Source organism: Roseimaritima multifibrata (genome assembly GCF_007741495.1).
In the GTDB taxonomy this organism is placed as follows: Bacteria; Planctomycetota; Planctomycetia; order Pirellulales; family Pirellulaceae; genus Roseimaritima; species Roseimaritima multifibrata.
The window spans coordinates 346,029-403,699 of the sequence record NZ_CP036262.1; the positions used below are offsets into that span (position 1 = coordinate 346,029).

The following is a 57,671-nucleotide window of genomic DNA, read 5'->3' on the forward strand; positions in this document are numbered from 1 at the left end:
TTCCAGGCACGTCCAGGTTTCGATTGCGTTTTTGGGTCGGTTTTGCCGGCAGATGATAACGTTTCAGCAGGCTTATTCATAAATTCACCAGTGCGATTTGCAAAGTTTGTTGATCCATATTCTATCCGCTTACGCCTTCGCATAAACGTCCATAGTATTATCTAGCCCAACACCATAGCTGTACATACGACGATAAATGCGGCGTGAAGGTCCGTGCTCGGTTTGTCATCGGCAACTAACGAGCTGGCACGTGTTGCCATCGCCGCGAAGGAGGTCGACGCAAGCCGATCGGCAAATTCATTGTGCTTTCGATGCGATTGCCCGACGGCTTGCGGCTTGTTGATTTAGTGATGGTCGCCTAACGCTCCGCGAAAGAACGCTCCCTTAAAGCTGTTTTCGCGGAGCAAAAGGCTGCAATCTTTCTCCGCTTTCTCGCCGATGGAAGTGACGCCGGTTTTAGGGGCTTTGAATAAATAGCTCCGATTGATAAACGCGATCAGGCCGAAATAGAGTCGTTGTAGGTAATCATCGACGGTCCGATGGTCATGGCACTGGGCGCACTGCAGGTCGCGCCCCAGAAAAATCCGCCCTAGGTCGCGAGTGACTTCGTCACGGTGCAATTCGCGATCGACAGAAACTTCGCTGCCGTCCGCGTCGTTTCCTGACTGCCGTCCGCTGAAAGGATCTCACGTACCAAAATGTCCCAAGGTTTGTTTTCCAGTGCGGTCTTGCGCAGGAAAGACCGCCAATCCTTGGCCGCAATATGTTTGCCCGATCGGCGTTCCATCAGCATTTCGTCTAGAACGTACTGCATGCGAGTGGCGTGTTGGGGCGACGCAAGCAACGCGTCGATGGTCTGTGTCCGTTTGTCTGCCGAGGTATCCCTGAGGAATTCGCGAACCTGCGTAACGCTGGGGATGTTGCCGGTCAGATCCAAATAGACGCGGCGCAGGAACATCGTATCGTCGGCCGTTGCCGAAGCTTTGAACGATGGCTGAGCTTTGATTATCGCATCAATCTGTTGATGCAGCGGAGGAGCCGCGGTTATTGGCGCTGAAAGAACCGCGAAAATGCTGACGGCCAACAGATTCCAGAACGTGTGTTAGTGGAACATCACGACGGTATGGGGTTGGGTGGGATGGGGGAAGGAACGCCACGGATTCAACGTCGCGCACGCCCTCGCTATAGACCATTTATGGGACGCCGCGGGATATTGTCGCAAGGTTCTGGGGACGCGTGTTTGATCAGTGTGGTAGGTCGTCAGTCCGTATTGAAATCTCGCAGCGTCATCACGGAAACGCTCGTAGGCGAGCCTCTCCGAGGCACGCGCAATTTACGTATCGGAGAGACGTGCGATTTATAAATAAAGAAAGTCTGGCTCCCCTCGCCCTCAAAACAAGCTCGCTTAAAACAGATTTGATACTGGATCAACGGTTCGCCAGCTAATTCAATTATGTACGATTCAAAGGCTTGTTTTGGGGGAGAGGGGCTGGGGGAGAGGGGCCGACAGCGTTGGGCAAGGCATGGCATAATCGCTTGAAATCCGAGGCGTTAACCGCCGCTTCGCAGCAAAATCGCCGCCTGGAAATCTCTCCCTCTCCCCCAGCCCCTCTCCCCCAAGCAAGCTCCACGAAATCAAACGCAGAGGCAGAGATCACGCAATGAGCTAGCAGAGATTTCTTCCGCAGAAAAGAGCTCGCTTAGGGGCGAGGGGAGCCAGACTTTCTTCATTTATGCTTTTTACGTCTCGGTAGTTGCTCGTTATGCCTCCGAATTCCTGTCACGCTAGGATTTCTTGGGGCACTTTGCCGTGAACGTCCGTTAGGCGGAAGTCGCGGCCTGCGTAACGGTAGGTTAGACGTTCGTGGTCGATGCCCAATAGATGCAGCATCGTTGCGTGCAGATCATGCGTGTGGACCGCCCCTTCTGCCGTCATGATGCCGTGTTCATCCGACTTGCCATGTACCAGCCCCGCTTTCACTCCGCCGCCAGCCATCCAGGACGAGAAGCAGTGATTGTGGTGTTCGCGGCCGGCGTGGTTCGCTTGTTTGTGGAACGGCGTGCGGCCAAACTCCGTTGTCCAGACCACTAACGTGCGTTCCAGCATGCCCCGCTGCTTCAGGTCGGCTAGTAAGCCAGCAATCGGTTGGTCGATGGCTTTGGCCAACCGCTGATGGTCGCCCATGTTTCCATGAGAATCCCAATTGGAGTTCGAACCGACATCGATTAGTTCCAGAAAACGGACTCCGCGTTCGGCCAACCGCCGGGCAACAAGGCATTGCCAACCAAACCCGCTGTTGGCACCACGCTGCAGGCCATACATGTTTAAAGTCGATTCCGATTCGCCCGAAAGGTCAAACGCTTCCGGAGCTTCACGTTGCATCCCAAACGCTGTTTCGAACGAGCGGATGCGGGCATCGAGCGCTTGGTCGGCATCGCGTTGTTCCAGATGAGCACGATTCAATTGGTTCAGCATCGCAAGCTCCATTTGCTGCAGGTCCGCAGGGACTTTCGCTTGAATGTTCGGTAGCGGTTGCTTGCCGGGCATGACGTGAGTTCCCTGATGGCAGGCGGGCAGGAAATCGCTGCCCCATGTCTGCGCACCTGCGTACGGAGCGGATGGGGCGAGCACCATGAAGGAGGGTAAGTTCTGGTTTTCCGTCCCTAATCCATAGCTAACCCAGGCACCGGCGCTTGGTCGAGCGAACTGCGCCGATCCGGTGTGAGCCGCCAGCGTTGCCTTGTCATGACCATCACTTTCGCAATGCATCGCGTTAAGCACACAGACATCATCGATCACCGAACCCATGTGCGGGAATAGGTCGCTGACCCATGTGCCGCTCTCGCCGTACTGTTTGAATCCCCAACGGGGTTTGATCAAGAACCTTTCGAATTCGCCCGATTTGTTTAGCCAGCGTGAGGCGGTGACCGACTTGCCATGGTCGGCGATCAGCTGAGGTTTGTGATCGAACGTGTCGACATGTGAAACGCCACCGGTAGAGAAAATGAAGATCACGCGATCCGCCTTCGCGGGGAAATGTCCTGGTTTGGTAGCCAGTGGATCGGTCGCTGCAGCTTGGATTTCGCTCCACATTCCCGCTAAAGCCAAAGCACCAAATCCTCCCGAGGCGCGGTGCAAAAATTCGCGGCGGTTCGTGTGCAAAGGTAGGTTCATTTTGGATCTTGGAAAAAAAGGATGCCGAAAGTCGTTAGTCGACGTACAAAAAGCCATTGCTCGAAAACAACACTCGCGCTATCGCGGCCCAGGCGTCCAGCGACGGAGTCTCCGTCGAGGGTTTCTGGTCAGCAAGCTTGCTCTGGTATTCGGAAAGGAACGTCAGCGTCTGCTTCACTTCTGCGTCCGTAGCGGTACGCCCTAGAGCTTGCTCGTATGCCACGCGAACCCGCGACGCATCCTCCTCCGCCGATGCCAATATCTGATTCGCAAACGCCTGGGCCTGTTGATGGACGAACGGAGAATTCATCAGAAATAGCGACTGAGTCGGAGTCGTCGTCGGTAGCCGTTGGGAAACGCTTACGTTTGGATCGGCCGCGTCAAACATTGCTAAAAATGGATGTCGACGGTTCCGCTGGTGCATCAAGTAGATGCTGCGGTGATTGGATTCGTAGACGGCGTGGAACGGACGGTGGATGGTGTAGGCCCACTTCCCTACCGCTGGAAATGGATGGGGTGGTGGAAGCGTGCGATCGAGTTGCCCACTGACGGCAAGCATCGCATCGCGAATCGATTCCGCATCAAGCGGCCGTCGCGAGTAACGCCATAGCCAGCGGTTGCCTGGGTCCGCACTTAGGTTGTCGGCCTGATCTTCGCTTGCCAGGGTGTAGGTTTGTGAGTTCATGATCAACCGGTGAAGCGACTTAACCGACCAACCTGACGCGATGAATTCCGAAGTCAACCATTCGAGTAATTCAGGGTGGCTCGGTCGCTCGCCGCGGGTCCCAAAATCGCTTGACGTCGAAACCAGTCCTTGGCCGAAATGCCATTGCCAAACACGGTTTACGAAGACGCGAGCGGTCAACGGGTTCGAGGGACGGGTCAACCAATTGGCCAATTCCAGTCGTCCGCTGCCGGTCGATTCGGGGGGCAACGTGTCGCCGCCGAGAACTTCCAAGAAACGGCGTGGGATTTGGTCGCCTAATCGTTCGGGTTCACCGCGTTGTTGCAGTCGAGTGTTCGTCGGCGTCCCTTCGCTGACTCCGTAGGCGACAGGATAGGCTGGCGCTGCGAGGACTGCGTCGCGTTGTGTCGTCACTTCCTTTATTTGGGCATCCAGTTCGGCCAAACGTTGTTGCGATACGGGCTCCTGTTCAGGGATGACGACAGGTCCGCTGCCCGGAATCCCAAATGCGGAGTCCTGGAGTCCGAGATTGTCAATGTCACGCGTCGGTGCCGGCCCTTTAGTATGCCCAATTCCGTCACAGATAAACGTGTTGGCAATCCCATCCCAGTTAGGGTTGAGTGGTTTGTCCTTGAATTCGCTCAGGTCGTCCAGCGTGCCGACAACGCCCGAGTAGGTTTTCTTTTCATGGTCCAGTGTGACCCGCAGCGTGTACCAAGTATCTGGTTTAAGAGTGCGCATGATTTCCCAGTCGCCGCCGCTGCGCATCGCGAACTCGGTAGCGGTCACGCTGCACTCGATTGCCAACGACTGGACCACTCCGCGACCAAGGAAGAAGCGGTAGGCTCCCTGCGGTGTCGAAGCGGCATTGGTGCGGAAGTCGATCGTAAAGTGAATTTGCTTCCCCGGAGTCGCATGCAAGGCTTGTTCAAAACCGTAACGAATGCCGTCGTGCGGCTTGGGGGATGCGACTCGGACGCCACGCGTTCCCGCCGGATGAACGTGGGTAAACGGGCTCTGCGCTTCGGCAAGAATCACGTTCGGGCCGCTGCTGAACCATGGCTTGGATGGCGGTTTACCGATCGCTTGGTATTCCCAGTTGAGGTCGACGCCACCGGCGAACGATTTGCCATCCAGCTCCGACCGAGTTTGCGTCAGCTTTTTCAGCTCACTGTTCAGACTGGCCAGTTTGTCCGCTTTGATTATGTCAAGGCGTGCGGCCTCCGCAGCGGGCACCAAGGGGGGGAAATGAGCAGGACGCTTATGTGATTCGCCTCCGGGAAACGCCCACTTCGTACTTTCGAAAATACCATACAGTGCGTAGTAGTCGGCTGCCGAGATTGGATCGAATTTATGGTCGTGACAGCGAGCACAGCCGACCGACAGCCCCAGGATCGACCGGCCCACCGAATCGATCACGTCGGCGAAATCAAGGTATTGATAGGCGGTGTTTGGAGCGTAACCATAACGCTTGCCAATGGCAAGGAATCCAGTCGCTGTCACCAGTTCGGCGTAACGATCCGGGGGGCCGTCTTTGGCCAAAATGTCGCCTGCGATCTGTTCGCGAATAAATTCGTCAAACGGCTGGTCACGATTCAACGCATTGACAACCCAATCGCGATACTGGCCCGCCTCGGGTACGGGATAATCGGCTCCGTCACCGGCTGTGTCTGCGTAGCGTGCAACGTCTAGCCAATGGCGTCCCCAGCGTTCTCCATAAGCTGGCGATTGCAGCAAACGTTCTATCAGAGCTGCGAACGCCTCTGGCGATGAATCATTAAGAAATGTGTCGATCTCCGCCGGCGTCGGTGGCAACCCCGTTAAGTCGAACGTTGCTCGGCGGATCAACGTGCGTTTGTCAGCGGTGCCTACCGGGGTTAACTTCTGCTTTTCCAATTCCGCTCGAACAAAAGCATCCACCGGATTGACCATCCAGCGAGCGTCTTTGACGTTGGGTGGCGTCGGTTTTGATAAAGCTTGAAACGACCAGAACTGTTTCGCCGTTTCCAGATCCATGGCGTTGGAAGCCGATTCGCTTGCCGCGTCCAGCACTCGAGGGTCCTTCGCACCTTGCTTAACCCAAGTGACAAGGTCCGCGATCTGAGCGGGGGTCAGTTTGTTTTCGTCGGGCGGCATTTGTGCGGCGCCATCGGAGTCGTTGACGGCCTGGATTAGCAAACTGTTTTCCGGATCCCCAGGCACAATCGCCGTGCCACTATCCCCACCCAGCATCCAGCCCTCGCGTGAATCAAGTCGCAATCCCGATTCTTGTTTCTTTGGTCCGTGGCATTCGATGCAGTGGCTGATTAGCAGCGGGCGGATTTGGGATTCGAAGAAATCGTCCGCACGGCTTGTCGCAGGAGCCACGAAGCTGAGAATCAGCAGGCTAGAAAGCCCGCACGCCAATGGAGAAAATGTTCGGTGTGTCGAATGGCGGCGATGGATCGATTGCATTTTTGTCCGCTTTCTTCGTGAGGGCGGGGGCGGGACCCAGAGAAAGTTCAGTCAACCGGCAGTGCTGTGCGCGTGCAGCCTAGCCCTTCGGGAAGACCGTGAACCCTCTCTGTGGTGCCGCTATTGTATACAATGTGCAACCGCAGTGGGAGAAGAAGATTGGTTTTGCAAAGGAATTCAAAGTGTTGGATTGAGTTCGATCATTCGGGGGGGCGTCGCAAGCGAGGCATCCATCCTGCCGGTGATCACGCATAGCACCGTGGCGAAGAGACGTTGCCGCGTAGGCGAGCCTCTCGGGACGTGCGATATATAAGTTGACGGTTTGACAGCAGCTGGCACCTGCCCAGACATCCAAGCGCCACGTCCCCTCGTCGGTTTACCCGACAGGAACGCAAGATTTGAAATTAGAGGTGGTTGCCCCCACGGTTTTCGCATCCCGTTCGGATTGCCGCTTTCAGCGGCAATCCGAACGGGATGCGTTTTCCTAGAGCCATGCGAACTAATTTCAAATCTTGGCTTCATGCCAGGCAAGCTGGCATGGGGCCTTTTCTCCCTGCCACACTCACTACTTATTTATCGCACAACCCCCGGGGCACGCACGTGCCATCGTCTCGGAGAGACGTGATGAATAAATTGGCGGTTTCCTCGCGGATCGCAGTGGTGTGGCAACAGACCAAAATCCCAACCCGCTGCGTAAGTGAGGGATAGCGGCCTGCTCTTTCGGTCCCTCGCTTACGCAGCGGGTTAGGATCTCGCCTGCCTGCGACCTTGCTCGCAACTTATTTATCGCACGTCCCGAGAGGCGCTGCTACGAGATGGCACCATCTCAAACCACTTACCTCGTTTCCAATCTTCTAATCTTGTTTTGCAGTTCGACGTGAAGCTTGTGTGGCTGGAAAGCGAACCGAATGCGGTCGTGCCAATGCAGTACTGGCGTTCAGAAATTTCAGCATTCGATCGAACTTGTTTTTGGCATGTTGTACGACACTATTTTTCAGTCTCCTGCGATGCCAGTGCATCCGCGTGGCTGGCGGCAATCACAAACTCAAAGGCTCGCTTTGTGTCGTCGTAGTTGGTGCTATGCCCTGTTGCGGGGCGATGGATGCCGAGCACTTTCCGTGATTGCTTGCGGAGACTTTCGATCAGACGCTGAACACTTTCTGGCGGGACACTTGTGTCTTGACCGCCCGTGGTGGCGGCGACTGGCATCGTGAAGCTTTCAGGAAAGAACTCTGCGCTGCGGCGGTGATACTCCGCAGGGACTTCGCTTTTCGAGCCGCCAAACGATTTGCTGATCGCGTCCTGGAATCGTTCGTACTCGACATGGTTCGCGGTACCGTTCAGGGCGACCACCCCGTCCACTTGATCGGGATGCATCGCCGCGAAGGTCAACGCAGAGCTGCCTCCCATCGATCCTCCACTGATAATCACGCGTTGCACTTGGAACTGTTGCTTCAGGATACGAATGATCTGCAGTAAATCGGCTTCGGCGGCCGGTCCCATCCACGATGTCTTGGCACGGTAATCCGGTGAAATCATTAGCATTCCGTTTTCGGCCGCAGCATCGCGTGTCGCTTGACACTCGTCTCGCACCTGTTTCGCAAATTGCCAGCGATCCGAACCGTGTCCATGCAGCGCGATCAACACTGAAACCGGCTTGTCGGCGGCAAACCAACGTGGCGTTAGCTGGACGTACTTTTGCTCACTGCCATCGAAGTCGGCCGTGAACGTTTGATCGACCATCGCCGTAAAACCGGATGGCTTGTCTTCCGCAAATACGATGGCGGGTGCCAACAGCATCCACGCGCTACTGGCGAGTACAAGGAGGATCGATGGGCGGCATTGATTTTGTTCATACATGGCAAAGAAACACCGAACAATTGAAAGAGAGGCAGTCCAGATGAATGGTTCCGATACGCTGGCGTTACAGCAGGTTCGCACCACCGGTGTATTTTTTCACCGCGTCACGATCGAGTTCCAAGCCAAGACCAGGACGATCCGAAATGGCGAGCATCCCGTCGGAATCAAGTTGGAACGCGTTCGCGCTCAGTTCGTCGATGAAAGGCGATCCGGTTAAGTACTCCACCAGATCCGTACCAGGGAAAGCCGAGGCAAGGTGCAAATCGGCAGCCAGTCCGACGGCGGTATTCCACCCATGTGGGATGAACCGAATGCCATGTTCTTGAGCCATCCAGGCGATTCGGCGTTCTTCGCTAATGCCGCCGACCTTGGTAACGTCCGGCTGGACGATGTCCAGTGCTCGAGCGATCATCCAAGGCGTGAAAGCTTGGCGGCGCGTCAGCACCTCTCCGCCGGCGATCGCAACCGGCGAATGCTCGCGGAGCTTGGCATAGTCTTCCATGGCGTCCGGTGGCAGCGGTTCTTCGAACCAGTGGACATCATAATCGGCCAACATGGTGGCGGTATTTCGTGCCCACTTGTAGCCGTTTGGCCAGAACGCGTCGCTCCCTCCGGCATCCACCATCAAACGGCAATCGTCGCCGATCGCTTCTCGCGCGGCTTGAACGATCGCGCGATCGGTTGCTGCACTGACGCGTCCGAAGGGCCCCCAGCCGATTTTGAAAGCGCGAAAGCCCTCGGCCTTCACTGCCAATAAGTGGTCGCTCAGTTTGCTCGGTTCGTCCATCAACAAGGAAGCATAGGGTTGCACGCGATCGCGATACCGTCCGCCCAACAAGCGGCCAACCGGTTGTCCGCTCGCTTGACCGAGTAAATCCCAAAGGGCGATATCGATCCCGCTGATCGCATGGGTGACGGATCCACCACGGCCAAGCCAGAACATGTGTTGATGTAATTTCTCGCTGACACGTTCCGGTTCGAGTGCACTTTCGCCTCGATATAAGGGCTCCAGCAGCTTCAACGCGGCTTGCACCAGAGCATCGTTGGTGAACACGCTGCCCAGCCCCACGGCACCTTCATCGGTGTGGACTGCGATCAGCGTATGCACACAATCGTCGGGTCGCAGTTCATTGCTCCACCCGCCCTCGGGCGTTGCCCCTCGCAGACCCGCGCAGCGTATTTCTCGAATTTTCATAAATCTTTAGCGTTGTCGTTGAAAAGTTTTGGTTTGACGAGTGAACGTGACGTCTGCGTCCAGCGGAAAAATCGGACGAGGACAGCGGGTGTGGCCAAGGTAAGGTAGGTTAGCACTCGCCGAACCCGGCGCATCGACATTCACCATTTCCGTACACCACGCCGCATACATATGGTGCTGGCAATGAGGCGACTTGACCACCACGGCATCAAACGTTTTGGGGTTCTGCCCATGAGCGTAGAAAAAAGAACGATCGTACAAACTGACCGCCCGGCTGCTAACGACCAGCGTAAAGTTGTCCGATTCGAGCACCGCTGTGGGGCCCGCAAACCATCGCTCACCAAACGATTCACTATGGAAGTGACCGTCCGAGAGCGAACGGACCGTTAGCGTCATCTCTAGTGGCTGAAAACGCTCGGGGTCCAAGCTACCGCCAATCGTGGTTGAAATCGTCGCCGAAACTCCTGCCGAGAAAGCCTGAGCAACGGCATCGGCATCCACAATTGGGACCAACGTGCGTCCCGTGTAACCCGATTCGATCAGTTTGCGAAGGATCGCATTGCTGTCGCCCGAGGCTCCAGAGCTGGTTGCGTCGGCCGCGTCGATCAAGGCGATTGTCCCCTCAGAATGCGAGCATGCGATGTCGGCCATCGCATCCAGACTGAGCAAAGGGATACGCATGTGGGCGTGATTTTCCCAGAAACGATCAGCGATCCGCAACGACTCGCGTTTGGCAAACTCGGGATCGTTATCGGTGACGGCAAAGCTGTACGTTTGCAGCGATGGTACGTCGGTGAACGGGTTGCCAATAAACATGCCCGCCGACAACCCCACGGGATCTTCTTCAACTTGTTGAGCGATACGGATACTTTCGCCAAAACGACCGCTCGAAGTGATCAGTTCATCTCCACGAACCAGAGCCGGAATTGTCGTTTTTACCATGACCGGTTTGACCTCGCCCGATTCGATTCGCAGCAGCAATCGAGCCGCCCGTTGTCCGGTTTCATAGAAGTCGACATGGGGATAAGTGTGGTAGGCGACGATCGCATCGCTGTGCTCGATCATGCGTTCACTGAGAATGCCGTGAAGGTCAAGCGACAGCACGATGGGAATCTGTTCGCCCAAAATCTTCCGCGTCTCGGCAAGTAAATAACCTTCGGGATCGAGTTCTTGCTCGCTGGCCATCGCCCCATGCATACAAAAGTAAACCGCATCGACAGGTGGCGCCGCACGAATGCTGTCGAGAAACTCTTGCGAGATGCGTTCCCACGCCTCGGTAGCCAACGTCCCTCCTGAGGTAATAAACGCCGCGCTGTACGTGGGCACGATCTCAACGTCTTCGATCGGATCGAAGACGCTCAGCGCGCCTCCGATTTCATTGTGTACACGACGGTGGTAACGGAGTAGGTCCTCACCGTGGTGAACCGCAAAGTCATCGTAGCGGCTTAGCTGCGGATTGAAGGTTGAAACTTCTTGTTTGCATTCCGCAATTAAAATTTTGGGCATAACGGTAGGCTCAATCGCGTTGGATTCGTTCGTAGTCTTTGGGAAACAAATAAATAATGCCCAGGATCAACAGCACGGCGGCCACTGCAAACGCAATCGATGTATAGGAAAGCATTCGCTCCAGTCCGACCGACTTTTTCCAGATACCTCCGACCAATGGTGCAAAACCGGACAGCGCGGCACCACAAAAATTCAGCAACCCCACCGCGGACGCGCGAGTATTGGCGGGCACGACCTCGAAGGCGGCTGGAAAGACATTGCCAATGAAAAAACCGCTAAACAAACCGAAACCGGCGGCGGCAATCCGTGTCGCATTAAGCGAGTCTGCGGTACCGATCCAGTGCAGGCACGGGGCACATAGCATCAAACTAATCGCCATCAACCACAGCCTTGCTGCCTTGGTGCGCAAAAACAGTTTGTCCGCCAAAATGCCCCCTCCAAGCAACCCGATCAACGTGGTGCTCTGAATATAAGCGGTGGCGGTAAACGCGGCTTCGCCAAGATCGAGTGCATACTTTTCATAAAGAAAGTTGGGAAGCCAACTGTACAACATCCAGAGCCCAAACACGAATGTAGGAAAGACAACGCAGAGCAGCAAAAACGTCGGTACCTTCACCAATTCAGGGATCGCCCAAGAGCTATCGGATCGCTTGGTTTCGATCTCCGCATCCTCGTCGACCGTGCGTAAAAACAGGGTATACGGCAGACAGTACAGCAGTCCGACCGCGCCGAGGATGAAGAAGGCTTCACGCCAGTAACCTTGATGTGCCATCCAGCCACCGAACCAAGCGCCGACCACCGTACCGACGATCTGAGCCGTCGTCAGCGTCGCCACCGCGCGTGAACGTTTTTCGGGCGGATGAGCATTCGACGTCAACGCGATTGCGGCGGGCATATACATCGATTCGGAAACCCCCATCGCGGCGCGAAACGCAAGCAAGATAAAAGCGGAGGTCGCCAATCCGGTTCCAACGGTCACCAAACTCCAGATCGCCAGACTCACGACCACCAGCACGCGTTTGGAATACTTGTCAGCGATCTGGCCCGCCAATGGGCACCCGATCCCATAGACCCACAGGAAGATCGATCCGGTTAATCCCAGTTCGCGGTCGGTGAGTCCCAGATCGGATTGCAGTACCGGGAACATCGCAAACACCGCTTGCCGGTCGCAATAGTTCAAAAAGTAGGCGAACCACATGAATGCGACGAGGTAGGTCGTTTGGTGTCCGCGCTGCTTGATTTTAGAAAGTGTCAAAGGGAACGCCGACAATGGAGTTGAAGAATGGGATTTCTTAGGGCCGTCGGAACAATAACTATCGTCGCAATGCTCGCCAGAGCGTGGGTCCACCGCTTGGCGACGGTAGTTACGCAACGTCGACCGCCACATCATCCACTGTGGGAATCTGAAAACGTGGCGATCACGTTTTCGGGAACATCATGGGCAAGGCAGACGGCGATGTCGCCTTGTTGTGTCACTGTGGGGCCGCGATGTGCGATCACGACTCCCGACGAGGGAGCTTCGATGATTGTGGGCTGACGGTCAGGACGTTCGATAAAGTGAATCGCCCCAATCGGTTGCCCGGCGTCGACATCGTCCCCCACGTCCACCAAGCTTTCATACAACCCCGATTCCGCCGCAAAGATATAGTCCCCTGAATCAAGTGCCTGAACCCAACGTGTCGGAGATAGGCCCAGGCTGCTCCGTGTCTGCTCTTGCCCCTCCAGTACGCCGACGTGAATCAACACGTTGCGAAGCCCATCTTGGGAAAGTCGATGAACCGCTCGCGTGGTAACCTCGCCACCTCCCATCTCGGTCGTCACCACCGTCTTCCCCTGACTTTCGGCTTCCACCGGCAGCAATCCTGTGCCGGCGATGTCGCTGTACAAGAATGCCAAGTCGGTGTTGTAGGCCATGGTGGCGCCCGCCATTCGTCGGCGTTGCGCCAGATCTTCCACCAAATGCATGTGGGCACAGGGAAAGAAGTAGACGCCGCGTCCGCCGGTATGCAGATCGATCACCACGTCGCTTAAGGGAAACAGAACGGTGGTTAAATAGTGGGCAATGATTTGAGAGACCGTGCCCCCTGGGTCTCCCGGAAAGCAACGATTCAGATTCATCCCGTCGACGGGCGACAATCGCGTCGACGCTTTCGCAGCCGGCATGTTCAGCGACGGAATTAGAATCACACGACCGGTGATTTCTTCCAGATTCAGTTCTCGCAGCAGTCGCATGATCGCAATCTGCCCGGGATACTCATCACCATGGTTGCCAGCCATCAACAAGACCGTGGGGCCCTCCCCTCGTGCGATCGTTGCGATCGGAATTTGCAGTTGGGCCCAACCGCTCAGGTTGTACGAGTAGGGAACCGTTAAAATTCCCACTTGCCGACCCGGCGCAGAGAAATCAATCTCCGTCTTAATTGGTGAATTCGTCATCGTGTTGTTTGACTTTTGGCGGGAGTTAAGAGGCGGGAAGCGGGAGGTACTACTCGGACTGGGCAACTACATGGGCAGCCACAAAGTCTTCATTTAGGGTGACACCAAGCCCAGGTCGATCGGGGACTTCGATCCAGCCGTCTTCGGCTTGGATTTTTTCAATCGCTAATTCGTGCCGCATCGGTTCGTCCTCGACGCAATCTTCAAACAGGAACGCGTCGCGGCAGGTGCTCAACCAATGCAAACTTGCCGCCTCGGTTAGTGGGCTGGTGTAACAGTGGTTACATGGGCGCGCTCCGATTTCCTCAATGCGTTGACGCAGATAGGCGGCGTCGGTGAAACCGTTTCGAGCGATATCGATTTGGTAAACATCCAACGCTCGAGCATCGATTAACGGCCGAAACGCGGTCCGTCCGCACTCTTCTTCGCCCGCCGCGATTGGGATTGGCGAACGATCGCGAAGCCACCGATAACCTTCGACGTCATCGGGACGTAGTGGTTCTTCAAGCCATTCGACATCGAACTGCGAAAATGCGTGCGCACGCCGCAGGGCTGTCCTCGCATCCCAAACACATCCGGCATCGACCAACAGCGTGGCCTCTTTGATTCCTTCGCGGGCGCCGGCGACAAGATCCAGATCGACCGCTTCGGATTCCCCCATCGGCTCCCAACCGAATTTGACCGCCGTGTAGCCGTTTTCGATCCAGCGTTGTCCGATCTCGCGGGTCTCGGCACCGTCTTTGCCAAATAGAATCGACGCGTAAGCACGGAATCGGTCGTGTTGCTTACCGCCCAGCAGTCGGTGGATCGGTTCACCAAAATGTTTGCCTTTCAAATCCCACAGCGCCATGTCGATGGCACTCATCGCGGAAAGGGTGACACTCGATCGTCCGAAATACATCGTTTGGCGATACATCTTCTGCCATAACCGATCGGTCTCCAGCGGATTTTCACCGATCAATATCTCACGCAGGCCGCAGGCGATGTTGTGTGAAAACGGAGCGTCGATGATCGCCTTGACCACCTCGGGCGACGAGTCGGCTTCGCCAATGCCTTCAAGTCCGTCTTCGGTACGGATGCGAACGAGCACTAAGTCCTGGCAGCTGGCTGTCTTGTTGACAACCGATTCGGATCGCAACACTTGGCAAATGATTTGAGCAATTTTCATTCAGCTTCGCTTTCGTGGTCATTGTCTTGATGGGGCATCGGATGGAAACGTGTCCGCTCCACTGGGGGCTTAAAAAGTGCAGCTTCAATCGGTGTTTTCCTGGACGGATTGTCGGAAGGACAACGGAAGTTCGCCCTTAGCTGAGAATGGAATGGGCGACCTTTCCGTGTACGTCGGTTAAACGGAAATCACGGCCAGCGTATCGATAAGTCAATTTTTCATGGTCCAGCCCCATCAGGTGCAACATGGTCGCGTGCAGGTCGTGGACATGGACTCGGTCCTCCACCGCAGCGAATCCAAATTCATCGGTCGCTCCGTGAACGTGACCCCCTTTGACTCCGCCCCCTGCCATCCATGTGCTAAATCCCCAGTGATTGTGGTCGCGCCCATTCAACGAGGGCAGTTCAGCGACGGGAGTACGTCCGAATTCGCCTCCCCACAAGACAAGCGTCGAATCCAGCAGACCTCGTTGTTTCAAATCGGCTAGGAATGCTGCGAGCGGTTTGTCCCATTGGCCACATAAGGTTCGCAGCCCACTCTCGATGTTCGAGTGGTGATCCCAAGCTTGACCACCGGCATGCCATACCTGAGTGAAGCGAACGCCACGTTCGACCAACCGTCGCGTTAACATCAGTTGTCGGCCCTGTAGCGAGTCTCCGTACATCTCGTGAATGTAGGCAGGTTCCTGGCTCAGATCGAACGCATCGGATGCTTCGAACTGCATCCGATAAGCTAATTCATAGGACTCAATCCGGGCCTCCAGCTGCGGATCGGCACCACTGCTTTGCAGATGGCGTTGGTTCATCGCCTGCAATAGATCAAGCTGACCACGTTGAACGCGGGGATCCTGCGGATTGTTGATGTTTTCGATTAACCGCGAATAGTCCGCTTTGCCGGTATCCACGTGCGTACCCTGCATTGCCCCGGGCAAAAATCCGGAGTGCCAATTCTGGGATCCGACCACCGGAACGCCGTTTGGACACAGCACCACAAATCCGGGCAAATTGTCATTCAACGATCCAAGCCCGTAATTTACCCAGGATCCAAAACTCGGCCGCGGTTGATTGTTGTCACCACAGTTCATCAACAGTAGCGACGGTTCGTGATTTGGGATGTCCGCATGCATCGACCGGATCACACACATGTCATCGATGTGCTGGGCTGTTTGCTGGAATAATTCGCTGACCTCGATCCCCGATTCTCCGTAGCGAGAAAACTTAAACGGGGACGCCATCGCGCCCCCTGTTTTGCGTTCCGTCGGCAAGGCCGGATTCGGCAGCGGTTTACCATGGTATTTTTTGAGTGCCGGTTTCGGGTCAAACGTGTCGACGTGCGACGGTCCTCCATTCATGAATAGATGGACGACTTGTTTTGCCGTGGCCTGATGGTGCAGTGCCGTTGAACCCGCGTTGGCTTCATGCGCAGCGACACTCGCCAGACCGAGCATGCCGATGCCCATCCCGGATCGTCGCAACATCTCGCGACGATTGCAAACCGGGTTGCCAATGGAGACGCCCGCCGCGGCAGGATTGAGCCCCTTGGATGGGGCATTCTTGGGTTGGTTCATGGAGTTCTCAATCGATAAAGTGGAATTCATTCGACATCAACAGCACTTGAGCCACACCCTGTAACGGCGTGATCCGGATCGGGTCTTCGGGCCGGAACTGATCGCCGTAGTTCCAGCTTTGCACTGCAGGCGGTTCGGTTTTGGATGTCGACGGATCGGACGCAACCTCGGCAATGGTTGGCGACCAGGCAAACGAATCATGGCCGAGCGCCCCATGGATATCGACGACGAAGTCCAGCGTTTCGCCGCTCGCCAATGAGACCGATTCAACGGGAGTGTCGACGGAGTCTTGGTGCAGTACAAACGGCCCGGCAATCCGACGCCCGCCTGCGAAGATTTGACCGCGGATACCATCCCCCGGTTCTTTGTCATGCGTCAACGTTCCGGTGACCGAAACATTCATGTCGGAGGGAGCGGTCCAACGTATCACGGCGGCGGTTTTCGGCGTGTTGCCAGGATGTCCCCCCGTCGCATTCAAGAACACCCAGCCGAGTTTGCCATCGGGCAGATTGGGGCCGCCCTGAAACTGAGTCCCATTGAAGAAAGGCAATTTCGCGAACTTACCTAGCACGTCGGGATCCGTTGCAACGTCGGCGTAGCCGTAGGACCAGTTCGACGGAGGCAGCGGGGGTTCCGTTTGACGCTTCCTTGCTCGTTGCAGGAAGGCTGTGGTTTCCTCCAATTCCTGTGTCGTTGGGTGACGATTCAGGATCTCACGAAACAATTGCTCAACACTCTCCGCAGGCGTGGATGCCTTGGCGGCTCGCTGGGATACTTCCGCTGCAGTTGACAACATCAGCGGATGGTTCATTAGAAACAATGCTTGACCAGGCACGGAGGTCATGTCGCGACGGCCGTTGCTGATATCGGGCGAAGGGAAATCGAACAATCGCATCGTTCCCGAAACGTCTAAACGGTTGTTGTGAGCATACATCGAACGACGGCGGTTGGAGATCGCCAATGCGTCTCCTGCAGAGGGCCCTCCCACGGTTAGATCCAGGTCGCCCCGGATCGACAATAGGCTGTCACGCATCGTTTCGAAATCAAGTCGACGACGGTTCATCCGACTGCACCACTGATTGTCCGGATCGATGGTGTGAGTTTCCGAATCGACGTCACTTTGCTGCTGATAGGTCGCTGAGTCCAATATCAGACGTCGGAGTGATTTGATGGACCAATTATGGTCGATGAACCAACTTGCCAAATAGTCGAGCAATTCGGGGTGCGACGGTGGTGGAGCCTGCATGCCAAAATTGCTTGGGGTTGCCACCAAGCCACGGCCAAAATGCTGATGCCAAATTCGATTGACGATGACACGCGCCGTCAACGGGTTTTGGGGAGACACGATCGCGTTGGCTAGCTCCAGTCGGCCGCTGCCATGCTGGAACGGTTGATCGCTAACCGACGCAAAGAAGGTCGGGAATCGACGTGGCACAACATGCATTGGACTGGACGAATTGCCTCGCCGGAAGACACGTGCGTCGATCAAAGGGTCAGCGTCCTCAAGTACCAACATTTGTGCCAAATCAACCGACGCTTTAGCACGTGCGGAATCTAATGCAGTATTCAGTGTTTTGATCGGTCCCTGAGAGGGGCGATCCGGAAACAATCGCAGGATTCGGAAAGCATGGAAAGGCGTTTGCAGCGGTGACGAACTACCGTTCAGGCTGGCCCGCAATGCCTGCCAAGCTGGATCGGAGCTACCGGGATCGGAGGTTTCCGACTTGGTCTCGATTTCAACTGCCAATTGGGTGTAGATCTTGGCAACATCCGCTAACGACTGGGGCGGATTGTCCAGCAATCGTTTGACGACAATCGAATTCGCGGTCGGTTTGGAATCCGCTGCGGTCAACGAACGGAGCACACAGGGGGCTTCGGCTTCGAAGGAGTCGGTCGCTAATCCGGCCAATTGGTGCCAGGGCAAAAAGACCGAGTCGTTGCTGGTTTCAGTATCATCAAGAAACTGCTTCCAGATCAGCATCAGTTCCGGATTCAGGTCATCTCCATCGGTGACGGTATCGAAGGCAGCGGTGTTGACGCCGCCACGTTGTGCCTGGGCCGCCAGTAAATACTCCGCCAATCGCAGACGGCTGTCCGCCATCACTTTGTCGTACTGCGCGTGGTAGTGCTGCTCCAATTCAACGGCTGCTTTGCGAATGGCGACTGCTTGGGGATCCTGCAAAGCCTTCTCGTCGCCGCAGCGAAATGGCCACTGCAGCGGTTCGATTGAATTTTGAAAAACCCCGTAGAGCGAATAGTAATCATCGATCGTGACCGGATCGAACTTGTGATCATGACATCGTGCGCAAGCGACCGTCAGCCCCATCAGTCCGCGTGAGACGACGTCAATGCGATCCGCAATGATTTCATGGTTGTCGTTTTTAAATCGTGGTCCCACTACGATAAAACCGAGCGCGGCCAGGGATTCATGAGGCACGTCGTCCATCAAATCCGCAGCCAATTGCTCTCGTACGAATTGATTAAAAGGCTTGTCCGCATTGAAGCTGTCGATGACGTAATCACGATAGGTATAGGCGGCACGGAAATCGTGTTTTTCGAAGAAAACGTATCCCTTGGTATCGGAGTACCTCGCGACATCTAACCAATGCCGGCCTGTGCGTTCGCCGTAATGTGGCGAATCGAGCCAGCGTTCGGTCCACTGGGCAATGGCCGTGGCGGCATCGCTCTGGCCGAAGGGTGCGAGCTCTTCGAACGTGGCGGGTAACCCGACGAGATCCCATTTGATTCGTCGCGCTAAAACGGCCGGTGTCGTCGGTTCGGACGGGCTGAGCCCTTGCTGTTCCAGTCGATTAAGGATGAAAAAATCGATTGCATTGCGTGGCCAATCGGTATCGCGGACCATGGGCAACTCGGGTCGGCTGATCGGTTTGAACGCCCAGTGATTTGCAAAGTCGGGGCCGTTGCCGACCGCAGCGACCTCCCCCGGCCAAGGGGCTCCCATTTCTATCCATCGCGTCAGAATCTGGACCTGATCGTCGTCCAGTGATTCCTCCGGTGGCATTTCAAACGATTCACGTTTGACAGCTTCGATTAACAGACTTTCGTCAGGTTTCATTGGAACCAAACTTGGCCCACTGTCGCCGCCTGTCAGCATCGCGTGCCGCGAATCAAGTCGCAGTCCAGCATGCTGCTTCTTCGCACCATGACAGGAGATGCACTTATCAAACAACAGGGGGCGAACCTTGGTCTCGAAGAAGGCTTCGGTCGCGGCCTGCTGTTCCGCAGACACTGGCTTGTCGGCATGTAACGCCTTGCAGTGCGAGGAGACGACAATCGCAGTGACGACCAATACATGGATCGCACCGAAGCGTCTCCGGCGAATCTGCAAAGCGGGCAGAGAGATCATTGAATATGCTCCTCCAGGGCTAAAACGGTCCCCTCAAGGTCCCCGTCCTTCAGCCGCTGGATGATCGGTAGGTGTTCGCGGTAGATGTCCAATGGGTCGGTGTAGGCTTGATGACTTTCCAGAAAGTGACGCCGTACACGTGCCACAATCACCGACCAAATCGCAAGCAAGTCAGGAGAGTTTGAGCGTTGAACCCAATGACGATGAAAGGCAACATCCTGTTCCGAGGCGACCGCAAAATCGCCCTCCTCACAGGCCTGCTTCATTCTTTCCAAGATGGCTTCCCACTGGGCGAAATCGGAATCTTGTAACGTGCCAAAGAAAAGTCGCAGCGCGTGCGTCTCAACCGTTCGCCGCAACGGGATGATCAACGTCTGGATTTCGTCGGGAGCCGAGCGTGCCACCTGCGAGCCGCGGTTCCGGTCGGTCTCCACCACACCTTCCCACGTCAGTTGCTTGAGTGCGTCACGGATCGGACTGCGGCTGACCTCGAACCGCGTCGCCAATTCGGTTTCACGTAGTCGTTCCCCTTCGCGAACACGCCCCGAGAAAATGTCGTCGCGCAGCCGATCTACAATCTGCTCTCCAAGACCTCTGACAAGCGGTAAATTCATTCGGCTCTCCATTGCATTGGCTGATTTGTGAACGGGGTGACGACTGATGTATATTGTATGCAATCCTGTATGCAAAATACATGTCGTGAAATCGGGTGTCAACAAATTGCGTGTAGAATTCGTGCGGAGGGCGAAAACCGCCTCAATATTGGCTGATTGAGTTTTGCGATGCGGGTTCCAAAGTCGGTTCGAAGCAGACCGATAAGCTAGGTGCGCGGAGCATTTCCTTTCGGTCACGACTTGGGCTATCGGGCATGGAACCCCAGCGTTGACCTCAAGCGTTGACCCAGGCATCGGAGCGATGTGGTGGGTGTTAGGCCTTCGTGTTTGCATCGATCGGTGCCCTTCCCGTCCCTTTCGGCAGATCTTTCGGAAAATTTATTTGCGGGTGCAGATCCGTCAGGCAGGAACGGGAAATGCGGAAGAGGGTCGCATGGGTCGGATAAGAAACCGGCACTTAGGGAACCAGCGTTTTCGCAGCGTCGCTGAATGAACTTGGTAGCGAAACGCTGGATCTAACTCCCCGAAAACGATGCAATCATCCGAAGAGTCTGCTTCAGAGGTGCGGTTTGCTGCGTGGTGAACCTGAAGCGATTCGTATTAAAAGACGGTCGTCAATCGGGGGGGCCGTCGGCTGATGCTGCGTTCTCCACCGAGTACTCGTATCGAAGTAAACTCGGTTACGGTACAGTTCAGTATCTCATCGTATTTTAGTGGCCGAGGAAATTATGGCAAAAGTCGATCAAGCAGCCTCCGAGAAAGATGAACCTGTGGCGGAATCAGTCCACACGGAAAAAATCAAATCGCAGATTCTAGAGAAAATCGGCAGGCCACCCCGTCTGCATCAGGTTGAGGTATGCCCGTACCAAAATGGTAATTGTCGGGTCAATATTTGGGAGAAGTTGGAACCGACGGGGGACTCCGCTTTCTCAACGCGTGTCCACATTCGGTCTTCCTATTATTTGAAGGTGTCGGATTCTGGTGAGATCATCAGCAGCAACCCGCCGCTGGCCAAGCTTAGCTATTAGGCTTGAGCTTGTTCTTTCATCGCCTCATCGCCAACAAATTGGCATGAGTTCCGCGAGTTTCTGCCATCCCATCGATCGCTTCGGTGCCCCTGGCTAGTTTTCCGTTGGCGTAGGCCAACGGGAAATATCTGCCGCCTGCTGGCCTAAAGATCTCATTAGGCCCGTCCGCAAGTACATCCAATCCCCGTAGGGATAGTGTTGCCTTTCGCTCGGGACGTGAAAGATATAGGTGACGATTTCAGCCCTGCCCATCCGAGTCTGAGTGCAGTGCTTTTAGCTCTCCGGGCTACGTGTTCACTCGGCCCCATGTAGACTCGTCAACGACTGCAAACCCTTCATCTATAGATTTCACGTCCTGAGCAAAGGGCGGCACAAATTGCGTCGAAAATCTCGTGGGGACACAATGTCCTGTCGGTGCAGAAGGTTGGTCGCTCCTTCGGTTGCACTGTTTTACGTTCAAAGAGCGATCGAAAACAATGGAGTGCGGCCCGTACTCGCTCGTTAGGTTACATCAGAGCTTCACATCCGAGAGGCAATTTACCCGATATAATGACGCGCTGTGTTTGAAGTTTTCTCACAGATCGAACCGCCCCCGGCGACTTTCGATAGTCAACTTCTTTCTTGCGCCACGTTCTCAATCGATCGTCAAAGATGAACGTCATGTTTTATCCCTTCAAGATTTTGCTCACCTCCGCGCTGTTGACGTTTCTTGTCACGGCCGACCTCTTCTCAGCCGAGCCAGTTGATGTTGGCAATCGCCTGGAGCTGTTTGTTGATAGCCATTTGATCGACAGCATCGATGGTGACGCTCGTCAGCAACTTATGAAACCGGAACCGAAGGAGGTTGTGTTTGTCACCGACCAACCGTGGGAGGGCAACACCAGTGGCTACTACACCTTGTTCCAGGACGGTGATCTTTACCGCATGATCTATCGCGGCTGGCAACATGATGAAAAAATGAAAGCTGTTCATCAGGAAGTGACCTGTTACGCAGAAAGTACCGATGGCATTCATTGGGTCAAACCAAAGCTCGGTCTGTTTGAATGGAATGGCTCGAAAGAAAACAACATCGTGTGGCTCGGACCCGGTCGTCACAACTTCACGGCTTTTCGTGATGACAATCCCGCGACGTCCAAGTCGTCGCGGTACAAGGCTTTTGGCGGTATCGGCGAATTGGGCGGCGGTCTCGTCCCTTTCGCGTCGCCTGACTGCGTGAACTGGAAAATGATTCAAGAAAAGCCGGTGATCACTCATGGTGCGTTCGATTCGCAGAACCTCGCATTTTGGGACGCCGATCGCGGAGAGTATCGAGCCTACTGGAGGTATTTTGGGGATGGAGTGCGTTCGGTTCGTACGGCAACTTCCCAAGATTTCATAACCTGGGAAAACGAAGCCGATTTGACTTACACCGAGGGCACGCCGAACGAACACCTTTACACCAATGCCATTCAAAAGTACTTCCGTGCGCCGCACTTGTTCATCGGTTTTCCAACGCGTTACGAACCGAAGAGCCAGCAGGTCGAGCCGATTTTGATGACCAGCCGAGACGGCCAAACCTTTCATCGTTATGCCGAACCTGTGATTCCTCGCACGGCTCCGAAAGACCGCAATCGCAACCGCAGCAACTACATGACGTGGGGAATGTTCCAGTTGCCGAATCAACCGAAGGAGATTTCGGTTTACGCTACCGAGAACTACTATGAACCGACTCCCGGACGGGTGCGTCGATTCGTATACCGCGTAGATGGTTTCGTCGCGCTGCGAGGCGGAACCGACGGCGGAGCGGTGACGACCAAGCCCTTGCGTTTCACGGGCGAACGTCTGTTGTTGAATTACGTTGTCCGCCCGGGTGGGACGCTTACTGTCGAAGTCCTGGGCGAATCAGGAGAGGTCACGGGCAAGTCAAAACCGCTTACTGGGGACGCCGTCGACGCACCCATTGCTTGGGAGCAAGCACCCGATTGGACCCTCGGTGTGGCGCAGTTGCGTTTTACAATGAAGAACGCCGACGTCTATTCCCTCCGCTTCCAGTAAAATTTAAGGGGTCAGGAGCCGTTTCCGGCTCTTCCCTGATTTCTGCCCCGATAAATCTGGGGCAAGTGAGCCGTCAGCCATCCGTGATGCCCGAGCCATCACGCAGACTTGAGCTCTGACCAAATTTAAGGGGTCAGGAGCCGTTTCCGGCTCTTCCCTGATTTCTGCCCCGATAAATCCGGAGCAAGTGAGCCGTCAGCCATCTGTGATGCCGGAGCCATCACGCAGTCATGAGCCATGTGCAGTAGTCGCAATAAATACGCGGCAATGCCATTGGTGGCTGGCACCTTCAAAGCGACTCATTACAATTCCCCAGAAGGCGGTTAACGCGGATGACGCTCTGTTCAGGTCCGCTGAATCATTTATGCCAACTCCTTGCTAATAAATATTGAAGAGACTTGTATGGACCTTCCAGTGATCATGACAGGAATATTTGGAGCTTTTGTCGTGTTTGGAGGAATTGTTGGCTACGTCAAGTCTTCAAGCAGGGCTTCGTTGATCGCAGGGGTTATCTCTGGCGCACTCCTCTTTCTTTCCGCGTTTTTAATCTCCAGAGGCAGCACAGCAGGGGCAATTCTTGGGATGGTCGTCTCGCTTCTGTTAATGGGGAAGTTCGGCCCTTCATTGCGAAAAAAATTCAAAGTGATGCCTAACCTGCTGGTTGTCATCCTTGGCTTCATCACCGTAGTGACGCTCGTTTTCAGTTTTCTGCGATAGGTTCACAGAATCGAAAGGTGCGGTGCCGAGTTCGTCCTGGATGAGAGCCTCCCGCACCAAATCGGCTCCTGACCCCTTTTCTTGCGGTGACCCCTTTTCTTGCGGTGTGGCTACTGCTTTTGTTCTCGCTTCTGCTCTAGCAGCCATTTGTAGAAGTCAGGATTGTTGTAGGTCTCCGTCCATGCATCGTGACCGGCCTCGGGATAGATCGTTAGCTTCGGATTGCCGCCCTGCTTCTTGAGTGCGTCAACCATCGACTGTGAGCGTTCTGGCAGTACGCCGGTGTCCTTGGCTCCGTGAAAGGCCCATACCGGCAGATGAACAAATCGCCTTGTCCAGTACTTTTCGCCACCACCGCAGATCGGGGCGATGGCCGCAAATCGATCTGGTGTGAATGCTGCCAGTTCCCATGTCCCGAAGCCGCCCATGCTCAGGCCAGTCACATAGATGCGGTCCTCATCGACTTTGTACTTCTTGATGACTTGATCAAGCAAAGCTGACAGTTCAATCGGCTCCCACCAGACATTCTTGGGGCACTGTGGCGATACAACGATAAACGGCATGTCTTTGCCTTCGCCAATCAGCTTTGGCGGGCCGTGCATTTTCACCAGCTCAAGATCGTCGCCCCGTTCCCCTGCTCCGTGAAGAAATAGGATCAGCGGCCATGAATCCTGTTTGTCATAGTCCTTGGGCAAGGCCAGCAAATAGTCCATTTCGACTTTGACTTGTGCATCCAGTCGCTGAGCGGTCTGGGTTGAGTCATCGGCAGTCGCCGTGGCAGACGCTACCGCCATCAAGGACAGGAAGGTGATAAGTGTTCGCATGATAGTTTTCATCCCGTTGTTCAAGATTAGGAGGTTCTTCATTGGGACTATTCTACCCGTATCCTCGCAGCACGCGATCGGTTAAGAAAACGTGGCTGTGGTTTCCAGTTGCAGTTTGCTCTTCTGCTCATTTACCACTGCGACTGGATACCCTGGAATCTATTGGTGATGTTTTCATTTTTTTAAAAACCAGGCTTTGGTTGCACGGACCGGGGGAATCCCGGCGGAAGCAAAAAGCGACTTGCCTACTTCTCTTTATCGAGTGTGATCGCCGCATCGTCGGCAAGTCCAATGTCGCAGATCGCGAACATTTAAAGCACGCGATCTTTCGATTCGGATTGGATAATCGCATCCAAAATTCGTTTGAATAGGGACGGGCTTTCGAGTTAAAAGTTCCTGTTCGACTGCTGGCTGAGTTTGATTGCCTGTTGGGACGTATGCCAGACGGCCGTTGGATCGTCGCTGTTAAGCGCCGCTTCGTTGTCTCTAAGTCCTCGCTTGAGGGCGTCTGCAATGGTATCGAGTTGCTTTTCGCTAACGATCGCCCTTCGAGTTGTGATTGGGGGTTGCGAGGGGGCGTCGGAGGAATTGCCAACGGGTTTACTGTCGCATCTGAGCTGTTCGCGGACGATCATGGTCCAGCCTGCAATCGGTCGATTCGGCAGGGGACCGCTGCAACGTAAGCAGTGGCGCAATCAATGCATCAGTGAATCAAAACCAGTAAATCGGCTCCTGACCCCTTTTGACTCGGTGACCCCTTTTGACTCGGTCATCAACTGCAGCTACTGCGACTTTTCTTGGACAGTCAGCAATCCGTTGACTTCCATTGCGTCGCGGTGCATGCTTGAGCGGGTTGGGCGTTCATGCCAACGCACCCATGCGGTATTCGGTGCGTACTCGTTCAGTCGCCAGCCTTTTCGGAATCTTCATGATCAATCCCATCTCTCCTCGCTTCACGGCAGTCGTTCTCCTCGGTTGCTTTTTAAGCTTCCCATCAAACGCAAACGCAATTGAAACGGATGTGTGCGTGTACGGCGGAACGTCCGGAGGTGTTATGGCGGCAGTGCAGGTAGCGCGGATGGGAAAACGCGTCGTGCTTGTCGAGCCGGGGCAACACCTCGGAGGTATGACCGCGGGAGGACTGAGTGCTGTTGATATCGGGGATCCACGCAGTGTCGGGGGGATCACTCGCGAGTACTTCACACGATTGGTTGCCAGTTACGGAAAGCAATTGAACTGGGGCATTGCACTTGAGAGAAACGGGGGGCCGGCAACCGGTGGAGCCTACTCGATTGAACCGCACGTTGCCGAAGCGTTGTTCGATTCGATGGCGAAGGAAGCCGGAGTGGTCGTGCTTCGCGGTGCGCGAATGAAATCTGTTCGCAAAGAGAATGCCCGCCTCGTCCAGATCGAAACCGACGACGGCCGGACGGTTCGCGCCAAGATGTTCATCGACACAACGTACGAAGGCGACCTGATGGCGGCCGCGGGTGTTCGTTTCACCCTGATCCGTGAGGGGAATGCCAAGTACGGCGAACACTACAATGGAATTCACTACACCGAAAAATATCGGCCTCGAACAGGCCACCAACAGCCGCGAGCCAACGGTCGCGTCCCCGGTGGTCAAGGCGTATGGGATCGTGATTTTCCGCTTGATCCCTACCTGGTCAAAGGCGATCCGAGCAGCGGGCTGCTTCCGCTGATCGATGGCGGTCAGCCGGGAACGCATGGCGAACCTGCTCCGGGCGTGATGGCGTATTGCTTTCGTTTGTGCCTGACGACGGACAAGTCGAATTGGATTCCGATCGCACCGCCAGCGGACTACGACCGAAATCGATACGAACTGGTCGCTCGCTTTATCGAAGCCTGCGTGGCGAATGGTGACGATATGGATCTGCGCTGGTTCAGTAAGTACGATCCTTTGCCCAATTCCAAATGGGATTTCAACACAGCAACCTTCGGCGGCAACTTGCCGGGTGCCAGTTGGCAGTGGCCTGAAGCAAGTTACGATCGTCGTGTCGAAATCGCCAAGGAGATTGAAGGCTATCACCGCGGCCTGCTTCATTTTCTGGCAACCGATTCGCGAGTGCCGGTGAAAGTGCGCGACGACATGAAGCGATTCGGGCTGCCAAAGGATGAGTTCACCGACAATGGCGGCTGGCCACATCAGCTGTACATTCGCGAAGGCCGCCGCATGGTCAGCGATTTGGTTTTAACAGAACATCACACGTTTGGGCGATCGACGGCGCCACACTCCATCGGTTTAGGATCTTATGGCACTGACGTTCATGAGATCCGTCGGATCGTGAAGGATGGCGTGGTTGCCCGGGAAGGGAAGATCGCTGGCGGGCGAGGCGGATTCGGTCCGTACAACATCGGGTACGGGGCAATCGTGCCGAAGCAAACGGAATGCGAAAACTTGTTCGTCACCTTTGCCCTCTCGGCAAGTCATACCGCGTTTGCCAGTATTCGTATGGAACCGGTACTCATGGTGACCAGCCAGTCAGCCGCTACCGCCGCCTGCATTGCGATCGACGAGGACGTCCCGGTTCAACAAGTTGATTTTGATCGACTGCAGTCGCGTCTGATGGCTGACGGGCAGGTGCTGCAATGGACGTTTGCCAAAGGAAAAGCTTCGCCGCGAAAAATTACCAAGGCTGCGGACCTTCCCGGAATCGCAATGGACGATACGGACGCGGAGTTCACCGGCGATTGGATCCAAAGTTCCGGCCAACCATCGTTGATCGGAGTGTCATACCGGCACGATGGCAACACCAACCGCGGTCAGAAATCAGCGACGTTCACACCAGCAATTCCTCGCGATGGTCGTTATGAGGTTCGTCTGCTCTACACAGAGCATGCCAACCGGTCGACAAAAACCAAAGTTACCATTCGCAGCCTTGGTGGGGACCAGGTTGTCTACGTCGACCAGCAACAGGCGGCACTCGTCGATGAACTGCCTCGGTCGTTGGGTTTCTTTCGCTTCAAGCAAGGTACATCCGGTCAAATTGTCATTTCAAATGAAGCAGCCGATGGTTACGTCGTCGTAGATGGCATCCAGCTCGTTCCTGTCGAGTCGCTCCGGGATTCGGAGGTTGTAGAGCCTCCCGCAGAGGGAAAGCCCTCTTGCAGGTGACCATCGTCAGCTTCCAAGGCGCTGCCTGTTTCTGAGGCAGTCAAAAACTTGAAACTTGTCTTTGTCCCCGCAGGCTCACATCTGAAAACTACCAATTCGGAGCTGCGGGGAGAACGCAAGCGTGAGGTTTTTTAGGCAGCTGGCACCATTTATTCTTGCACTGCCATCCGATCGCCATCCCACAGCTCGTGCGGGTCAGTCCTTGGTCGCGGGGGCGGTTAGCCAGAAAGTTTTGACCTGGACCGCGTCTCTTAAATCGTGACCTGCGGTGAAAGTCGCCGAGGGGGATGGTTTATCGTCGGTTGCTTTGGGCCGGGCGGTGATCCGGAAAGGGCCTTGATAGGTGACCGTCTTGTCGGCGACCAGCTTCAGTTTGACGGTCTTTGATGTGTCACCTTTCGCTTCCGACACGACCGCTTCTGCATGGATTCCTTCAGGTAAGCCCTCGGCGGTGATCGTTAACTCATGGTTAAAACCATGCTTCCTGGCAATCGTGATGGGAATCTCCACGTTGCCGTCTTTGGTGATTGCGAATTGGGCATCGCTGACCGTCAGTTCCACGGTCGCGGGCGCTTCATCGATCACGACACTGTAGGCATGGCGGAGGCTGTGACCGTCGACGAGATCCGAAACCTGCAGTTCGACCTCGTCCGCTGTTTTGGGCGTGAACGTGACGCTGGCGTCGTACTGTTTGCGAGCCACGTCATCATTTCTGACCAGCTCGCTATCGTCGGCAACGTTTATGACACGTAGGACCGAATCGAGCGGAAAGCCGTGAGCTCGTGAATGTACGACCGCTTCATAACGCGTGCCTGCTTTTACTGTAAAACGCAGGCGATCTGTCTGGTTCCGCTCGCTAATGTGGCCAGAAAAAATACAGGGCAGCGAGGGAGCGGTGGCAAAATCTTCGCTCTCGTTCTCCGTAATCACGACAGCCTCATGCGATAGCGCCGTTTGCCATTGCCATCCGAGAGAAGATCCAATGTTCGCGATCCGCGGCGACTGGTCCGTCGCATCCTGAAATTGCAAATCGACCTTGGGCGGCAGGTTCCAGCCAAACGCTGTGCTAGCCGATGCGGAGGAATCGAGAGGTTGGACAAGAGGTAAAACGTGGTCGACGTAGACGTCGTTGGTCATGCGAATTGTGTACACAAACGATGCGGAGCCAGCGTAACCAATCGTTCCTGTGGGGACTTCGGGGAATGCGAAGATCCGCACAAACAGCTCGCGATCTTCCTCGGCTAAGTAAACAAGTTGCGGATCGATTCCGCGATCGTCATCGGCTTGAGTGATCACGTTGCCTTGCTGATCTACCAATTGCATCACGGCGTCCATCGGCGATCCTAGCGGCCGATGAGCAAGCGTCGATGCGACAAAGGTCTGTCCTTTTTTCAAATGAACACGATAAGTATCAATGTCATTCGACTTGGCCAAGCGACCGTATACGACCGCTGGTAGCTCAACGGCGGTTGCCTCATTGATTTTCTGATTCGGTTCCACTTCCTCGAGTGTTGCTGTCGATTCGATCAGCAGTGGCACGAGCTTTGATGCGGAGGTTTTGTCGAACAGGCGAACCCAGGCGATTCCGGGGGGGGCATCGGAGGGTAGATTCAGGCTGAATTCTCCGGAGTCTTTTCCGACGACTAGTTTGACGTCCTCGCGATCGACGACCGCTTCGACAGGCCACTTGGGAAATTTGCCCTCAGCTTTGATGGCTGTTTCAGTGCCGACGCTAACGACCGGTGGGTAGAGGCGATCGAGTTGAACTTGTGCGGATGCCAGGGAGCAGCACGCCACGCCAAGCACCAGTGAAAGGTACGCAGCGGGGCAAACGCTTGCACACAAGCAAGCGGTTCGGCGCAAGCCGTCTGGCTGGAAGCGAAGTAGCACGTGCAGGAGGAGGTTGAGGCGTGGTTCCATCAGGTTTTGCATCAGCTCATCAATTCCGAGATCGGTGTCGCGTCGCTGACCAAGTGGACCGGTCGGCCTTCGGGGGAATACAGCATTTGTCCTGGGTCGATACCGAGTTTTCGGTAGACGGTCGAGACGAAGTTTTCGGGTGACAGCACGCGTTCGACCGCTGCGTAGCCATGGCGATCGGTCGCTCCGATGACTTGGCCGCCCGAGGTTCCGCCGCCAGCGAACATGACACTCATGGCATTGGCCCAGTGATCGCGACCGCCTCGTTCGTTGATCTTGGGGGTGCGTCCGAATTCACCAAGCGCGATCACCAGTGTCCGCTCCAGCATGCCGCGTTCTTTCAGGTCGGTTATCAACGCTGCAATCGTCGCTTCGAATGGCGGCATCTTTTTATCGTAGGCGTTGAATAGGTCGACATGATGATCCCATCCACCTTGCACTAGGGTCACGAAGGGGACCCCGGCGCTGACTAAACGACGTGCCAGCAACGCTTGTTGACCGAACGTATTGCGACCATAGGCGTCGCGCACTTTGTCGGGTTCAGAGTGGATGTCGAACGCGGCTTGCGATTGGGGGCTGCTGACTAATTCCATGCCTTGCGCAAAAAACTCGTCGGCTGCCACGACCGGATCGCCGGCAGCGGCGTCTTTGATTCGCCGCAGTTGGTCGATTTGACTGCGAATCTGTTGCCGCGTTGAGAATCGTTGGTCCGTCAGTCCGCTGGGGATCGTGACATCTCGGACTTGAAATGACGAGCGGTTAGGATTGTCGGGGACGACAAAGGGAGCGTGTTTCGCTCCCAGAAAGTTAGGGCCTCCCGAGCGTGACATGCTGGGGATCGAGAAGTAAGGGGGAATGCCATCGGGAGCACCGATTTGCTCCGACACCACGCTGCCAAGGCTGGGGTGGAAACTGACAAACGCACCACAGCCGACGGGGATCCGAGTCGGAGCACCGGTCATCATGTAGTGATTGCCCGCGCCATGGTTGCCTTGATTGTGCCGAATGGAACGGACGATCGCCAAGTCGTCGGAGATCGCGGCCAGTCGTTTCATTGGTTCCGAAAAATGAACGCCGGGGGTCTGCGTTGCGATCGGCTGATACTTGCCTCGGATCTCGATCGGTGCATCCGGTTTTGGATCAAACGTTTCGTAGTGGCTTGGTCCGCCATCCATCCAAATCAGAATGCATGCGTCCGCTTGTTTCTTCAGTTGCCCTGGCGATGTTTCCGATGCCTGAGCCGAAGTCGCACGCAGGGCACCAGCAAATCCGCCGGCGAGCAAGCCATGCAGTCCGAGTTTCAGTCCGTCGCGGCGAGTGATGCCTTCGCAATTGCGATGGTGTTGCAGGTTCATACGTCGGTACCTAGTTCAGGATTGAGAATTCAGGGCTATTGAGCATCGCCCACATCAGGTCTTCGATAACGCTACGGCGTTCCGCCGCCGCGTTGATAAGATTGACGGCGTAGTCGCGTTCGTCGGCAGTCGGGTACCGCGTGAAAGTGGATAGGTACAGCTCATCGACGATTTGCTCCGACGTTTTCTGGCTCGCAGCCAGCTTCGCAGCACGTCCGTTGTCGGACCGCACTCGTTGGTCAAGCTGTTGAGAGTTCATCAAGTGTAGGGCTTGGGTGACCGTCGATTCAGGCAACCGTTCGCACGGTGGGTCTTGATTTTCGTTGGGGCGGCCAAAGGTGTCCAGGAAAATGGAATTAACGCGAGTCGTCCACACTTGGTTGGCTCGCGAATCGGGCGGCATCGCCTGAAAGGAATCCGTGGTCTGAGTTACGTCAGCTACCGCGTCGGCCAAAACTTCGGCTCGCAGTCGGCGGCGGTAGTGACGCGAATAATTCAACCGGTCGGCGACATTGGACGGAGTTGGCTCGGAGCTGTGTAGATAAACTTGCGACAGCACGATCGTTTTCAAAAGTTGTTTGAAGCTGTAGTCGGATGCCTGGAATTCATCGGCCAATGCACTCAGCAAGGCCGGATTGGTGGCGGGGTTGGTCGCGCGAAGATCGTCGACAGGTTCGACCAAGCCGCGGCCCATCAGGATCCCCCAAGTCCGATTGACTTGGACTTCGGCAAAGGAATCGTTTTCTTTGGATGTCATCCATTCGGCAAGGGCAACGCGAGGATCAACTGGCTCGCCGTCGGTTTCTTCGGTTGCGGCGACGGGCTGGCCGCTCGGCAACTCAAATAGCGGCGTTGGTGTCATCGTCTCGCCAGTCAGTGGATGCGATACCGATCCTTTGGTGGACGTAAACACCACTTCTTCGCCACCGGAAATAGGAGGGCTCAGCCCGGTCCCCTTGTAGCCGACTTTGGCAAAGTAAGCCGAGAATTGGTAGAAGTCTTGCTGGCTCCATTTTTCAAACACATGGTGATGGCATTTGGCACAGTCCAGTCGGATGCCTAGGAACAGTTGGCTGACCATCGGTGCGACTTCGTCTGGACTGCGTCGGTCACGGTACAGCGTGGCAGCGCCGTTTTGCCAAGTGCTTCCCTTGGCTGTGACCAGTTGACGAACAAACGAATCGTAGGGCACGTCATCGCGGAATTGTTGACGAATCCAGTTGTCATAATTCATCACCGCCTTGATGCCGACGCGATAAGGATTCGGACGCAGCATGTCGGCCCAATAGCCGGCCCAGTGATCTGCAAATTCAGGTCGGTCGAGCAGTTGATCAACCAGCTTGGCCCGCCGCTCGGCTTTCGTTCCGCCCTCGGTGCCATCCAGGAATGCTTTCGCTTCTTCGACTGTGGGCAATCGCCCAATCAAGTCAAGACTGACGCGGCGCAAGAAAACATGATCGTCAACCGTCGGCGATGGTTCGATCCCTAACGTCTGCAATTTTTTGTAAACCTGTTCGTCAATGAAGCTGTTGCGGGGCAGCGATTCAAAAACTGCGGCTGGTAGCGGTTCGGTTTGCGGGATCACCACGTTGGCGACTTTGATGTGATACATGTATCGAGCCATCACCGCGGTTTCACCAGGCAGCGAACCAGCTTGGATGGTCCCGTTTTCGTCGACCGAAACCACTGCGTCGTCGTTGGATAGATAGGTTGTCAATCGAGTGACGTCGCGTGTCGAATTGTCGCTGTAGTGGGCTGTAACCCGCAGCGATTCAGATTGCGAGGGAGTGAGTGAAAACGAATCTTGCTCGAGCGTCACGCGTTCCAGAGTTGGCTCTTCTTCGACACGACGAGGGGCCGCTTGGGCGATCCACCGCGCCAAGGTTTGGTAGTCTTCGGAATCGCGTTCGATTTTGCGTCCACCACCGTGCGGCAATTCGGCCGTTGCCTTAAGTAGCAGCAAGCTGTTTTCGGGGGATGCGGGGAAGATGCGTCGGCCGCGTGCATCGCGGCTTACCGCGGCATGGTCGAATTCAGGATCAAAACCTAACAGCGAGAGCTGGAATCCGTTCTGCCCACGCTGTTTCCCATGGCATCCGCCAGAGTTGCAGGAATGGGCCGTTAGGATCGGCTGGACGTCCAGTTCGAAACTGACCGGAGCATCGGCTGCGAGAGTGAATCCACACGGGATTGCGAAGCTGCCCGCGAGCCAGATCCAAACGCAGCATTGTCGGGTGATGGTATGCATGGCGTTACGCGTTAGTTGAGATCAGGTAGGGGAAGCCGAGGGGCGAGCAAGCGGGTGGGGAAACTGGCCGGGGCGGTTGTCCGAGCGATGCTGCTGACGCATGCAAAGCCCCATTTGGGAGCGACTGTGACCCATTTTTGACGCAAGTGAACTAGCAGGAGATCCGTCATCCAGTCACCGCAGCGACAAGTGGTATCCTCGATAACTCGCGACAGGCTACGTCGAATCGCATAAGCGAGTGTTGTAATTGTGGGGGTGGTCCCGGGTTCGGAGGTGGGGAGTCCAGGAAGTGCCTTATTGTGACTTGCCACTCCACGGACTTGAATGCCAGGATAGTGCTTCCTGGGCAAAATGTCAAATTATGAAATGCCCAGTTAGCCACAAGGACATTTTTTCGATTCCGCCAGGTTTTTCAGTCCTGGCACGCTTGGCACGCTTGCTTTTAGTAAACTGTTACTCCCTGCCCCTGCGTATTCCTACCCTCCAGATCAATCGATCAAATCACCATGTCGGTTCCACTTTCTTGTTCATGTGTCCGTGCACGCGAAGTTTTTGCCACAGGAATTCTCTGGTTGCTCGGGGGCGGCAAAGCGACCACGGTCTGGATGGTTTTGGTTTGCAGTGTCACGATCGCTGCAGGCGCCGAACCTGTTTTGACGATCGCCGAATTGGAACGGACAACCCCTGTCGATTTTGCCACCGAAATCGCCCCAATCCTGAAACGCAGTTGTGTTGCTTGCCATCATAAAGGGGAAGCGGAAGGTGGCTTGGTTCTCGAGTCCCATGCATCGTTGATGAAGGGAGGTGACAGCGGGCCAGCCGTGATTGCCAAGGACGCCAAGGCAAGCTTGTTGCTGATGCGCGCGACGGGGGAAGAAGAACCGCTGATGCCGCCCGAAGACAATGACGTCGGGGCGTCTCCGCTGACCGCCGAGGAGTTAGGGCTTTGGCAATTATGGATTCAGCAAGGCGCCGTAGGATCGGGCGCCAGCGAAACCGAGGTGATTAAGTGGCAACCCATTCCCGAATCCTTGCGAGCCGTCTATGCGTTGGACGTGTCGCCGGACGGACAGCAATTTGCCTTTGCCCGCGGCAATCGCTTATTCGTCGCTGGCATTAATACGCCAACCAAACATGTGTTGCTTGCGGATTCCGAATTGGGCGATGCTGGGGTTGCGGATGTCGACTTGATTCAATCGATCGCCTTTTCACCCGATGGGCTTCGGCTGGCCAGCGGTGGATTTCGAACGCTGCGATTGTGGAAACGAACGCACGCACCTCTTTCGCCAAAGGACGTGTCGTGGCTAAAGCCAGCTCAGCTGGTCGCGGCACATCCTGATGGTTCCGCCGTGGCGCTCGTCAATGCGATCGGTGACGTCGAGGTGTGGGATGTCGCGGCAAACGATCGCCGATCGGTAATTCTTGGGCACTCCGATCCGGTAATCGGAATGGCATGGGCCGGATCCACGGGCAATTTGGTCGTCGCCGATAACGCTGGTCGGGTGACCTTCCACGATGCGAAGGATGGACGCGAACTTGCCACCATTAAACTAAATGCCTCTCTGGCTGAATTGACCACTTCCAGTGACGGCGTGCATGCCGCCGTGCGAACTGACAGCGGTGCCGTGCAGCTTTTGCGTTTCGTTGCTGCCGTTGACGATGCTCCGGCTGGTATCGAAGTGGCGCAACCGTCTGTTGGCGATCTATCCGATGCGACCGCGATTGCCCTGATTGCCAAGCCATCGCTGGCAGTTGCGGTCGCTACCGAATCACGCGGCGTCTTGCTGGTCGACGCGGCGACAAACAAAGTCACTCGTACACTGGAGGTGGGGTCTGTCGTTGACGCTTTGGCCGTTTCCGCGGATCAAACGCAACTGGTGACAGGCGGTCGTGATGCCGCTGTTGTCGTTTGGAATCTAGACGACGGGAAACAGTTGGCCGCTAATGGTTCGGGTGTTGATGATACGTTGGCGTTAGGCAAAGCGACTCGTGATGCCAATCGCCAAAAGGCCTTGGTGGCGAAATTGACCAGCAAGACGAAAGAGCTTCAAGAACTGTTGAAAAAGGAAGACGAGGCACTTGCGGTGATCGTCAAAATACGTGATGCCGCCACCGTGGCGAATGACGCCAATGAAGAAAAGCGATCCGCCGCGGCAAAGTTGGTCACGGCGACGGAGGCGACAATCGCAAAAACCACCGGCGAAGTGACCGGCGCCGAAAAGGCCCTCGCTCAGGCTCGGGCGAAACTCGAAAAAGCCAGCAAGGATCTGGAATCGCAACAGGCGGCCATTAATAAGGACGCAGAGGGTAAAGCAGAGAAACAAGCAGAGAAAGAGGAAGCCACTGCAGCGGAACCGACTGAGGCGGCAAAACAAATTGCCGAAACACAAGCGGCAGTTGCGCAAGCCAAGGCGGATATTGCAGCCGGAGAGAAGGCCATCGCCAGCGGCAAGGCGTTGCTGGAAAAAGCCACGAAGGAACTGGAAACGCAGCGTGCTACGCTTAAGAAAATGGAAGCCGAAAAAGCGAAGAGTGAGGCTGAGTTGGTTAAGCAGCAGCGATTGACCGACGCGGCCTCGGTGGCTCAGAAGCGAGCCACCGATGCGATCCCCGAACACCAGCGTGTTGTCGATGCCGAGACTCGCCGGCTTGCTCGGCTTGATGCCAAATTGGCCCTGGTCAACACGGATTTGAAGCGACCTGGGCGTGCGGTGATCGGCATCGCGATCAGCCCCGATGCGACTCGTATTGCCACCGTTCATCAAGATGGCTCGTCACGCGTTTTGCGAAGTAGCGACGGGCAGCCTCTTAGTCAAATTCCTCCGTCGAATACCCTCGATGCATCTGGGGCTGGTGGCAACGCGCGATTTAACATCGCGTTGGTCGGCGACAAAATTTGTCGGCTGGCTGGCACGGGCACCGTGCAGTGCTGGCCACTGCAAGAGCAATGGGTACTCGAACGGACAATCGGTGCAACCAATGATCGTGAACAGATAGTCGATCGGGTCACCGCGATTGATTTTCGGCCCGACGCAATGACGGTTGCCGTCGGCTCAGGTGAACCAAGCCGATCGGGGACCGTCAAGATTTTTGACGTTCAAACCGGCCAGCTCGTTCGCGATTTGGGCGACCTGCACACCGACAGCATACTTGGGTTAGCCTTCTCTCCCGATGGGCGAACGTTGGCGTCGTCGTCGGCGGATCGAACCATCGGGTTAACAGATGTTGCCAGCGGCCAAACGACTCGCCGTTTGGAGGGGCACTCGCATCATGTCTTGTCGGTTGCATGGCAGGACAGCGGTTCGGTCATCGCGTCGGCCGGAGCGGATCAGGCGGTCAAGATTTGGAATGCAGAGACGGGAGAAACGTCGCGAACCGTCAGTGGTTTTGCGAAAGAAATGACCGCAATCCGATTCGTAGAAGCGACCGATCAATTGGTGGCGGCATCTGGAAGCGGCGAAGTGCGGCTTGTGAATTCAACCAACGGCGCCAAAGTCCGCAGTTATGATGCTTCGAAAGATTTTTTGTTTGCGATTGCAGTCACCCCGGACGGCAAGCAATTGATCGCTGGCGGCGAAAGTGGTGTGGTGCGGATATGGAATGTCGCCGATGGAAAACTGATTGCCGAATCAAAGTGAGCGGTAACGAAAGACACCTATTCACCTTCTCGCATCGATTGCGCACGTTGCGGTTTTAGATAGTTGGCAAGCGGAGGGAAATAGCTGCGTTTGACTCCGCTGCGCAAGACCATTTTGCGAACGTGGTGCAGATCGGCAACCAAAGTTTGGCTTCGTGACGATCTGCTGGAAGGGGCTTTGTCGTCTCAGATTCTGTTTGCAGCCTTAATCGCTGGTTCATTCGCGTGGCTTAGCGCTCGCGTATCTTCGCTTTACGCCATCGGTGGGGCTACGTTGAGTCTGTAGATGACCGTTTTAGCTTTTGGCTTTTGATTAGCCGATTTAGGTTAGTCGCTGGGGATCGGAAGCGATGGTGAATCGCCCGACGTAAAGCATTTGCCATTCAAAACCAGCAAGCGGCTCAGGACTTTTTTTCTCGCCCAATCACGTGGCTTGATTGGACGAAAAACAAGCAGCTGGCAATCAAACTCAGAGCGAATGGTCAGTGATCGCCCAAAGATCTTTCGGGAGACACACCCCGTCTCGGCCGCGGAGCTGGGGTTCGATAGCCAGGTGCTCGGTCTATTCGTATCGTCTTGCGTTCCGTAGCTTCGGATTCGGCCGCCAGCGTTTGGCGAACGCTGTCTTCAGAGACGGTGGTCGCTTGATCGTCCAGAAAAGTTCCCATCCAGCGATCCCAGACGTTGAAGAACGCTCCGAAGTTAACTCGCATGTTGGTGTGATGGTTGTCATGATGAGTGACGGTATTGAAGCCTTTGAAAAACCGCCGTTGTGAGATCCACTTGGGTACCATCTCAAACCCAGTATGGCCTGCGACGTTAACGACTGTGTCGTAGCTGAGGAATGCTAGTAGAACGAGCGGATGTAAAGGCAAAAACACGACAATCATGATAATGCCCAAGAATTGAGTGATCGCTTCTGCTGGCTGGAAAGCGTAGATTGCCCACGGGCTGGGGCTGACAGATTTGTGGTGGCCTGCGTGGAAGTACTTAAACACCGGACGCCAATGCATGAAGCGATGGGTCCAATAGAAAAAGGTGTCGTGAATCACTAAGCATAAGAAAAAGCTAAGCGGTAAATACCAAAGCCCATACAGGGTGATATCACGATAGATGCTGGTCATGCCAGCTTTGTACATTTCAAACAATCCAGTTCCCAGGATCGAAAAAATAGCAATTGTCTGCAGCGAGAGCTTAACTTCTCGACGAATGCCACGTTTTGTGGGTCGCCGCTCTTGGATGCGGCGTCGCTCCTTTTCAGGATCCGTGCGAACGAAGTAAGCGTAGTACGATTGTCCGCAGGGCAGCAGGTATCCAAACACCAAAATGAATAGAAAGATCGCGGCGAACTCTGTTGCGAGCGTTGCGATCAGGTTCGATGTGGACATGTTTTACCCCTCCAAAGTCATGCAAGCCGATACCACCGGCCAAATTCCTGCCAGCAAGACGCTCGCAGCTGAGCTCGATTCAATGCGCAAAGGATGCCGCAAATGATGTGCCACTCAGTCGTTCGGCCGGTTCAGCAAACGAGAGAACGCTGATATCGCTGGAACAGGACGCGTCTCAATCATTGTTGAAAGATGGTCTCTCAACGAGCGGGCTCTGTACTCCGAACCTTACTAGTTTTTTCGGCTGCAAACGGTGGAGAGACCATCGCAAATGAAGTTAGTCTTTTAGAATTTCTGGGGTAAGTTTATGTTTCGGAGAGATGAAGGATCTTTCGCAACTTTCTGCGAGGTCACGCGTGAAAAAGGTTCTGTGCAGTCTTGGCCGTGGAGGTAGCCGAGTTGTGCGGTCTCATGCGCGCCCCATCGCTCAGCCAAATTGAACGTGCCGGCCCAAATTCAGAGCGCGCGTTGTATGAGAAAGAACGCGAAGAAGTTGATTTGTCGCAGGCTGATTACTGTTGTACTAGCCCGGTTGGGGGTCTCCTCATATCGCCCGTTAGCATTTGCTTTGACATAGAAATGGCAGAGCAGTTCAAAAGCATCTTTTGGTGTGATTGACAGTGCTGGTACCCGCTGGCAAATCAAAGGGACTCGCGTAAAAAAATATATTGCCGACTGTCGAGCGACTAGAAGTTAGGACTGATTCGACCTAGCGGGAAGTTCATGAGCGTGACAATCGCTGTAAAGAGTAACCACCCGGGAAGAGTGACCAGTGCAAAAAAGAATCCGCTCACCAATCGTTCATGCAACATGAACGCACGAAACCAAAGTACGGCAGCGTAGAGACAAACCAGTGGCATGGTGAAGTTTGACGCCGCCATTCCGAAATCTTCGACCTCGGTTGCACGTTCAGCGTAGATGCCAACGATGTCCGTTGCGAACATCGTCAGCGGCCAGGCGAATAGGGCAAGCAAGATGCATCGACCTGACGTGCGGGGCCAAAATATAGACCGGTTCAGAGTTGTCTGGTCGCCGGAACCTCGCTTAGCCGAAGCCGGTTCGTAAGGATTTGGCTGTTCGGTCACTGAAGTCGCTTAACGGAACGTTTTTATGTCACTGCCGTGAACGAAGCAAGCGACTCTGAGCGAAGAGAGATTCTAACAGCAGGAGCGTACATTGCGAAACAATGAAGCTGATTGCGAAGCGACCATGTGTCAAAAACATGTTGTGTGGCCGTCTCGTTTTTATTCAGCATTCGCCGCATTAGGAAACTGAACTCGAGTGCCTTTTGTCGGCGATCAGACGCAAATGAAAAAGCTCCCGCAGTGCATCGCTCAGTTGCGGATACTCGAATTCGAATCCTGCTTCGGTCAATCGTTGTGGCATTACATATCGACCGTATAGCGCCAGTTCGGGATCGGTACGTAGGAACCAGTACGCTCCAAAGCGGACCATCGACTCTGTTGCTGGCAATCCGACTGGCATTCGCATCGTTTTGCGGAGCTGTCGCATGAAATCAATTTGTGACACCGGGTTCGGCGAACTTGCAACGTATGCTCCCTGTATCGACGAATCAAGGACTGCACGTTCGAAGATACGGTTCATGTCTCTTTCGTGAATCCAACTCATGCCTTGACTGCCGCTGCCAACCTTGCCGCCTAAGCCGAGTCTTGTGAGAAAGCGTAAGTGCGAGCAGGGATAGATCCTCTATTCTTCGAACGCGAAGATTCGTTTCCAGTCGTTCTTGATACTGATAACGGTCCAGCCATCCTTGTTTGCTTTATCGAACAGCGGCTGGGTGAATGTGCCTACTCGTGTTTTAGGCAGCCCTTCCGCTGGGCCGTACGCATATTCACGTACAGGATCATCGTGAAGCAGGATCATGGAAAGTCTCGCTCCATCGCCAGCGTTCGTGTATTCAAGCATCTGCTGATCGCCCGTGGAATTGCCGAATGCTGCGACGGGGCGACGCCCGATCATCAAGTGAATGCCCTCGGGTTTGCCGGCATTATTGTCGTTGAGCAGCAATTTCGGTTCCTTGATGAGAATCGGGTTGCCGTTCTTGTCGTATTGATATTTTGTTCCGCCTGCGGTCCCTACCACCTGCTCAGGCGGGATTCCATAGACTTTCTCTGAATAGACGCGGACAAAATCTTGGCCACCACCAGTGACAATGTAGGTTTTGAATCCATTGGCACGCAGGTACTCAAGAACCTCCTGCATTGGCAGGTAAGTCAACGCGGTGTATGGCTTTTTCCAGCGAGGGTGTTCGGCGGTGTCGATCCAGGCATTTACTTCCGCTTGAAACTGCTCGGTCGACATCCCCGTTAGAGTTGCAGCGAGAATCTTCATCAGTTCGTCTTTCGGGAGCTTCGCGATCGCTTCACGGTCTCCTGAAAGCACGGTTTTGAACGGTTCGATGTTCTTTAGTTCCGGCTTTTCGGCAACGACAGCCGGCACTCGTTCTAGGCAAAACATTACTTGCGAATACATCGGATGTTCGACCCACAGCGTGCCGTCTTGGTCGAACGTCGCGATCCGTTCCTCGGGCGCCACGAACTGTGGGCTGCCCACAGTCGTTGTAGCTTTCACAAATTCAACGATGGCTTGTTTCGCCGGCCCATCGTTCCAGGAAGGCAAAGCGTCTTGACCGTAGGATTTCGAGATAGCGGCAAAAAAGATTGCTAACAAAATCCAAGATTTGGGCAGTGTGTTCATGGGGTAAGTTCTACTTGCGCCAAAATTGGCAGGATGCAAAATGGAAAGAAAAACGGGGCGTACTCATGTTGGAAGCAGTAACCAATGAACCGTTCGAAGAACTTGCTATTGCCCCGTTACGCTATGCCACTTTCTCCGATAGCTCAGCTTGCGGATGCCCAAAATTGGACACCCGCAAGCATGTTCAAAATTCAGCAGTTCTCACTCAGTCGCTGGGATGTCCAGAATTAGAGATCGCACGCTTCTGTGCCTCAATCTGTTCCATGACCTGGCCCAGGTTGTACGAAGGTGGCGCCTGCATTGGCGGGAATTCGATGAACGACTCCAGATGTCGAAGTGCGATTCCCTGACTAATCGGTAGCAGATTCCAATCGTAAATGTAGGCCGTGCTTGGCGACGCCAACGAGCCCTGGATGGATGCGGCAGTCTTTTGCGTGGATCCGACCGCTTGTTCGAACGGATCGCGCTTGATGTTGTTGACCAACGTGAAGTTGTAGTTGATTAACGGATTGAGCCAGCCGTCTGGGCCGGGACCTGACATCGAGTAGTAGAACTTCCAGTTCTTGTAACGCACGGCAGATAGGGTCGCGCCCGAGTAGTAGATGAACGTTTGGCGAGCCGATTTGTCGGTCTTATTGGTCAGGTAATCGATCTGGTTGATTCCGGCGAGCTTCGTTTTGACGAAGTTCGGATACTTCCCAGCCTGGATCTGTTTATCCAGCTTGTCGCCCTTGGGGCCACCAGCGATTTCGGTCAATGTAGGCATCCAGTCGTAGGATGCAAACATTTCCTTGTAAAGCGTACCGGGCTTGACGTGACCAGGCCAGCGAATGATACAAGGGACGCGGTAACCGCCCTCCCATGCTTGGCCTTTCTGGCCTTTAAACGGAGTGACGCCGCCGTCGGGATAGCTGATCGCTTCGGCACCATTGTCCGTCGTAAAGACGACGATGGTGTTGTCCAGCTCACCCATTGCTTCAAGTTTCTCAAGGACATACCCGATGTTGTCGTCCATCTGCTTCATGCCAGCTTCATTGGCTCCCCAGTCTTTGCCGCCTTTCACGCCGATCATGTTTTCATATTTCGGTGAAAGCACGGTGGTGACGTGCATGCGAGCCGGGTTGTACCAGCAGAAGAATGGCTTGTCGGTTTTTTCGGGATCGTTGCGGTCAAGCCAGTCGATGACCTTCGCGGAGATTTCCTCGTCAATTGTCTTTGAGCGCTCTAGTGTGAGCGGGCCATCGCCTTTGACCTTTTGGTTCTTCAGCGTCCCGTCTACGGAGGTGCTGGAGATCATAGGCCGCGGTGGGATCAACGAAATGTTGGTTTTTGGATCCACGGATCCGGGAGGCGGTGTCAGCCCTTCGATCGGTGTGTTCAGTCCCGGAGGCGCTACGGCCTGCTCCGTCGGTGACTTGTTGATGTCAGGGAAGCTGACCTGCTGCATGGCGTCGAGGTGATACAGGTATCCCCAGTATTCCTGGAAACCTTGTGCCGTCGGCAACGATTCGGCGTGGTCGCCCAGGTGATTCTTGCCGAACTGGCCGGTTGTATAGCCCTGGTTGTATAGGATCTTGGCAATGGTTGGTGTGCCAGGACGCAGCCAAGCAGGGCTGCCAGGAAGCTGCGGAACGGTCAAACCCACGCGAACCGGCTCCATTCCGGTAAAAAATGCACAGCGTCCAGACGTGCAGCTCTGCATCGCGTAATAATCCATGAAGCGGCCACCTTCAGCGGCAAGGCGGTCGATGTTCGGCGTTTCGCCGACCATCAAGCCCTGGTGATACGCGCCGACGTTCATGATGCCGATGTCGTCACCCATGATGAACAGGATGTTCGGCTTTTTGGTCTGCGCCAAGGCTGTCGTAGAGACGCTCAATAGCGCTCCAATCGCAAATAAGATTGCGAAACGACTTGCGGTTCGTTGCTTCATTGGAATTCTTTTTTGGTGGATGCACGTGAGTCGTATGAGAATACAGACGTACTTAGTGGAAACTGTACCCCCTAATGTCAGTAGCAACAATGATATTTTTTGAAATTGAGTAAATAGCCACGACGCGAGGCGGTCAACGCAAGTTTACGATCGTGAGCAACTTACCCATGAAACTTCGCGTTGCTTCGGTTCAACTCGCGAGGTGATTTGACCACATCGAAATCTCGGTTGAACGCGAGCTCGTTGGCGACTTTCGTGCATCGACCGATGCGCGGTGGACGTGTGGTAACTAGCCTGCGTCGCGGTAGTACTGGGGGCTCGGTATGGCTGTTCGATTCGCGTTCATTGGTGTCATTCGCGGGCAAACTGACGGCGGAATATGATCTGCCTGCAAATCACACGAATTTCCGCGAATGCCATGATCGTGGTGCGCGGACGTCTTTTGTTGGCCACGTCCAGTGGTATTCAACTGTGTCTACGCCCAGTCAGCGGAATCGTCCCAGGTCGAGCAGTTGTGCCCACATCAAACCAACTAATGCAACCATGGCGACTACACCGCCTAGTACTGCGCCGCGTTGCAATGTGCGAATATTTCGCGTGAAGGTTTCACGATTGGTGGATGTTATCTTCACCCCGCGTAGACATAACGGAAGGTTTTAGCGTCACCGCTGTGAAAGAAGCGAGCGACTCTGAGTGAAGGGAGATTGTACCAGCAGGGCCATGCGTTGCGAAACAGTAAAGCCGGTCGTGAAGCGACTATACGTAAAAAACATTTGGTGTGGCCGTCTCGCTTTTATTCAGCATTCGCTGCATTAAGAAACCGAACTCGACTGCCTTTCGTCGGCGATGAGACGCGAATGTAATAGCTCGGACAGTGCATCGCTCAGGTGCGGATACTCGAATTCGAATCCTGCTTCGGTCAAACGCTGTGGCATTACATATCGACCGTATAACGCCAGTTCGGGATCGGTACGTAGGAACCAGTGTGCTCCAAAGCGGACGATCGACTCCGGTGCCGGCAACCCAAATGGCATTCGCAACGTTTTCCGAAGCTGACGCATGAAATCAATTTGTGACACCGGATTCGGCGAACTAGCGACGTATGTGCCCTGCATCGACGAATCCAGGACTGCACGTTCAAAAATGCGGTTCATATCTCTTTCGTGAATCCAACTCATGCCTTGTTTGCCGGTGCCAACCTTACCGCCCAAACCGAATCTTGTGAGAAAACGTAAACGCGACAATGCGCCGCCACCTGCACCGCGATCACGGCCAACAACGAAGCTTGTTCGCAACACAGTGCCACGTTGACGGGGCAAGATTGAGGCCGCGAACTGTTTTTCCCAGGCCCTGCCAATATCCGGTGCCAAGCCATGTCCCAGTGGCGATTCTTCCGAGCAGATCACCGTAGGAGGATCGCCATAAATATGCGCCGTGCTCATTTGCACCCAAACCGGTGGCGGCGACGCAATCGCTCGCATTGCCCTGCCGAGAACTCGTGTTGCCTCTACGCGTGATCGCAGAATCTCATCGCGATGGTCCGGCGTTTTAATACAGTCGACAGTGCGTCCCACCAGGTTGATGATGGCGTCGGAACCATTCAAGACAGACGACCAACCGTTTAGGGTTCGTGCGTCCCAAGCGACGAAGTCCCAAGGGCCGTCTGGCTTGGGAGGGTTCCGTGACAAAATCGTCACCTTCGCACCCAGGCTCACCATGTGGTGTGCGAGCGACACGCCCAAGAAACCGCTGCCGCCCGCAATCACGATGTGGTTCAGTAATTCTTTGTGTGTCATATATGGGCTGAAGTTGCAGGAGTCGGTGCGTAACGCTATTGGTCTAACCGCAAAAACAACGCCCGTTTAACGGACACCGTCCGGCCCGCGATCGACGAGTTACGTTGTCGTGACACTGCACAGGAACCACCGTCTGGCGACGGTAGTGACGTGGGACGTGCAATAAATAAGTTGATGATTTCCGCTCAGGCTGCTCTCGTTTGTTTCCGCCGGGCTCGTCCCGGTCGGTACAACAACTGGCAGCTACCTGAATGCCTCCCCCACTCGATCCTTCTCCGCCAGGCCCGAATCGTCTAGGCGATTCGGGCCTGGCGGAGAACCGCATTTCGATCGAACAAGAGAGTAGCTGCCAGTTGTGAGCCCGCCGGGGCAAGCCCGGAATCGGAACTCTGTTAATCAATATTTCAAATCTTGGCTTCCTGCCAGGCAAGCTGGCATGGGGCCTTTTCTCCCTGCCACACTCGCAACTTATTTACCGCACGTCCCTAGCGACGCTCGCGAGAGCGTGGACAGGCGGGGAATACGTCACGAATAAACTTTACGTCCCCCCTCTTCTTAGAAGGGGACATCGTTCCTGTGACGCAGATAGAACCGATCGACATGCTGGTCGACGGGGTACTGATGATCTCGGATGAGGATGCGTCATTGGTCGGCATCCCCACAACCTCCTCAGGCCAATGAAGTGATATGGAAGCGCCATCTAGCCCGACGGCCTAAACTGGACACTTTACTGGTCGGTAATTACACTAAGGCGGTTTTCATCGTTACCGTGGCAAACAGGGGTCGCCCTATGAAACTCGACATGTGGGACTACCTGACATTCCTTTGCTTTTTTGTGATTGGGACTGGCTTCCTTGTTACGCTGGTCTTCGTCCTGGGCTTGCCTGGACGGATCGCCCGCGCCCGCAAGCATCCAGAAGCCGAGGCGATCGACATGATGGGTTGGGTGGGATTCCTTGCCGTCGTGCCATGGATTCAGGCGTTCGTGTGGGCGTTCAAGCCGACCGATGTGATCGATATACGCCGGTTCCCGAAAGAGGAACAAGCGGCGCTTGAACAGGAGGCCCGCGAATACGCGGAAGCCAACGCACCAAGGCGATCAAAAAAGAAGCTGGCAACAGCTGCATCAGCACCATCACAAGACCCGTCGGCACCAACCGCTTCAGTGTCGTCGACAGATAAACCGGCAGCCCCAGTGCCAGACCAAGATGAGAATTAATAGGAATTCATAGAATGCTGCTTGGACTACTCATTTCTTTTGTCTACATCGCGGTTGTGTGGCTTGTCTTTTTTAAGTTCAAACTGCTGAAATTCACGATGGGTTGGGGCGTCGTGTCGGTGCTCTTCGGGCTGCACCTGCTATTGATCTTCCTGATCGGAATTCGGTTTACGGCGCCCTACTCAAAGGATGCGAAAGTCGTTCAGCATACGGTTCAGCTCACGCCTCGTTTGTCCGAACCGACTCTCGTGACAGCCGTCTTGGTGGAGCCCAATGTTCCGGTCAAGAAGGGGCAACCGCTTTTTCAGTTTGATCGTCAGCTTTACGAAAGTAAGGTCAACGCAGCCAAAGCGAAGCTCGCCGCAGCTGAGCAATCTGTCCTGCAGTTGAAAGCCTCGTTGGACGCTGCCACTGCGACGGTGGACGAATCTCGGGCAAAGAAGGTAACGCTGCAAGCCGCACTCGTGGCCTCGACGAAAGCGGTTGCGGAGGCCAAGGCAAAACAGGTTACACTCAAGTCCGCGTTGGATTCGGTTATCGCGACCTTGGCAGAAGCCAAAGCGGAACGACTGTACTCCCAGGAAACCCTCCAGATTGCGGAGTCGATCAAGGTAAGTAACAGCAACGCCATTAGTCAGATGAAATATGACCAGGCGGCGACAGAACTTAAAAGGTACGACGCCAAGGTTGACGCCGCCCAAGCGAATGTCGAACGGGCCCGGTCGGCCTATGAACAGGAAGCTCTGGCAGCGATCGATGTGGCGGTCGCGAACGAGGCGCGACTGCGGTCCGAAGCTGGCGCTGAAGCCGATGCAGCGATCGCTGTCACCATCGCCAACCAGAACGCCGCTCGCTTGGCCTTCGAATCACAGATCGACGGCGAGAATACTTTGGTAGCGCAATGCAAGGCAGAGTTGGCGGAGGCGACGTACTACTTGGACAATACTACGATGGTCGCCCCTGCAGATGGGTACATTATCAACCTGCAAGTCCAGCCTGGGATGGTGGCAGGGATCGTGCGATTCGGGGCAATCGCTACCTTCATCGTTGATGCCGAAAGGTATGTGTTAGCGACCTACACCCAGGAACAACTTAAGTATGTCAAAGAGTCGCAGTCCGTGGAGGTTGCGTTCGATCTGTACCCGGGAGAAATTTTTAAGGGAAAAGTCGAGAACATCTGGCAAGGAAGTGGCGGTGGTCAAATGACGCCCAGTGGTCAATTGCCGACGTTCGTCCCCCAGGATCCCGACCAGCCCCAGGGCTTGTTTGCCGTCCAGATTGTCATGGACGACGAGAACGAATCACAGTTTCCCATCGGCGCTCAGGGCGCGGCCGCGATCTATACCGGCAACGAAGGTTTTGGGGCGCTGCGGAAAATTGGGATCCGCGGCTACAGTTGGTCTAACTGGCTCTACCCGATGGACTTCTAACATTCTGGATCTTTTCGATTCAATTGTTCCAGGTTCCAAGCCAACAGCAACGATCAAGAAATCTTCTCGAAGCTGTGGATGAACGCGGCGATTGTCAGTCGCAGCCGCCCTCACCATTCAAGGTGTTATCTGTTTTCTCGCCGGCGGGTAGCTGCTGCTGTGCGAAGTGGCTTCGGCGGAGCCATAAGGAATCCGGATTGTCGGTATTGTTTTCCTGATCGGAACCGTCCGCGTCACGGCTTGCTGGTCATCGACCGACGTCCACCTTTTCCTTCGCACGCTTGATTCTTCTGACGATACAGACACGGTATTGTGCTTTCGCGCGGCTTGGCGGCCCCCGCCCCAATCAAGGGGGCTGGAATGCGGAACCGGTTGCCTTGCACGAGGATGGCGCGGATGGATTCGCTCAAGGATGTTTTTTTGACGGGCTTGGTGATTCTCGTATTTACCACGCAGGATTTCGCCGTGGACGCGGCAGGCATGGACGATGGTGGCCAGATCGGATGTGACGCGAGCGTCTGTGACGGTTCCAATGTTTCTTGGCCGCGAATGTACACTTCTAAGTTGGCGGACGCATGGGGATTGACCATCAGCGGTCATCTTCAGCAAGGCACCACGACGAACTCGGGGAATCCAATCAATCCGCCATCTGGCTCAGGCAACATGCCGGCGACGCTATTCAACTATCGAAATGACGAGTACATGCTCAACCAGATGGCGTGGACAGTCGCCCGCAAGGCGGACAACGGCGGATCCGGTTGGGATGTCGGCGGTCAGATTGATTTCGTGTACGGCACTGACTACATCTTCTTGCAATCGCGAGGACTGGAGACGGACGGTGATTTTCTAAACCGCTGGAACAGCAGCAACGGCAGCGGAGTCGGTGGAAATGGATTGATGGGTTTGGCGCTGCCGCAACTGTATCTCGAAGTTGCTTACAACGACCTGACGTTCACTCTTGGGCATTTTTATGAGCCCCTTGGATATGAGCGTCCCGTGCCGACTGAAAACTTCTATTATTCCACGTCTTACGGCCACAATTTTGGCTTCGAAACATCGCAAGTCACGGGTGCCATGGTGGATTGGCAGGCCAATGACCAGTGGACTTTCACGGGAGGGGCTCATCGTGGAATGTTGAATTGGGAGGACAACAATAATGATCTGAACGCCTTCGCTGGATTCACATACATCCCAGCGGGGAAGCAGGAGTCGCTCCAGTTCCTTTTTGATATTGGCAAGGAAGATGATGCCGGAACGGCATATCGTTACTTACATAGCATCACCTTCAGTAAGGAGATTGGTAATTCTTGGAGCTACGTCATTCACAGTGACTTTGGCGCGGAGCAACACGCAGCGGCCGATGGAGGAATGGCATACTGGTACAACGTTGTTCAGTGGCTGGCGTATCAGATCGACGATCACTGGGCGATGGGCGTGAGGTATGAATGGTTCGACGACATCGACGGTGCGGCGGTGTCGCCGACGCCCGGTCCAGGCGTTTATCATGACATTACGCTGGGGCTAAACTACAAACCAAATAAAAGCGTCATCGTCCGCCCGGAAATCCGTTGGGATTGGTTCGATTCAGATACTGGCGTTGGTCCCGGGCCATTCGCGAATGGGACCAAACGGAATCAATTCATGGCCGCCGTGGATATGACTCTCTCTTTCTAGTCATGCCCAAAGTCTAGTTTTAAAATTAGCCGGTTTAGTGAGTGCGGTCAGTCACGTAGATGCCGGGAATGGGGAAATCGAACCGTGCCGCTCGGCAATCGTACAGAAAGCACAATGCATTTGCTGGTCGGCTTGCACCGATCCGCCAAGAAATCCGCCCGCAGATGCCAAAGTCGTTGGCATTAGGATCGCGCTCTTCCGCTAAGAATTTAAGTTTGGGATCACCTCATCGCGGAAGCATGCTTGGCCGATAATACGTCATCAATACATTTCACGTCCCCAGCGACTAGCGTAAGAACATGTTGTCCGCCGCGTAGCTCAGATGGGTTCCCCGCATTCTTGGCAGAACTTTGAGTCGTCTTCGTTCAGCTTCTGGCAGCTGCGGCATCTGATCACCACTTTGGGTTCAGAGCCACGGTCCAGCATTTCGGGAATGCCTGATTCATCCAATGCGTCTGCGACCATCCCGCCGGTCATTTTACTATACGGCTTCAGGTCTTCTCTGGCTTTCTTAGGGTCAAGAACAACTCCAGAACCGGCAAGTCCACGCGCCCCAATGTGAGCAATTATTTTACCGGCAACGAAGAGAACCATCCCGCCGATTGCACGAAATACGAACGAGCGAGTTTGTCCCTCAAAATTGTCGAAGTTTCCAAAGTTCATCGCTCCGGTAACGAAGACCGATAAGAAGAGTAAAACACCCGCGATTGAAATGGCGATACCGATGTAGTACGCAGTCTTGCGTTCATTTGAAATTTGGTCGCTCATTGTGAATGGCCTGCGGAAGGTTTGGCCGACGCCGATAGTGACCGAAGCGATCGGCGTTAAATAGGATCGGTTAATGATACGTTAGTTGCGGTAAATAACCAAATCAGGTGTCTGCGGTGCTCCGCACCCGTTGGCGTTCTCGAAGGCTCCAGCTGTTCTCCCCAGCCAGCGACCTTCCAACATTAAAGCCGCAGCGTACCGGCCAAACCATGTTGGGCGTCGCTGAATGCCCAAAAAGCGATCCATCCCGAAAGACATCAAACCGACCGCGCAACCAATGCGAAGTTTGAATCACCGATAGATACAGACAGACACGGATGATGTGAATAGCCGAACGCCAGTCGTGCGCGCCAAGCATGACATTCGCGCTCATTAGCGGGCAAATTTTGCGTGGCAGATTTTTGCCCGCGAATCACGCCAATAAGCGCGAATGAATCGCCGGGGTGTGACTGGTTGCCTAATCGAAGCGATCACGGCCATCGCTTCGCTGGAATTTTCCACCTCCGAGAGTCCGTCCGCGCACCCGCGAACCACAACAGTCTGAGACGCCTAACGAAAGGTTTTGCCGACACCGTTTGTAAACGAAGCGATTGACGTGAGCTAGGATCCTTTAACGATACGTTAGTTGAGGTGAATCGCCAAACCAGGTGTCCGCGGTGTACCGGACCGGTTGACGTTCTCGAAGGATCATGCCGTTTTCCTAGCGAAAAATGTTCTAACAGTGAAGCCGCGGCATTGAGGCCAAACCATGTTTTGCGTCGATGTCTTTTGCTACCTGGCCGGCCTTGAGATTCGGTTCGCAAGCACTGCCCCAGCAGTCCCGCCAGCAACCATCGCAACCGCCCATAAGATTAAAGAAAATAGTCGCGTTCTCGAGAAGATCGGATTCTGCCAAATGAAAGTTAGGCCAAGGAACCAACCGGCAATTGTGCCAACGGCAACGAGTGCGATTAGCGTTGCCAGAGATTTCCAACGTGTTCGACTGGAAGTAAGCTTGACGTTATTCGAGTCCCGTGGCGATTCGTAAGGATTCTTCAAACGAGTGCCCGCGTAACCGAAGGTTTGTATGACACCGCCCTAAACGATTTCTGAACTACGAGAAATTGTACCAAGGCCAGCCCGCGTCGCCAAACGCGGAAGGTGTGTCGAAGGCCTAGCGGTAACTCCATGTTATGTGCCGCTTCGCAGCTGTTCGCGTTGTCTCTCGCGCAAAATGAACACGATAAGCACAACACCACCAAGAAACCCAACCAGGTAACTGGCACTATGCGCCCAGAGGTCGATCAAAAACGGCACGTGACGATCCGCGGGAACACGGTCGGCGATAGACCCAACGAGAATCACCCAGCCATTCGATGCGGCGATCCAGCCCACGAGACCAGCGAGCGTGGCAATTGCGAAAGAGATCGCGGACAATCGAATCAAGGGCTGCCATAGGGTTCGAGGTTCGCGTTTAGGCCAGCGCCCAAGGCGACATGCAGCAGCAAGTGGAACACCCAGCAGTACGCCGACCCACCAAGTCGCGATGACGCCCCAGCCGAGTCCGAGTAACGTCGGGTCGTCAGTTGGGAATGCAGGCGGGTGTCCGATTGTGAAGTATTCGACGCAAATGCGAGCCGTGATTTGGTCGTGGATGATTCCGTATGCCACACAGGTCGCGACGCACATCAGGATAATCGCGATCCATTTCATTAGGCTGCGGTACATAACGGAAGGTTTGGCCGGCATCGACGCAACCGAAGCGAAGATGTTCTGGATCTGATTCGATTGTATAATGGAAACGCGGTCCAATCCACGCCGAAGATGTCCCCGAAGGGGCTTTGCGTAAAAACCATGTTCTACGACCGTCAGAACTGCAAACCGGTTAAATTCGAGATGTCGTGGCAACAGAAATCCCAAGCGATTTAGTCCCGTTCGTACAACGAATGGTCTCCGAAAAGAGGTTCCTGAACGAGTCGGATGTGCTTGCCGAAGGGTTGCGCATGTTGCAGGCAAGGGAAACGCTTCACGCTGAAGTGCGAAAGGGGTTCGATCAGTTGGACGCCGGTAAAGGTATTCCAGCCGAAGATGTTTACCGCCGTGCGGAAGAGCGAATCCGGGAAATTGAGAATGGCAAAGACTAATGGCAAGTGTCATCTACGCACCGGAGGCAGCACGCAATTGGTTGCGCAAGATGCGGGAGGCTTGCGAAGCAATTGCGACCCAGACTCAGATGGGTGAGCTGCGGCCAAGATTTGGTGTGCCAGGAGCCCGGTCATTCAGCGTTGGCAACTACGTGATCTTCTACCGCGCGATCGAAGGTGGCGTAGAAGTGTCTCGCGTCATTCACGGCAATCGTGACATGCGAAACGTCTAGGTCGCACAACGGAAGGTTTTTACGGCACCGCCCCAGACGATTTCTGAACTACGAGAAATTGTAACAAGGCCAGCCCGCGTCGCCAAACGCGGAAGGTGTGTCGAAGGCCTAGCGTAAAAACCATGTTAGACGCCCCGGACCACGCCTATTCGATTGGGGGCTCAAAAGACAGGTCAGCGTAATCGAGCACCAAGAACAGAAAGTAGAGGCAGGCAGTTTGTTCGTGGTCCGTGATAGGATGTTTGTCAAGAAAACGATTTACGTCCGGGTAGTGATCGTTGATGCGTACGCGTTCTGCAACGGCAGCCAGTTCTTCCATTTGCTGGGGCGTTGCCGATTCGAGAAAGTCGAAGATGGTGTCATCGAATTGAAAGCGGCCGTATTCGAGCGCCGGCTCCGTAAGATACGCAAGCTCATCAGGTAGTTCGCTTAGAGCACCCGGGTCGGTCAGGCGAGGCGGCTCGGGCTCGGGAGTGTTTATCATCAGAGCGTTTGGATTTGGTGAGGATTCACCGCAGCCAATCAGCGTGAGCAAGCAGATTGCGGTAATGAGCCTCATTGGTCGAGGGTCGCCCAGCGGAAGGTTTGGCCGACACCGTTTTTGACCGGTGCGAGAAGACGTGGCAAACCGGGAGATTCTACCATTGCGGCCCCGGTTCGCCTATAATGGAAGGCGTGCCCGAAGGGCCTCAGCGGCAAAACCATGTTGGCGGTCGCGGTCCATCGGGAAAACGCCATGGAGAATCGACGACATGTCAACCGTTCCCGTTGAATTACCAGATCATTTGATGTCGTATGTGGATCAAAATGTCGAGCAAGGCGGTTTTGCGAGTGCAAGCGAATATATTGTTGCCCTGGTCGCAGCAGCAAGCGAAAAGCAGGGCGAAATTGAGCGGGCCTTGATGGCCGGAATCGCAAGCGGTCCTGCAGAGCCTTGGACAGAGAACGAATGGCAAGCGATCAAGAGCCGAGTTGTTTCAAAGGCATCGAGTAAGTGAGCGACCTGAGGCCGATCATCCGGCGTCTGAAGGCAGCGGAGGACGTCGAACACCACGCGACGTACATTGCCGATGGAAGCATTGACACGGCCTTGCGATTTCTCGAACGCGCCGAACAGACGATTAAAGGGCTGGCATTGTTTCCATCCAGCGGTTCGCTGTTTCCAAGTCGCAACCCAGAGTTCGCCGGCTTGCGAACCAAACTGGTGAAGGATTTCCCAAATCACGTTGTGTTCTACGTCGAGCGTCAGGACGCAATCGAAGTCATTCGTGTTCTACGCGGTGGGCATGACATGAGCGTCGCAGTAGAGGAAAACTAGCGACCGCACAACGGAAGGTGTGCCGAAGGCCTAGCGTAAAAAGCATGTTAGGGGACGCCTGCACCGCTATTCAGCGTTGTCAATTGTACGATCAATTGCGTTGCGCAAGGTGCGGAGAAAGGATGTAACATCATCGTTCGGGCTGAGATGAACGTTGGGGGCGAACAGTTGTACGATCACCTCTAGCATGTCCGTGAACCAGCGGTCATCGTCCGCCATCGGTGGAATTGCGTGGATGCCGAGGTAGCTCACCGCACCAACCAAGACGTTCGGGTCGATGCCGTTCTGCTCGAGCCACTCGACGTGTTTCAGTGCGAGGGATTTGTAGTGAGCCGCCCTAGTTGCAATGGAATCAAGGCTAGTCGCATTGCAACTCTCTGCAATTGGTACGCCGAGAATTCAGCTGATAGATTTCGATCAAGTCGATCTCTCCAACACGACGACACAGGGTTATCGAAGGCATGACATTGGCTGGCCCGAACCGTTCGCGTGTGGTGAAGCGATCAGTGAACTCGACCCGACTATCGAGGTCACGCGGATCGAAGATCGCTTTCGCCCACGACAATCCATTGGAAACGTTGTTTTCTGCTGTGTCGACTCGATCACGGCGCGGTCCGCGATTTGGAAGTCCGTCAACGGTCGAGCGGCATTCTGGGCCGATGGCAGAATGCTGGGCGAGGTGATTCGCGTGCTGGCTGCTGATGAAGCAGCGTCTTCAAAGCACTACGCAACAACCTTGTTCGCTGCTTCAGGAGCTCAGCAAGGAACCTGCACTTCCCGGAGCACGATCTACGCGGCGAGCATCGCTGCCGCATTGATGCTTCACCAATTCACTCGCTGGCTCCGCGACATTCCGATTGACTCGGATACGACGGTCAACCTGTTTACCGGGGAGTGGACTCTCACTGAACAAGCATCGAACTGACAACGAATTCAGGCCCTCCAATGGGACCGTACTGAATATTGCCGTCATTCACCGAATTTCGAATGGCGTGAGGCACAACGTCCTGAACACGTTTTCCGGCTCGCTGATAGCCCCACAATCTACTCAGGCGACGCCCAACTTTCCGGCATGGATATCTAACTCCATCGGAGTTCGCGATTTGCAGTGCTGCTTTCGTTCGGCCTATGGCCTCACTTCAGCAGCACTGCAAATCACCTGTCCCTGTTTCCTAACCCAATCTTTCATAACGCCTGGCACAGAAAATAGGGGCATTCCACGGAGACAAGTGAACTTTAAATCGCTCCGAATTTCTGCTTTAGCAATAACGATAGCGGCTACAATCCCAGGTATGGCACCCAACGAAAGACAAAAGCGTGACGGGCTAGCAGCCAGGAAACTTAAATCCCTACGTGCTGCTAGTCAGTTTTCGCCAATGTTCAACGTGGCAGTTGAGGTCACGGAAATGGCCGGCATGGATTCCATCGCCAACGACCTGAAAAAACATGACGATGCGACTGGGAGGCTGTCAGTCGCGATCCAGCGGTTCCAGGTAGCGTTTGTTAGGTTTGCTGATTGGGTGGAATGCTAGTGACAGAAACAAATCCCTACCGTGCCCCGGATAATTTCACCGGTGAGCCTATATCGCGTAAGTCGACGACTGTCGTCAACCAACGTAGCCTGTTCGGCGCGGTGATCTTGGGATCCTTTGGTTACATTGCGCCGTTCCTGATTCAATCATGCCTTGGCTATCCCTTGAATGTCTCAAACTATTTTTTTGATGTCTTCGGCTACGTGATGTCGTATCATCGGTCCCCCAGCGTATATGGATGCCTGCAATTGGGACCGAGTGCTTTTTGTGCTGGCGTTTTCGGGATTGCTGGGTACTTGGGTTTTCCCAACAAATTGTCTCATCGTGGGGCACGGAGGTACCTCCTGGCTGGAGTCTTAACTTGCATTTCAGGCGGTGCGTACCTCATTGTTGTAACTGTTCAATATTTCGTCTGGGATTCCCGAACTTTACTCACTGGGGCGACGGAAGCGCTGGCACATTTTGTTGCAGCCGTATTGCCTCCTGTTTTGTTCCTAGTCTTTCCAGTGTTGAAAGTTAGAACGCGAAATTTACTAAATGCATAGTATGCAGAAAAAGCTGAAGAAGTTGGACTTCGCCCCGCCAGCGACGTTGTGATTCTTCAACTGCTGAGACAGTCTGTTGCTGCACCGGCTGATCGTATAACCGCATGGGCACCACAACATCGTCCAACGACTCCCTAACCATGGGAGTTTAGTCAAGCATGTGCAGTTCAGACAATCGGCACGCCATTCGTGACAGGTCCGATGCTGAACAGGCGGGTGACAAGCTCGGTGGTTGTTTCAACGGGCGTGAACTGGCCTTTGTTGACAACGCGAATTGCTGGCCGTTCCGTTTTGAGCCCATCTTTATTGCCCTTCGTATGTTTGGCGATGCTGAAACCATCGAGCGAAGGCAATGGCATTCCTGGGGGGCCCCCAAAAAAACGATAGGTTAGCTTCATTCGGCAATCTGCACTGTCCTCGTTTCGGATGATCCAAACGACGCATCCACTCGGCTTGTCTGCCAACGCAATATTGACTTTTTGTCGACTCGTCTTACCACCGACTCGGGAAGTCTTCAGCTGTACGTGCCTGACGATATTATTGCATTCGAACACGACGTCGTAGCCAGACGCGTCGATCTCTGACCTCAGTACTTCTACCACCATACCGAAACGATAATAGACCTCCTGAAGCAGTTCTGAGATGAAAACATGTTCGACAAGTTGTTCAAAGAAGGAAGACTTCATATACGCGTCATCCTTTGATATCGTCCCGCTATGATCTGTTTGTCTCTCGGCCATCTACGCTGGTCCTTTATTTGCAATTCGACGGCTTACGCCAATTTGTACGTCTCAGGCGTAGGCTGATCGTCGATCGGATAGATTTTTTGTTAGAGATTCAGCTTGTCAGGCTAATAGATTAGCTCGCATGCGTGTCTATGAAGGTCACAGGCAGAGGCGTAGGCGAGCAGATCATTCGTCATCCGAGTCGGTTTGAACTGGCAGTTGTGAGTGGTGCCAATCTGCGTAGCTTTGACGAGTTCCCCCCAACTTTCCACGCCGTACGGCCATTCGCATTGCCGGCATTCACCGTTGCAGCGGCCGCACTGGGACTACTGAACACAACATCGTCAGTGAATTCCAGCAGACATCCATTCGGCTGTTCAGCCAGTTTGCGTTCTTCGATCAGCTGCTCACGAAGTTTACGATAGCCGTCTGTCGCCAAATAGCGAAGGCGATCGCGGGCTGGCAGCGGTAGGAACGTGATCGAAGCGGTTGAACTTTGCCCAGAGAAAGACTCTCCAACAACGACAGTCGCGACTTTGCGTAAAAAACATGTTAGGCGACCGTACCACCAGTTTCGATTTCCCCCAAGTGTGGTTCGCCGTAGGACAGAACGAACACACATTGATCGCCAACAATCAGATATTCGCGTAATTTGGCGTGGGATGCGTCGCGCAGCCAAAATTGTTCGCGTTGAGATTCCAAGTCGAACCAACCACCAGAACGCACGACCCATAGCCAGCCATTGGGTTGCGAATACGTGTTCCAGAATTCGCAGATTTGCCCCTCGTCGATGACTCGCAATGCGGAGCAGCGATCGAACGAGACACAGAAGTCGCTATGTGATTCAGACGACAGGTCGATCAAGAGCCGCGCATCGGATGTGACGTCGTAGTGGACTAACCAGACGCCAGAGTAGGCCTTCGATGCGCCAACGAGATCACATTTCGGCTCGAAGTGTATTTAGCTGAGGTCGCCTAACGGAAGGTTTTTACGACACCGCCGTTAACGAAGCGAACGGTGCTTGAGTTGGGGAAATTGTACCAATGTCATGGCTCGTTGCCAAAGAGCCAAGGTGTGCCGTAGGCCTAGCGTAAAACCCATGTTAGCGGACAATTACGGTGTCAATCGGAAGCGATTGTCAAATTCAGAAGACGCCCAGTTGACCCCGGAATCGGCCAGCACGGATTTCCACCACAGGCTCTTCGGTTGAGCAAAGCATACGGTTGCCCACGATTCAAAGAACGCGGTAAAAGTTTTGCCCATCAGAAATCCGTTTGCACCAGTGCCCCCGTCCAGCCAACTGTGATGATCGAATACTACGTTGCCGTATCCGTCAGGGTTAA

General features: G+C 54.7%; 44 protein-coding genes and 1 pseudogene (2 of these 45 cut by a window edge). 13 read left to right on the forward strand and 32 right to left on the reverse strand.

Features of this window, described 5'->3' with window-relative positions; translation table 11 throughout:
• The 13 genes and pseudogenes from FF011L_RS01345 to FF011L_RS01410 all read right to left on the reverse strand — a co-directional run.
• Positions 1-80, reverse strand: partial view of a hypothetical protein gene (locus FF011L_RS01345; RefSeq protein ID WP_145349603.1) — the start only. The gene continues 505 nt to the left of window position 1, outside the view; 80 of the gene's 585 nt are visible here — the first part of the coding sequence; it begins with the start codon at positions 78-80; its stop codon lies off the left edge, out of view.
• 264 nt (positions 81-344) lie between these two features.
• Positions 345-958 (reverse strand): annotated as a pseudogene (locus FF011L_RS27155) (DUF1549 domain-containing protein).
• An 822-nt stretch (positions 959-1,780) separates the two neighbouring features.
• Positions 1,781-3,175 (reverse strand): DUF1501 domain-containing protein, encoded by a 1,395-nt coding sequence (locus FF011L_RS01360; protein WP_145349606.1) that lies wholly within the window; start codon positions 3,173-3,175, stop codon positions 1,781-1,783.
• A 34-nt stretch (positions 3,176-3,209) separates the two neighbouring features.
• Positions 3,210-6,314: a PSD1 and planctomycete cytochrome C domain-containing protein gene (locus tag FF011L_RS01365; RefSeq protein ID WP_145349607.1), complete on the reverse strand. Its 3,105-nt coding sequence runs from the start codon at positions 6,312-6,314 to the stop codon at positions 3,210-3,212.
• Between the two features lie 987 nt (positions 6,315-7,301).
• Positions 7,302-8,174, reverse strand: a complete 873-nt coding sequence (locus FF011L_RS01370; protein ID WP_145349608.1) for an alpha/beta hydrolase family protein — start codon at positions 8,172-8,174, stop codon at positions 7,302-7,304.
• A gap of 64 nt (positions 8,175-8,238) precedes the next feature.
• Positions 8,239-9,369 (reverse strand): mandelate racemase/muconate lactonizing enzyme family protein, encoded by a 1,131-nt coding sequence (locus tag FF011L_RS01375; protein ID WP_145349609.1) that lies wholly within the window; start codon positions 9,367-9,369, stop codon positions 8,239-8,241.
• A gap of 6 nt (positions 9,370-9,375) precedes the next feature.
• The gene (locus FF011L_RS01380; RefSeq protein ID WP_145349610.1) at positions 9,376-10,875 is read right to left on the reverse strand and encodes a M81 family metallopeptidase; all 1,500 of its coding nucleotides are present in this window, start codon (positions 10,873-10,875) and stop codon (positions 9,376-9,378) included.
• A 10-nt stretch (positions 10,876-10,885) separates the two neighbouring features.
• Positions 10,886-12,130: an MFS transporter gene (locus FF011L_RS01385; RefSeq protein ID WP_218932935.1), complete on the reverse strand. Its 1,245-nt coding sequence runs from the start codon at positions 12,128-12,130 to the stop codon at positions 10,886-10,888.
• Positions 12,131-12,261: 131 nt separating this feature from the next.
• Positions 12,262-13,311 (reverse strand): succinylglutamate desuccinylase/aspartoacylase family protein, encoded by a 1,050-nt coding sequence (locus FF011L_RS01390; RefSeq protein ID WP_145349612.1) that lies wholly within the window; start codon positions 13,309-13,311, stop codon positions 12,262-12,264.
• Between the two features lie 49 nt (positions 13,312-13,360).
• The gene (locus FF011L_RS01395; protein WP_145349613.1) at positions 13,361-14,479 is read right to left on the reverse strand and encodes a mandelate racemase/muconate lactonizing enzyme family protein; all 1,119 of its coding nucleotides are present in this window, start codon (positions 14,477-14,479) and stop codon (positions 13,361-13,363) included.
• A 136-nt stretch (positions 14,480-14,615) separates the two neighbouring features.
• Complete coding sequence (locus FF011L_RS01400; protein ID WP_218933187.1) at positions 14,616-15,938, reverse strand: DUF1501 domain-containing protein; 1,323 nt, start codon at positions 15,936-15,938, stop codon at positions 14,616-14,618.
• 115 nt (positions 15,939-16,053) lie between these two features.
• Complete coding sequence (locus FF011L_RS01405; RefSeq protein ID WP_145349614.1) at positions 16,054-19,413, reverse strand: PSD1 and planctomycete cytochrome C domain-containing protein; 3,360 nt, start codon at positions 19,411-19,413, stop codon at positions 16,054-16,056.
• A complete protein-coding gene (locus tag FF011L_RS01410) occupies positions 19,410-20,027 on the reverse strand; it encodes a GntR family transcriptional regulator (RefSeq protein ID WP_145349615.1) in 618 nt (205 codons plus the stop codon). The genes FF011L_RS01405 and FF011L_RS01410 overlap by 4 nt, the downstream gene beginning before the upstream one ends.
• 728 nt (positions 20,028-20,755) lie before the next feature.
• Between FF011L_RS01410 and FF011L_RS01415 the strand changes: the two genes are divergently transcribed.
• The 3 genes from FF011L_RS01415 to FF011L_RS01425 all read left to right on the forward strand — a co-directional run bounded on the left by FF011L_RS01415 (position 20,756) and on the right by FF011L_RS01425 (position 23,806).
• Complete coding sequence (locus FF011L_RS01415; RefSeq protein ID WP_246109657.1) at positions 20,756-21,055, forward strand: hypothetical protein; 300 nt, start codon at positions 20,756-20,758, stop codon at positions 21,053-21,055.
• Positions 21,056-21,706: 651 nt separating this feature from the next.
• The gene (locus FF011L_RS01420) at positions 21,707-23,089 is read left to right on the forward strand and encodes a hypothetical protein (RefSeq protein WP_145349617.1); all 1,383 of its coding nucleotides are present in this window, start codon (positions 21,707-21,709) and stop codon (positions 23,087-23,089) included.
• Positions 23,090-23,509: 420 nt separating this feature from the next.
• Positions 23,510-23,806 (forward strand): TMEM14 family protein, encoded by a 297-nt coding sequence (locus tag FF011L_RS01425; protein ID WP_246109956.1) that lies wholly within the window; start codon positions 23,510-23,512, stop codon positions 23,804-23,806.
• Positions 23,807-23,916: 110 nt separating this feature from the next.
• Here the strand turns inward: FF011L_RS01425 and FF011L_RS01430 are convergent, their stop codons facing one another.
• Positions 23,917-24,630: a carboxylesterase family protein gene (locus FF011L_RS01430; RefSeq protein WP_218932937.1), complete on the reverse strand. Its 714-nt coding sequence runs from the start codon at positions 24,628-24,630 to the stop codon at positions 23,917-23,919.
• Between the two features lie 928 nt (positions 24,631-25,558).
• On the opposite strand from FF011L_RS01430, the gene FF011L_RS01435 reads away from it, so the two are divergent.
• Positions 25,559-27,766, forward strand: coding sequence for an FAD-dependent oxidoreductase (locus FF011L_RS01435; protein ID WP_145349619.1), 2,208 nt, complete (start codon positions 25,559-25,561; stop codon positions 27,764-27,766).
• 195 nt (positions 27,767-27,961) lie between these two features.
• Here the strand turns inward: FF011L_RS01435 and FF011L_RS01440 are convergent, their stop codons facing one another.
• The 3 genes from FF011L_RS01440 to FF011L_RS01450 form a co-directional block, all read right to left on the reverse strand.
• On the reverse strand, positions 27,962-29,563 hold the full coding sequence (locus FF011L_RS01440) for a serine protease (RefSeq protein ID WP_218932938.1): 1,602 nt from the start codon (positions 29,561-29,563) through the stop codon (positions 27,962-27,964).
• A gap of 134 nt (positions 29,564-29,697) precedes the next feature.
• Positions 29,698-31,041, reverse strand: a complete 1,344-nt coding sequence (locus FF011L_RS01445; protein WP_145349621.1) for a DUF1501 domain-containing protein — start codon at positions 31,039-31,041, stop codon at positions 29,698-29,700.
• 10 nt (positions 31,042-31,051) lie between these two features.
• A complete protein-coding gene (locus tag FF011L_RS01450) occupies positions 31,052-33,289 on the reverse strand; it encodes a DUF1549 and DUF1553 domain-containing protein (RefSeq protein ID WP_145349622.1) in 2,238 nt (745 codons plus the stop codon).
• Positions 33,290-33,795: 506 nt separating this feature from the next.
• Here FF011L_RS01450 and FF011L_RS01455 point away from each other — a divergent pair.
• Complete coding sequence (locus FF011L_RS01455; protein WP_145349623.1) at positions 33,796-36,927, forward strand: c-type cytochrome domain-containing protein; 3,132 nt, start codon at positions 33,796-33,798, stop codon at positions 36,925-36,927.
• A gap of 17 nt (positions 36,928-36,944) precedes the next feature.
• Here the strand turns inward: FF011L_RS01455 and FF011L_RS26970 are convergent, their stop codons facing one another.
• From FF011L_RS26970 to FF011L_RS01485, 7 genes are all read right to left on the reverse strand, one after another.
• Positions 36,945-37,070, reverse strand: coding sequence for a hypothetical protein (locus tag FF011L_RS26970; protein WP_261342555.1), 126 nt, complete (start codon positions 37,068-37,070; stop codon positions 36,945-36,947).
• A gap of 338 nt (positions 37,071-37,408) precedes the next feature.
• Complete coding sequence (locus tag FF011L_RS01460; protein WP_145349624.1) at positions 37,409-38,314, reverse strand: sterol desaturase family protein; 906 nt, start codon at positions 38,312-38,314, stop codon at positions 37,409-37,411.
• A gap of 686 nt (positions 38,315-39,000) precedes the next feature.
• Positions 39,001-39,288, reverse strand: a complete 288-nt coding sequence (locus FF011L_RS01465; protein ID WP_145349625.1) for a hypothetical protein — start codon at positions 39,286-39,288, stop codon at positions 39,001-39,003.
• Between the two features lie 289 nt (positions 39,289-39,577).
• Complete coding sequence (locus tag FF011L_RS01470; RefSeq protein WP_218932939.1) at positions 39,578-39,919, reverse strand: DUF1731 domain-containing protein; 342 nt, start codon at positions 39,917-39,919, stop codon at positions 39,578-39,580.
• Between the two features lie 102 nt (positions 39,920-40,021).
• Entirely contained in the window at positions 40,022-41,032 is a 1,011-nt protein-coding gene (locus FF011L_RS01475; protein WP_145349627.1) for an HAD family hydrolase, read from the reverse strand.
• Positions 41,033-41,237: 205 nt separating this feature from the next.
• Positions 41,238-42,965 (reverse strand): arylsulfatase, encoded by a 1,728-nt coding sequence (locus FF011L_RS01480; RefSeq protein ID WP_145349628.1) that lies wholly within the window; start codon positions 42,963-42,965, stop codon positions 41,238-41,240.
• A gap of 812 nt (positions 42,966-43,777) precedes the next feature.
• A complete protein-coding gene (locus FF011L_RS01485; RefSeq protein ID WP_145349629.1) occupies positions 43,778-44,761 on the reverse strand; it encodes an epimerase in 984 nt (327 codons plus the stop codon).
• A gap of 790 nt (positions 44,762-45,551) precedes the next feature.
• Between FF011L_RS01485 and FF011L_RS01490 the strand changes: the two genes are divergently transcribed.
• From FF011L_RS01490 to FF011L_RS01500, 3 genes are all read left to right on the forward strand, one after another.
• Entirely contained in the window at positions 45,552-45,980 is a 429-nt protein-coding gene (locus FF011L_RS01490) for a DUF3302 domain-containing protein (protein ID WP_145349630.1), read from the forward strand.
• Between the two features lie 14 nt (positions 45,981-45,994).
• Positions 45,995-47,410, forward strand: coding sequence for an HlyD family secretion protein (locus FF011L_RS26075; RefSeq protein ID WP_218932940.1), 1,416 nt, complete (start codon positions 45,995-45,997; stop codon positions 47,408-47,410).
• 396 nt (positions 47,411-47,806) lie between these two features.
• Positions 47,807-49,084 (forward strand): outer membrane beta-barrel protein, encoded by a 1,278-nt coding sequence (locus FF011L_RS01500; protein ID WP_218932941.1) that lies wholly within the window; start codon positions 47,807-47,809, stop codon positions 49,082-49,084.
• A gap of 318 nt (positions 49,085-49,402) precedes the next feature.
• On the opposite strand, the gene FF011L_RS01505 is transcribed toward FF011L_RS01500, so the two are convergent.
• The 3 genes from FF011L_RS01505 to FF011L_RS01515 form a co-directional block, all read right to left on the reverse strand.
• Positions 49,403-49,852 carry a zinc ribbon domain-containing protein gene (locus FF011L_RS01505; RefSeq protein ID WP_145349632.1) on the reverse strand — a complete coding sequence of 150 codons (450 nt, stop codon included), beginning with the start codon at positions 49,850-49,852 and terminating at the stop codon, positions 49,403-49,405.
• A gap of 103 nt (positions 49,853-49,955) precedes the next feature.
• Positions 49,956-50,225, reverse strand: a complete 270-nt coding sequence (locus FF011L_RS01510) for a hypothetical protein (RefSeq protein ID WP_145349633.1) — start codon at positions 50,223-50,225, stop codon at positions 49,956-49,958.
• A 797-nt stretch (positions 50,226-51,022) separates the two neighbouring features.
• A complete protein-coding gene (locus FF011L_RS01515; RefSeq protein WP_218932942.1) occupies positions 51,023-51,580 on the reverse strand; it encodes a hypothetical protein in 558 nt (185 codons plus the stop codon).
• Positions 51,581-51,732: 152 nt separating this feature from the next.
• Between FF011L_RS01515 and FF011L_RS01520 the strand changes: the two genes are divergently transcribed.
• Both FF011L_RS01520 and FF011L_RS01525 read left to right on the forward strand, forming a co-directional pair.
• On the forward strand, positions 51,733-51,975 hold the full coding sequence (locus FF011L_RS01520) for a ribbon-helix-helix domain-containing protein (RefSeq protein ID WP_145349634.1): 243 nt from the start codon (positions 51,733-51,735) through the stop codon (positions 51,973-51,975).
• Positions 51,975-52,208 carry a type II toxin-antitoxin system RelE/ParE family toxin gene (locus FF011L_RS01525; RefSeq protein WP_145349635.1) on the forward strand — a complete coding sequence of 78 codons (234 nt, stop codon included), beginning with the start codon at positions 51,975-51,977 and terminating at the stop codon, positions 52,206-52,208. Before FF011L_RS01520 ends, FF011L_RS01525 begins: the two co-directional genes overlap by 1 nt.
• A 145-nt stretch (positions 52,209-52,353) precedes the next feature.
• Here FF011L_RS01525 and FF011L_RS01530 read toward each other — a convergent pair whose 3' ends face one another.
• The gene (locus tag FF011L_RS01530; RefSeq protein ID WP_145349636.1) at positions 52,354-52,692 is read right to left on the reverse strand and encodes a hypothetical protein; all 339 of its coding nucleotides are present in this window, start codon (positions 52,690-52,692) and stop codon (positions 52,354-52,356) included.
• Between the two features lie 268 nt (positions 52,693-52,960).
• Between FF011L_RS01530 and FF011L_RS01535 the strand changes: the two genes are divergently transcribed.
• The 3 genes from FF011L_RS01535 to FF011L_RS01545 all read left to right on the forward strand — a co-directional run bounded on the left by FF011L_RS01535 (position 52,961) and on the right by FF011L_RS01545 (position 54,451).
• Positions 52,961-53,206, forward strand: a complete 246-nt coding sequence (locus tag FF011L_RS01535; protein WP_145349637.1) for a ribbon-helix-helix domain-containing protein — start codon at positions 52,961-52,963, stop codon at positions 53,204-53,206.
• Positions 53,203-53,526 carry a type II toxin-antitoxin system RelE/ParE family toxin gene (locus tag FF011L_RS01540; RefSeq protein ID WP_145349638.1) on the forward strand — a complete coding sequence of 108 codons (324 nt, stop codon included), beginning with the start codon at positions 53,203-53,205 and terminating at the stop codon, positions 53,524-53,526. Before FF011L_RS01535 ends, FF011L_RS01540 begins: the two co-directional genes overlap by 4 nt.
• 367 nt (positions 53,527-53,893) lie before the next feature.
• Entirely contained in the window at positions 53,894-54,451 is a 558-nt protein-coding gene (locus FF011L_RS01545) for a ThiF family adenylyltransferase (protein ID WP_246109658.1), read from the forward strand.
• A 1,319-nt stretch (positions 54,452-55,770) separates the two neighbouring features.
• Here FF011L_RS01545 and FF011L_RS01550 read toward each other — a convergent pair.
• The 4 genes from FF011L_RS01550 to FF011L_RS01560 form a co-directional block, all read right to left on the reverse strand.
• Entirely contained in the window at positions 55,771-56,289 is a 519-nt protein-coding gene (locus FF011L_RS01550) for a hypothetical protein (protein WP_145349641.1), read from the reverse strand.
• A 232-nt stretch (positions 56,290-56,521) separates the two neighbouring features.
• Positions 56,522-56,950: a DUF4357 domain-containing protein gene (locus FF011L_RS01555; protein WP_246109659.1), complete on the reverse strand. Its 429-nt coding sequence runs from the start codon at positions 56,948-56,950 to the stop codon at positions 56,522-56,524.
• Positions 56,881-57,192 carry a hypothetical protein gene (locus FF011L_RS26665; protein WP_246109967.1) on the reverse strand — a complete coding sequence of 104 codons (312 nt, stop codon included), beginning with the start codon at positions 57,190-57,192 and terminating at the stop codon, positions 56,881-56,883. The genes FF011L_RS01555 and FF011L_RS26665 overlap by 70 nt, the downstream gene beginning before the upstream one ends.
• A gap of 249 nt (positions 57,193-57,441) precedes the next feature.
• A protein-coding gene (locus FF011L_RS01560; protein WP_145349643.1) for an SMI1/KNR4 family protein crosses the window boundary here: on the reverse strand, positions 57,442-57,671 show its end. Its footprint extends 412 nt past the window's final position; only the last 230 of its 642 coding nucleotides appear in the window; its start codon lies off the right edge, out of view — the gene reads right to left on this strand; it ends in the stop codon at positions 57,442-57,444.

Coding starts and splice junctions, on each gene's coding strand:
- FF011L_RS01380 (WP_145349610.1), bottom strand. CDS start 10,875: ATGCCCAAAATTTTAATTGCGGAATGCAAACAAGAAGTTTCAACCTTC.
- FF011L_RS01460 (WP_145349624.1), bottom strand. CDS start 38,314: ATGTCCACATCGAACCTGATCGCAACGCTCGCAACAGAGTTCGCCGCG.
- FF011L_RS01390 (WP_145349612.1), bottom strand. CDS start 13,311: ATGACGAATTCACCAATTAAGACGGAGATTGATTTCTCTGCGCCGGGT.
- FF011L_RS01370 (WP_145349608.1), bottom strand. CDS start 8,174: ATGTATGAACAAAATCAATGCCGCCCATCGATCCTCCTTGTACTCGCC.
- FF011L_RS01550 (WP_145349641.1), bottom strand. CDS start 56,289: ATGAAGTCTTCCTTCTTTGAACAACTTGTCGAACATGTTTTCATCTCA.
- FF011L_RS01410 (WP_145349615.1), bottom strand. CDS start 20,027: ATGAATTTACCGCTTGTCAGAGGTCTTGGAGAGCAGATTGTAGATCGG.
- FF011L_RS01500 (WP_218932941.1), top strand. CDS start 47,807: ATGGATTCGCTCAAGGATGTTTTTTTGACGGGCTTGGTGATTCTCGTA.
- FF011L_RS01475 (WP_145349627.1), bottom strand. CDS start 41,032: ATGAACACACTGCCCAAATCTTGGATTTTGTTAGCAATCTTTTTTGCC.
- FF011L_RS01510 (WP_145349633.1), bottom strand. CDS start 50,225: ATGAGCGCGAATGTCATGCTTGGCGCGCACGACTGGCGTTCGGCTATT.
- FF011L_RS01450 (WP_145349622.1), bottom strand. CDS start 33,289: ATGCATACCATCACCCGACAATGCTGCGTTTGGATCTGGCTCGCGGGC.
- FF011L_RS01525 (WP_145349635.1), top strand. CDS start 51,975: ATGGCAAGTGTCATCTACGCACCGGAGGCAGCACGCAATTGGTTGCGC.
- FF011L_RS01415 (WP_246109657.1), top strand. CDS start 20,756: ATGGCAAAAGTCGATCAAGCAGCCTCCGAGAAAGATGAACCTGTGGCG.
- FF011L_RS01395 (WP_145349613.1), bottom strand. CDS start 14,479: ATGAAAATTGCTCAAATCATTTGCCAAGTGTTGCGATCCGAATCGGTT.
- FF011L_RS01425 (WP_246109956.1), top strand. CDS start 23,510: ATGACAGGAATATTTGGAGCTTTTGTCGTGTTTGGAGGAATTGTTGGC.
- FF011L_RS01490 (WP_145349630.1), top strand. CDS start 45,552: ATGAAACTCGACATGTGGGACTACCTGACATTCCTTTGCTTTTTTGTG.
- FF011L_RS01455 (WP_145349623.1), top strand. CDS start 33,796: ATGTCGGTTCCACTTTCTTGTTCATGTGTCCGTGCACGCGAAGTTTTT.
- FF011L_RS26075 (WP_218932940.1), top strand. CDS start 45,995: ATGCTGCTTGGACTACTCATTTCTTTTGTCTACATCGCGGTTGTGTGG.
- FF011L_RS01430 (WP_218932937.1), bottom strand. CDS start 24,630: ATGCGAACACTTATCACCTTCCTGTCCTTGATGGCGGTAGCGTCTGCC.
- FF011L_RS01400 (WP_218933187.1), bottom strand. CDS start 15,938: ATGGGCATCGGCATGCTCGGTCTGGCGAGTGTCGCTGCGCATGAAGCC.
- FF011L_RS01555 (WP_246109659.1), bottom strand. CDS start 56,950: ATGTGTGTTCGTTCTGTCCTACGGCGAACCACACTTGGGGGAAATCGA.
- FF011L_RS01505 (WP_145349632.1), bottom strand. CDS start 49,852: ATGAGCGACCAAATTTCAAATGAACGCAAGACTGCGTACTACATCGGT.
- FF011L_RS01435 (WP_145349619.1), top strand. CDS start 25,559: ATGATCAATCCCATCTCTCCTCGCTTCACGGCAGTCGTTCTCCTCGGT.
- FF011L_RS01445 (WP_145349621.1), bottom strand. CDS start 31,041: ATGAACCTGCAACACCATCGCAATTGCGAAGGCATCACTCGCCGCGAC.
- FF011L_RS01530 (WP_145349636.1), bottom strand. CDS start 52,692: ATGATAAACACTCCCGAGCCCGAGCCGCCTCGCCTGACCGACCCGGGT.
- FF011L_RS01360 (WP_145349606.1), bottom strand. CDS start 3,175: ATGAACCTACCTTTGCACACGAACCGCCGCGAATTTTTGCACCGCGCC.
- FF011L_RS01485 (WP_145349629.1), bottom strand. CDS start 44,761: ATGACACACAAAGAATTACTGAACCACATCGTGATTGCGGGCGGCAGC.
- FF011L_RS01420 (WP_145349617.1), top strand. CDS start 21,707: ATGAACGTCATGTTTTATCCCTTCAAGATTTTGCTCACCTCCGCGCTG.
- FF011L_RS01480 (WP_145349628.1), bottom strand. CDS start 42,965: ATGAAGCAACGAACCGCAAGTCGTTTCGCAATCTTATTTGCGATTGGA.
- FF011L_RS01535 (WP_145349637.1), top strand. CDS start 52,961: ATGTCAACCGTTCCCGTTGAATTACCAGATCATTTGATGTCGTATGTG.
- FF011L_RS01375 (WP_145349609.1), bottom strand. CDS start 9,369: ATGAAAATTCGAGAAATACGCTGCGCGGGTCTGCGAGGGGCAACGCCC.
- FF011L_RS01405 (WP_145349614.1), bottom strand. CDS start 19,413: ATGATCTCTCTGCCCGCTTTGCAGATTCGCCGGAGACGCTTCGGTGCG.
- FF011L_RS01365 (WP_145349607.1), bottom strand. CDS start 6,314: ATGCAATCGATCCATCGCCGCCATTCGACACACCGAACATTTTCTCCA.
- FF011L_RS01515 (WP_218932942.1), bottom strand. CDS start 51,580: ATGCCGGCCAAACCTTCCGTTATGTACCGCAGCCTAATGAAATGGATC.
- FF011L_RS01470 (WP_218932939.1), bottom strand. CDS start 39,919: ATGAACCGTATCTTCGAACGTGCAGTCCTTGATTCGTCGATACAGGGA.